This window comes from Komagataeibacter rhaeticus (genome assembly GCF_011611525.1).
GTDB classification, from domain to species: Bacteria; Pseudomonadota; Alphaproteobacteria; order Acetobacterales; family Acetobacteraceae; genus Komagataeibacter; species Komagataeibacter rhaeticus.
In genome coordinates this window covers 3,497,998-3,555,668 of sequence record NZ_CP050139.1, presented here as the reverse complement: position 1 = coordinate 3,555,668, position 57,671 = coordinate 3,497,998, and the positions used below count along the sequence as shown (strand labels likewise).

42 protein-coding genes and 11 pseudogenes are annotated in these 57,671 nt (G+C 58.2%); 33 read left to right on the top strand and 20 right to left on the bottom strand.

Going from position 1 to position 57,671, the window contains the following annotated elements; translation table 11 throughout:
* Positions 1 to 859 precede the first annotated feature (859 nt).
* Genes GWK63_RS16470 through GWK63_RS16450 form a run of 5 tightly spaced genes read left to right on the top strand, consistent with a single transcriptional unit; the run spans position 860 to position 7,748 of the window.
* On the top strand, positions 860 to 2,218 hold the full coding sequence (locus GWK63_RS16470; protein ID WP_039999906.1) for a metallophosphoesterase: 1,359 nt from the start codon (positions 860 to 862) through the stop codon (positions 2,216 to 2,218).
* Positions 2,215 to 3,249: a GTPase-associated system all-helical protein GASH gene (locus tag GWK63_RS16465; RefSeq protein ID WP_007400114.1), complete on the top strand. Its 1,035-nt coding sequence runs from the start codon at positions 2,215 to 2,217 to the stop codon at positions 3,247 to 3,249. Before GWK63_RS16470 ends, GWK63_RS16465 begins: the two co-directional genes overlap by 4 nt.
* Positions 3,250 to 3,293: 44 nt before the next feature.
* Positions 3,294 to 4,262 carry a TRAFAC clade GTPase domain-containing protein gene (locus GWK63_RS16460; RefSeq protein ID WP_202795786.1) on the top strand — a complete coding sequence of 323 codons (969 nt, stop codon included), beginning with the start codon at positions 3,294 to 3,296 and terminating at the stop codon, positions 4,260 to 4,262.
* Entirely contained in the window at positions 4,259 to 5,104 is an 846-nt protein-coding gene (locus GWK63_RS16455) for a TRAFAC clade GTPase domain-containing protein (RefSeq protein ID WP_039999908.1), read from the top strand. The genes GWK63_RS16460 and GWK63_RS16455 overlap by 4 nt, the downstream gene beginning before the upstream one ends.
* Before the next feature lies 1 nt (position 5,105).
* Complete coding sequence (locus GWK63_RS16450) at positions 5,106 to 7,748, top strand: GAP1-N1 domain-containing protein (RefSeq protein ID WP_039999911.1); 2,643 nt, start codon at positions 5,106 to 5,108, stop codon at positions 7,746 to 7,748.
* 125 nt (positions 7,749 to 7,873) lie between these two features.
* Here GWK63_RS16450 and GWK63_RS17585 read toward each other — a convergent pair.
* Positions 7,874 to 7,945, bottom strand: a pseudogene (locus GWK63_RS17585) (phage integrase N-terminal SAM-like domain-containing protein); the annotation flags it as partial.
* A 421-nt stretch (positions 7,946 to 8,366) separates the two neighbouring features.
* Between GWK63_RS17585 and GWK63_RS16440 the strand changes: the two are divergent.
* A complete protein-coding gene (locus GWK63_RS16440; protein WP_202795787.1) occupies positions 8,367 to 9,485 on the top strand; it encodes a hypothetical protein in 1,119 nt (372 codons plus the stop codon).
* A 784-nt stretch (positions 9,486 to 10,269) separates the two neighbouring features.
* The gene (locus GWK63_RS16435; protein WP_007400121.1) at positions 10,270 to 11,382 is read left to right on the top strand and encodes a Fic family protein; all 1,113 of its coding nucleotides are present in this window, start codon (positions 10,270 to 10,272) and stop codon (positions 11,380 to 11,382) included.
* 50 nt (positions 11,383 to 11,432) lie between these two features.
* Here the strand turns inward: GWK63_RS16435 and GWK63_RS16430 are convergent, their stop codons facing one another.
* Together GWK63_RS16430 and GWK63_RS16425 are read right to left on the bottom strand one after the other, a co-directional pair.
* Entirely contained in the window at positions 11,433 to 12,599 is a 1,167-nt protein-coding gene (locus GWK63_RS16430; protein WP_007400122.1) for a site-specific integrase, read from the bottom strand.
* A gap of 176 nt (positions 12,600 to 12,775) precedes the next feature.
* Entirely contained in the window at positions 12,776 to 14,464 is a 1,689-nt protein-coding gene (locus GWK63_RS16425) for a recombinase family protein (RefSeq protein ID WP_112209839.1), read from the bottom strand.
* Positions 14,465 to 14,739: 275 nt separating this feature from the next.
* On the opposite strand from GWK63_RS16425, the gene GWK63_RS16420 reads away from it, so the two are divergent.
* On the top strand, positions 14,740 to 15,354 hold the full coding sequence (locus GWK63_RS16420) for a recombinase family protein (protein ID WP_166498176.1): 615 nt from the start codon (positions 14,740 to 14,742) through the stop codon (positions 15,352 to 15,354).
* Positions 15,355 to 15,640: 286 nt separating this feature from the next.
* On the opposite strand, the gene GWK63_RS16415 is transcribed toward GWK63_RS16420, so the two are convergent.
* Genes GWK63_RS16415 through GWK63_RS16385 form a run of 7 tightly spaced genes read right to left on the bottom strand, consistent with a single transcriptional unit; the run spans position 15,641 to position 27,252 of the window.
* Positions 15,641 to 16,099, bottom strand: a complete 459-nt coding sequence (locus GWK63_RS16415) for a nitrate reductase associated protein (RefSeq protein ID WP_034932173.1) — start codon at positions 16,097 to 16,099, stop codon at positions 15,641 to 15,643.
* Between the two features lie 21 nt (positions 16,100 to 16,120).
* Positions 16,121 to 17,116: an ABC transporter substrate-binding protein gene (locus GWK63_RS16410; protein ID WP_019092084.1), complete on the bottom strand. Its 996-nt coding sequence runs from the start codon at positions 17,114 to 17,116 to the stop codon at positions 16,121 to 16,123.
* On the bottom strand, positions 17,113 to 17,724 hold the full coding sequence (locus tag GWK63_RS16405; protein ID WP_010515344.1) for an ANTAR domain-containing response regulator: 612 nt from the start codon (positions 17,722 to 17,724) through the stop codon (positions 17,113 to 17,115). Before GWK63_RS16405 ends, GWK63_RS16410 begins: the two co-directional genes overlap by 4 nt.
* Positions 17,724 to 21,701, bottom strand: a complete 3,978-nt coding sequence (locus GWK63_RS16400) for a bifunctional nitrate reductase/sulfite reductase flavoprotein subunit alpha (protein ID WP_034932169.1) — start codon at positions 21,699 to 21,701, stop codon at positions 17,724 to 17,726. Before GWK63_RS16400 ends, GWK63_RS16405 begins: the two co-directional genes overlap by 1 nt.
* Before the next feature lie 4 nt (positions 21,702 to 21,705).
* Positions 21,706 to 24,603 (bottom strand): nitrite reductase large subunit NirB, encoded by a 2,898-nt coding sequence (gene nirB, locus GWK63_RS16395; RefSeq protein WP_112209760.1) that lies wholly within the window; start codon positions 24,601 to 24,603, stop codon positions 21,706 to 21,708.
* Positions 24,604 to 24,632: 29 nt separating this feature from the next.
* The gene (locus tag GWK63_RS16390) at positions 24,633 to 26,273 is read right to left on the bottom strand and encodes an alginate export family protein (RefSeq protein WP_112209758.1); all 1,641 of its coding nucleotides are present in this window, start codon (positions 26,271 to 26,273) and stop codon (positions 24,633 to 24,635) included.
* Positions 26,274 to 26,295: 22 nt separating this feature from the next.
* Positions 26,296 to 27,252 (bottom strand): MFS transporter, encoded by a 957-nt coding sequence (locus GWK63_RS16385; RefSeq protein ID WP_240919157.1) that lies wholly within the window; start codon positions 27,250 to 27,252, stop codon positions 26,296 to 26,298.
* A gap of 18 nt (positions 27,253 to 27,270) precedes the next feature.
* Between GWK63_RS16385 and hmpA the strand changes: the two genes are divergently transcribed.
* Positions 27,271 to 28,479, top strand: a complete 1,209-nt coding sequence (gene hmpA / locus GWK63_RS16380; protein ID WP_007396148.1) for an NO-inducible flavohemoprotein — start codon at positions 27,271 to 27,273, stop codon at positions 28,477 to 28,479.
* A 2-nt stretch (positions 28,480 to 28,481) separates the two neighbouring features.
* The gene (locus tag GWK63_RS16375; protein ID WP_007396149.1) at positions 28,482 to 28,850 is read left to right on the top strand and encodes a DUF488 domain-containing protein; all 369 of its coding nucleotides are present in this window, start codon (positions 28,482 to 28,484) and stop codon (positions 28,848 to 28,850) included.
* A 379-nt stretch (positions 28,851 to 29,229) separates the two neighbouring features.
* Here GWK63_RS16375 and GWK63_RS16370 read toward each other — a convergent pair whose 3' ends face one another.
* Positions 29,230 to 29,865, bottom strand: a complete 636-nt coding sequence (locus GWK63_RS16370; RefSeq protein ID WP_007397359.1) for a TetR family transcriptional regulator — start codon at positions 29,863 to 29,865, stop codon at positions 29,230 to 29,232.
* Between the two features lie 134 nt (positions 29,866 to 29,999).
* On the opposite strand from GWK63_RS16370, the gene GWK63_RS16365 reads away from it, so the two are divergent.
* Entirely contained in the window at positions 30,000 to 30,644 is a 645-nt protein-coding gene (locus GWK63_RS16365) for an O-methyltransferase (protein WP_223846589.1), read from the top strand.
* A 512-nt stretch (positions 30,645 to 31,156) separates the two neighbouring features.
* Here the strand turns inward: GWK63_RS16365 and GWK63_RS16360 are convergent.
* Positions 31,157 to 32,071: a WYL domain-containing protein gene (locus GWK63_RS16360; protein ID WP_007397361.1), complete on the bottom strand. Its 915-nt coding sequence runs from the start codon at positions 32,069 to 32,071 to the stop codon at positions 31,157 to 31,159.
* A 237-nt stretch (positions 32,072 to 32,308) separates the two neighbouring features.
* Here GWK63_RS16360 and GWK63_RS16355 point away from each other — a divergent pair, with 237 nt between their 5' ends.
* Genes GWK63_RS16355 through GWK63_RS16335 form a run of 5 tightly spaced genes read left to right on the top strand, consistent with a single transcriptional unit; the run spans position 32,309 to position 36,649 of the window.
* The gene (locus GWK63_RS16355; RefSeq protein WP_007397362.1) at positions 32,309 to 33,229 is read left to right on the top strand and encodes an AAA family ATPase; all 921 of its coding nucleotides are present in this window, start codon (positions 32,309 to 32,311) and stop codon (positions 33,227 to 33,229) included.
* Positions 33,226 to 33,699, top strand: a complete 474-nt coding sequence (locus GWK63_RS16350) for a hypothetical protein (protein ID WP_112209684.1) — start codon at positions 33,226 to 33,228, stop codon at positions 33,697 to 33,699. The genes GWK63_RS16355 and GWK63_RS16350 overlap by 4 nt, the downstream gene beginning before the upstream one ends.
* Positions 33,696 to 34,199, top strand: a complete 504-nt coding sequence (locus GWK63_RS16345; RefSeq protein WP_112209683.1) for an HORMA domain containing protein — start codon at positions 33,696 to 33,698, stop codon at positions 34,197 to 34,199. Before GWK63_RS16350 ends, GWK63_RS16345 begins: the two co-directional genes overlap by 4 nt.
* Positions 34,196 to 35,098, top strand: a complete 903-nt coding sequence (locus tag GWK63_RS16340) for a CBASS oligonucleotide cyclase (RefSeq protein WP_112209682.1) — start codon at positions 34,196 to 34,198, stop codon at positions 35,096 to 35,098. The genes GWK63_RS16345 and GWK63_RS16340 overlap by 4 nt, the downstream gene beginning before the upstream one ends.
* A 36-nt stretch (positions 35,099 to 35,134) precedes the next feature.
* Complete coding sequence (locus GWK63_RS16335) at positions 35,135 to 36,649, top strand: SAVED domain-containing protein (protein WP_112209681.1); 1,515 nt, start codon at positions 35,135 to 35,137, stop codon at positions 36,647 to 36,649.
* 301 nt (positions 36,650 to 36,950) lie between these two features.
* Here GWK63_RS16335 and GWK63_RS16330 read toward each other — a convergent pair.
* Positions 36,951 to 37,226, bottom strand: a pseudogene (locus GWK63_RS16330) (transposase); the annotation flags it as partial.
* Positions 37,227 to 37,434: 208 nt separating this feature from the next.
* Between GWK63_RS16330 and GWK63_RS16325 the strand changes: the two are divergent.
* The 8 genes and pseudogenes from GWK63_RS16325 to GWK63_RS16290 all read left to right on the top strand — a co-directional run bounded on the left by GWK63_RS16325 (position 37,435) and on the right by GWK63_RS16290 (position 44,817).
* Positions 37,435 to 38,124, top strand: a complete 690-nt coding sequence (locus GWK63_RS16325; protein ID WP_146750197.1) for a hypothetical protein — start codon at positions 37,435 to 37,437, stop codon at positions 38,122 to 38,124.
* 361 nt (positions 38,125 to 38,485) lie between these two features.
* Positions 38,486 to 40,015: an LA2681 family HEPN domain-containing protein gene (locus GWK63_RS16320; protein WP_166498175.1), complete on the top strand. Its 1,530-nt coding sequence runs from the start codon at positions 38,486 to 38,488 to the stop codon at positions 40,013 to 40,015.
* Between the two features lie 237 nt (positions 40,016 to 40,252).
* Positions 40,253 to 41,692, top strand: a pseudogene (locus tag GWK63_RS16315) (ParB/RepB/Spo0J family partition protein); the annotation flags it as partial.
* Positions 41,691 to 41,846, top strand: a pseudogene (locus GWK63_RS16310) (DUF736 domain-containing protein); the annotation flags it as partial. The pseudogenes GWK63_RS16315 and GWK63_RS16310, both read left to right, overlap by 2 nt.
* A gap of 205 nt (positions 41,847 to 42,051) precedes the next feature.
* Positions 42,052 to 42,345, top strand: a pseudogene (locus tag GWK63_RS16305) (VirB8/TrbF family protein); the annotation flags it as partial.
* The gene (gene trbG / locus GWK63_RS16300; protein ID WP_039998564.1) at positions 42,342 to 43,343 is read left to right on the top strand and encodes a P-type conjugative transfer protein TrbG; all 1,002 of its coding nucleotides are present in this window, start codon (positions 42,342 to 42,344) and stop codon (positions 43,341 to 43,343) included. The pseudogene GWK63_RS16305 and the gene trbG, both read left to right, overlap by 4 nt.
* On the top strand, positions 43,340 to 44,548 hold the full coding sequence (locus GWK63_RS16295) for a TrbI/VirB10 family protein (protein WP_007397368.1): 1,209 nt from the start codon (positions 43,340 to 43,342) through the stop codon (positions 44,546 to 44,548). The genes trbG and GWK63_RS16295 overlap by 4 nt, the downstream gene beginning before the upstream one ends.
* Positions 44,545 to 44,817, top strand: coding sequence for a DUF2274 domain-containing protein (locus GWK63_RS16290; RefSeq protein ID WP_007397369.1), 273 nt, complete (start codon positions 44,545 to 44,547; stop codon positions 44,815 to 44,817). The genes GWK63_RS16295 and GWK63_RS16290 overlap by 4 nt, the downstream gene beginning before the upstream one ends.
* A gap of 26 nt (positions 44,818 to 44,843) precedes the next feature.
* On the opposite strand, the gene GWK63_RS16285 is transcribed toward GWK63_RS16290, so the two are convergent.
* The 4 genes from GWK63_RS16285 to GWK63_RS16270 form a co-directional block, all read right to left on the bottom strand.
* Positions 44,844 to 45,170, bottom strand: coding sequence for a type II toxin-antitoxin system RelE/ParE family toxin (locus GWK63_RS16285; protein WP_223846588.1), 327 nt, complete (start codon positions 45,168 to 45,170; stop codon positions 44,844 to 44,846).
* On the bottom strand, positions 45,130 to 45,384 hold the full coding sequence (locus GWK63_RS16280; RefSeq protein ID WP_007397371.1) for a type II toxin-antitoxin system ParD family antitoxin: 255 nt from the start codon (positions 45,382 to 45,384) through the stop codon (positions 45,130 to 45,132). The genes GWK63_RS16285 and GWK63_RS16280 overlap by 41 nt, the downstream gene beginning before the upstream one ends.
* Before the next feature lie 264 nt (positions 45,385 to 45,648).
* The gene (locus GWK63_RS16275) at positions 45,649 to 47,070 is read right to left on the bottom strand and encodes a hypothetical protein (protein ID WP_166498174.1); all 1,422 of its coding nucleotides are present in this window, start codon (positions 47,068 to 47,070) and stop codon (positions 45,649 to 45,651) included.
* The gene (locus tag GWK63_RS16270) at positions 47,067 to 48,602 is read right to left on the bottom strand and encodes a VPA1262 family N-terminal domain-containing protein (RefSeq protein ID WP_139064268.1); all 1,536 of its coding nucleotides are present in this window, start codon (positions 48,600 to 48,602) and stop codon (positions 47,067 to 47,069) included. The genes GWK63_RS16275 and GWK63_RS16270 overlap by 4 nt, the downstream gene beginning before the upstream one ends.
* Before the next feature lie 478 nt (positions 48,603 to 49,080).
* Here GWK63_RS16270 and GWK63_RS16265 point away from each other — a divergent pair, with 478 nt between their 5' ends.
* The gene (locus GWK63_RS16265) at positions 49,081 to 50,193 is read left to right on the top strand and encodes a Fic family protein (protein WP_007397379.1); all 1,113 of its coding nucleotides are present in this window, start codon (positions 49,081 to 49,083) and stop codon (positions 50,191 to 50,193) included.
* A gap of 50 nt (positions 50,194 to 50,243) precedes the next feature.
* Here GWK63_RS16265 and GWK63_RS16260 read toward each other — a convergent pair whose 3' ends face one another.
* Entirely contained in the window at positions 50,244 to 51,416 is a 1,173-nt protein-coding gene (locus GWK63_RS16260; RefSeq protein WP_007397380.1) for a site-specific integrase, read from the bottom strand.
* On the opposite strand from GWK63_RS16260, the pseudogene GWK63_RS17115 reads away from it, so the two are divergent.
* The 5 genes and pseudogenes from GWK63_RS17115 to GWK63_RS16240 all read left to right on the top strand — a co-directional run.
* Positions 51,333 to 51,605 (top strand): annotated as a pseudogene (locus GWK63_RS17115) (DNA methyltransferase); the annotation flags it as partial. The gene GWK63_RS16260 and the pseudogene GWK63_RS17115 overlap by 84 nt on opposite strands.
* 12 nt (positions 51,606 to 51,617) lie before the next feature.
* Positions 51,618 to 52,184, top strand: a pseudogene (locus GWK63_RS17110) (ATPase, T2SS/T4P/T4SS family); the annotation flags it as partial.
* 2 nt (positions 52,185 to 52,186) lie between these two features.
* A pseudogene (locus GWK63_RS17345) lies at positions 52,187 to 52,429 on the top strand (TrbC/VirB2 family protein); the annotation flags it as partial.
* Positions 52,422 to 52,982 (top strand): annotated as a pseudogene (locus GWK63_RS16245) (TrbI/VirB10 family protein); the annotation flags it as partial. The pseudogenes GWK63_RS17345 and GWK63_RS16245, both read left to right, overlap by 8 nt.
* Before the next feature lie 20 nt (positions 52,983 to 53,002).
* Positions 53,003 to 53,242, top strand: coding sequence for a DUF2274 domain-containing protein (locus tag GWK63_RS16240; RefSeq protein ID WP_039998566.1), 240 nt, complete (start codon positions 53,003 to 53,005; stop codon positions 53,240 to 53,242).
* A gap of 232 nt (positions 53,243 to 53,474) precedes the next feature.
* Here GWK63_RS16240 and GWK63_RS16235 read toward each other — a convergent pair whose 3' ends face one another.
* On the bottom strand, positions 53,475 to 53,885 hold the full coding sequence (locus GWK63_RS16235) for a very short patch repair endonuclease (RefSeq protein ID WP_237701071.1): 411 nt from the start codon (positions 53,883 to 53,885) through the stop codon (positions 53,475 to 53,477).
* Here GWK63_RS16235 and GWK63_RS16230 point away from each other — a divergent pair.
* The 3 genes and pseudogenes from GWK63_RS16230 to GWK63_RS16220 all read left to right on the top strand — a co-directional run.
* Positions 53,884 to 55,950 (top strand): ATP-binding protein, encoded by a 2,067-nt coding sequence (locus GWK63_RS16230; RefSeq protein ID WP_112209763.1) that lies wholly within the window; start codon positions 53,884 to 53,886, stop codon positions 55,948 to 55,950. The two genes, GWK63_RS16235 and GWK63_RS16230, sit on opposite strands and share 2 nt — an antisense overlap.
* A gap of 104 nt (positions 55,951 to 56,054) precedes the next feature.
* Positions 56,055 to 56,192, top strand: a pseudogene (locus tag GWK63_RS17340) (helix-turn-helix domain-containing protein); the annotation flags it as partial.
* A pseudogene (locus GWK63_RS16220) lies at positions 56,164 to 56,325 on the top strand (transposase); the annotation flags it as partial. The pseudogenes GWK63_RS17340 and GWK63_RS16220, both read left to right, overlap by 29 nt.
* Here GWK63_RS16220 and GWK63_RS16215 read toward each other — a convergent pair.
* Positions 56,310 to 57,194 carry a DUF262 domain-containing protein gene (locus tag GWK63_RS16215; protein WP_007398776.1) on the bottom strand — a complete coding sequence of 295 codons (885 nt, stop codon included), beginning with the start codon at positions 57,192 to 57,194 and terminating at the stop codon, positions 56,310 to 56,312. The pseudogene GWK63_RS16220 and the gene GWK63_RS16215 overlap by 16 nt on opposite strands.
* Between the last annotated feature and the right edge of the window lie 477 nt (positions 57,195 to 57,671).

The following is a 57,671-nucleotide window of genomic DNA, read 5'->3' as shown; positions in this document are numbered from 1 at the left end:
GGTAATGATTACGGTTTGTACCTCTGGGTAGCGTCCTCTGCAAGGGTACGCGATTGGCACAATCAAGGCAAGGATCGCTCTCAGCCTTTGACGCTCCCTCGCCGAGAAGCAGTATGGGACTGTGAGTCGCTTCCCGCAGACGGCTGCCTACAGCGCTGGAGATGCTCATGGACCGCCTAGATCGAGATGGTCGGACCACTACCGTGACATCCGAACCAGATCATTACAGTGGCCCCACGATGCCTATCAAAGCTGCTTCAATATTGCACTATGGCCCAGCTAAAATAATCAAACAGGAGAGAATGGCGGCTTTTGCGCCTCAAAGCGCAAGCCGGAACGACCGAATTTGGGGCGCATTGCGGCCGTGCGGCTTCGCGCTAAGCAAGTGGCTGGTTCTGGTGGAAGCTGCCTTACAAAGGCCGATCCGCGAACGACGCATTCTGGTCGACAGGCGTCATGAGCGTGAAAGCTACGAATGGCAGCATTCAGTCATTTCTTCCCGATACCCGACATTCTGCTCTCCCCCCTGAACTGCCTGTCCGCTCAAGGAACGTGAAGCGGACAGGCGGCAGACGCCTTCATCTCAGACATCTAAGTGATTATGACCATTGCCCGAAAGCCGACATTGTTTGGCGAACCGCATAGACCGCAGTTAGGACAAAGCTGTCGTAATTTTCTTGCCAATTCGACGACAGCTTTTGATATGAGCGCGCGCAACAGCTTTAGATGGATGCCTGTATTGACCGAATGAGGCTGGGCAGTGTGCAGCAAGGCAGCTTACAACCGATCAGGCGATAGGGCCGACGCCGGTGCGTAACTATATAGGTTGTGGGGGCTGAAGTTGAGCAATGGAGGATTGATGCCGGCGGTTTTCGTCCATGTTTCCGATATTCACTTCGGACAGGAGCGTGATCATTCAATCCATATTCACGACGATGTGAAGCTGCAGTTGATCGAGGATGCCGCCGATGTGGTGGCCAAACTTCCTGCGGGCGTTGCCCAAGGCATCCTCGTGACCGGTGATATCGCCCAGAGCGGTAACTGGCAGGAATATGAGGAAGCGAGTAAGTGGCTTGACGAGCTCGCTGGGAGAATCGGGTGCCCTATCCACCGTGTGCAGATGGTGCCGGGCAACCACGATTTGGATCGGAAGAAGTTGTCTGTTGGCGGCTCCGCGCTGCTCGACTACATCCGCGCCGGCGGTCAGGCGGAATATGAGAAGGTCTTCGCCAATCCGAGTGATCGCGCCACGTTGCTCGCTCGCTTCGAGGATTACGGCCGCTTCAGCTTCGGCTACCGATGCGCACTCGACGAGGAGGCGAGGTTTGCGACCAATCTGCGCATCGAGATTGGACCGGACCGATGGATCAGGTTCGTAAGGCTGAACTCGGCCCTGCTCTGTACGGGCAAGGAGAAGGAAGATCAGCCGGAGCTCATGATCGGCTCGCGACAGTTCACTCTTCCCAGGAAAACAGGAGAGGAGAACGTCGTGCTCGTCCACCATCCCCTCCACTGGTGCAAGGATGCTGCCGACGTGCGGGAGTATGTGAATGCGAGGGCGCGCGTCTTCATCTCGGGCCACGAGCATAATCCGAAGGTGCATGTCGAACCCGTCGCGGACGGCTGCGACGTGCTAATGCTCGCCGCCGGCGCCGCCGTGCCCTATCGGTCAAACGACGAATACACCTACACGTACAACATCATAGAATTCGATTGGGACGAGGTGAACGACGCGCTGGCAGTGACGATGCATCCGCGGGCCTGGAACCGGACGAGGAAGTGCTTTGAGGCCGACGGGAAGCGTCTCGGAGGCAAGGATCGGCGCTTCTCCCTCGGTTCGCCCAATTTCAGGAAGGTCGGCCCCGTGACGTCGGATGTTGACGAGAACGCCATAGCTGAGGATGTCGGCGACACCAAACCCGTCGTCGAGGAGGTGCCTACGGAGACCGCTGGCGCGGAACTAGGGGAGATGCCGTCGGTGCCGCCCGCTGCCGAAGGCTATGAGCTCGCCCTGCTGCGCTTCTTCCGCGATCTCGTAGAAAGCGAGCGACTTCGCATCCTAGTTGAACTAGATGCGATCCCCTCGGATTTCGATGAACGGATGACGCAGGGTGTGGAGCGTAGGCTCTTTGATTGGCTGGTCAGCGAAAGGCGGCTTCCAGACGTCACGGCGATGATCGAGAAGATGATCTCAGAACGGAAGGATGAGGACGCGTGACTGACAATATTCCGGTGCACCTGCGGATCACGGGTCTCATCCCGTCGAACGATGACGTGGATTCCCGACGTCTCGCGGTGGCCGACCTCGCTAAGACGTGGGGCGAGGTGAAGAAAGTCGGTTCGATCGTCTCCAAGGCGGCGGCGATTGCAGCGTCGCTCGGCGGCGACGGAAGGCCCGACGGAGAGCTTGGCACCGAAGTGCAGGGGGCCGTCCAAAAGTACGCGTCGGCGTTTCTCTATGAGGATCGTCCGCTCGAGGTGGGCGTATGCGCTGGCCTAGCGGCAGTGGCGATGCTCGCGCCCGATCCGGCGACCAACGGCTGGACGATACAGGACGTCTATTCGAACGCCCTGTGGTCAGCGCTCGCGTTCCAGCCGGTGTTGGAAGATGGGAAGCGCGAGAACCTGCGGCGCGAGGTGCTAGACCGGGCGCGGCGGCACAGCCTCGACAGCGCCGAGCGGGCGCGTGAACGCGACGCCGTGCCCGATCCGGTTGACCTGGTCGTTATGATCGGGGAGGAGGACAAGGTCACCACCAACTTCAAAAAGGCGGCGCTCGACGCGATCGAGGCTCTTCGGCGGAACTCCGCCCTGGACCGGGAAGAACTGGACTTTCTCTGGTGGTCGCAGCTCAGCCGCAGCCGCCTGCTCGATCGCCCCCTGTCGGCGCTCTCCGAAGCCGTGAAGCTGGTCGGTGCCGGCATCGAGGCGTCGAACCACCTGCGGCGGCTGCCGGCCGAGGTCCATCGCGATCTTGTCTTGCGCACTGTCGACGCCGATCCCGAGTTCGATCTGCCTGAACTTCTGGCCGAGATCGGCGGTGATCGCGCGCCGCTTGCAGCTGGTGTTCACGCCTCCAGCAACGTGACGGCCCATCCGACCGTCTTCCCGCTTCTCAACGCCATCGTGACTGGCAATGCCGACGTAGTCGGATCCGAGATCAAGAGGAAGGCCTCGACGTGGGGAGCGCGGGCACTTCTCGAGAGTGCGCTATCGCGGAACATGGCCACGGGGATCATCAAGCAGTGACCTCGGGCTGCAACTTTGAGGGATGCACTGTCGGCGAGACCGGCGTGTGCGCTCTCGAGCACGATCCTACGACCTGTGAGCATCACACGGAGGAGGCCACCGGTACCGGTGGCCGTGACGTCGAAGTGAAGGGGGATGGTGGCGCCAGCGGTATCGGCGCGCCGGTGCTGCAGCGCCCGACGGGCAGCGCCCCCTTTCCATCAAGTCACACGCTCAGCCCTGAAGTCGTATCCGACATGATGGCTTCGCGCTACGTGACGGTGGTAGGGATTCTCGGCGACCCAGACTCCGGCAAGACTGCCTGTCTGGCGAGCATCTACTTGCTCGTCTCTAATGCGATGCTGGAAGGCTGGGCATTCGCCGATAGCCGAAGTCTAATGGGCTTCGAGGACATCGCGCGCGGTGCCCGCGATTGGAATGCCGGTAACCCGCCGGACCAGATGACGGTACACACTGACATGTCCGACGATCGGCGGCCCGGTTTCCTCCACCTACGTCTCGTGCGCAAGTCGGACGGGCGTCGCATCGATCTGGCGCTGCCCGATCTGCCTGGCGAATGGACGACAAAACTCGTTGCTAGCGCACGGTCGGATCGCCTAGAATTCATGAAGGCTGCCGAGGCGATCTGGGTTGTACTCGACGGGCGTGCCCTTGCGGACAAGGAGCGGCGGCAGGCGCTGATCTTGCGTGTCGGACAACTAGTGGAGAGGTTGAAAATAATGTTCGACGGTCGGCGGCCCCGGATCATGGTCGTCGTCACCCATCGCGACGACGGCGAGCTTGTTGAGGCGGCCTCCAGTCGGTTGGCCGCCGAACTCGATCGCCGCGGAATCGAGGCGAGGATCCTGCAGGTGGCGCCGTTCTCCAATCATGTGGATGTGAAGGCCGGATTCGGCATTTCTGATCTCATCGGCGAGACTGTGGGTGTGGCGCGGCCGATGCCGGATTTCTGGCCGACCAGTCCGTCGCGCGACGGCGTTCGGTCGTTTTTGGGCTACAGGAGGGACCGGTGAGCCGTTCAGTGGTACTTCTCGGCGGTCCCGATTCCGGAAAGACCAATTACATCGGGCGGGTGTGGCCCGCGCTTGACGCAAAGCAGGGGCGCCTTCAGATCGCCCAGCAGCCAGATGACATCAGCTTCGTGCTGGAGGTGACGGATCATCTCAACTCTGGGAGCTTCGCTCCCCGATCGGAGCACGCCGACGCGCGTAGGGATTTCGAGGTGATCGTCGCGGAAGAGGAAGGCGGCGCACAGACGGCAATCGTCATTCCCGACATCTCCGGTGAGCTGTGGCTAAATGCTGTCAAGAATTCGGAGATCTCATCCGACTGGATGAACGAACTGCGCCGAGCTGATGGCGCGCTTCTGTTCGTCCGGGTCGGGTCCGATCAGGATGTCCGGCCTCTAGACTGGGTGACCTCGAAGAAGATGATGGCAAAGCTCGGGAACGGCGAGGACCCGGGCCTTGCGACGCAGGTAATGCTCTGCGAACTGCTGCGCTTCCTCGAAGTGTCGCTGGCCGATCGTCCAGATGGCGGTCGGCCCCGGGTGTCGATCGTTGTGAGCGCTTGGGACATGGTAGACGTCGGAAAATTCGCAAAGGGGCCTAAGGCGTATCTCGAACATGAGTATCCTCTTCTCGCCGGAAGACTGGACGATGTTGAGCGGCTCGATCTTCTCGTGTTCGGCCTGAGCGTCGTAGGGGGCGATCTGAAGGTCGATCCCGACTGCCGCGATGCAGTGCAGGAGGGTGGACTGGAAGGTCGCGGCTGGGTGGCCATGCAGAATTCAGAGGGGAAGTGGGAGCGCGACGGCGACCTCACGCTGCCGATCGCTTGGGTGATTGGCACTTAGTGTGACGGTCGTCGAGCGCCAGGTTCATGGATATCGCAAGGGGCACCAGCTCCTAGCTGGATCGGTGCAACTTCCGATGGAGGACCAGGCGGCGATCGACCGTCTTTCAGACGTAGCGGGGCCGTTACGTCCTCGTGAGAGGTTCGAGCCGTATTTGACGGGCTATCCGCTCCCGAGCGGAACCCACTACGTCTTTGCCCGCACGTGGCAGGATCTCACTGTCACCCGGGCGGGCTGCGTCCGGACGATCAGCCTCATCATCCCCATGGCCGACTGGGCGGCGACTGACGGCATTTCTGCCTTCCTCGCGCTGCTGGAGTTGGATCGTCCCCCCACGGACGGGGATGCCACCCGTGTCTATCTGGAAAATGTTTCAGCCCAGGCCCTGCCGCCCGTGTCAGCCTTCAAGGGAAACGAAGTCCTCGAAGCGCTGTTCCTCGAGAACTCGCAACCCGTCGTCCTTTTCGATGCCCCAATGCCGGAACTCATCGCCGTCCGGTTGATGACCGCGCTATGGCCATCGATGCGTCGGCGGTTCGCGATATCCACGTTCGCGCTCTCGCCGCGAAAGGTTGCGGGTAGGGATTTTAATCTCGTCTTCGCGCCGAAGGACGCGAGGGCGAAATTCTCCGATTGGAGTGGCCGACGGGTCGACGGGCGCTTGTCCCAATCGGCGCGACATCGGTGGACCAGCTCGATCGTCCGCCGGGTCTTCGATGATCCTCATCCGCGCCTGCTTACTTCGAAAGAGGTTGGGCTTGTCGGGGGTGATGGTGAGGATATCGACAACGCCGCGACCTTGAGGATCGCCTTGCTGTGGGACGAGCTTCTCAGCAAGTTGAGCGGCACGCCAACGGCGGCGCTGGGGCTTCTCGACATCGCCAATTCGGGCAAGGTCCGCGACGCGTTGGCCGTCCGTATATTGGAACCGTTGCTCGCCGATGCCGTGCTGAGGGCCCCGTCGATCCTTCCCGAGGCCGAGGCCTGGACCTTCCTGGGCGCGATTGCGAGGAAGATGCACGGCCGTTCCATGCCGCTTGGCGTTGACGCGGTGGGAACGGCTGTGGGGCAGCTTGCCGGACGTGCGCCCGAGAGGGCAATCGCAATGCTCTCTCAACCTGATGAGCGCGGGGTCATCACTGGACTGTCCCCCATCATCGCCGATGGCATCGGCCATGCTTTCGGTGACCGTGCCGAGCGGGCATTGCTATCCGCCCGACCGGAGGTGTTCGGGAGGTTGCTGTCGGAGAGTGCGCGGTTGGCTGAAGGGGTGGCGAATGATCCCCGACTGGTGGAACGTGTTGGCGAGATTGTTCCCGATCTCGAACCGCCTCTCGCTGCTGCGGTTGGCGACGAACTGCTGCCGCTGCTGGTCTGGGATTGGCAGCTTCCCGCTGCTCGCCCTCTTGTGAAGAAGCTCGATGGAGGACAACTCGCTGCGGAAATACGGCATCTCGGCAGTGTGAACGACTTCGAGGCGTCAGGACTTGCGGACTGCTGCATCCGGCGTGCTCGCGAGATTGGTATGAAGGACGCGGTCCTCATCGCGCTCAGCGACATGCCCGCGACGGATCGCCGGAATGCCCTTCTAGCGCAGGCATTAGATCCGGCGTTGGGGGATGCGAGGTGGCTTCTGCGCGAGGCACACCTGCCTGAAGATCTCCGCGCCGCTATGTTTGCAGGGCTACTGCGACGGGCAGACGACTCTCAGCTCGGCGTAATACTCGGCGATCCCGGCATAGGCGTTGATGCTGTGCCGATAGCGGAACGAGTTGCGCCAGATCTCCTGCAACGAGTGATCTTCATCGACGCGGTACCGTGCGACGTGTTCGTGCGGATCGTGACGACTGTCTTTGCCCGTACGGAGGGTGACGACAGATCAAAGATAGCGTTCCGTGCGCTTCAACGCTGCTTGGGCGCACACTTTCCGGGCGATGAGACGGCGTTTCTTGTCGAGATGCTTGGTGGCCTAGGCGAAAAACTGGATGGCGCATGGGTCGCGCGTGCTGGCCTTGCATCAGGCATTCGTGCTTCGCTGGCTAGTAGAAACATGGTGGCTTTCCAGAAGGCGACCAAGCTGGCGCGCCTTCGTTTGGTTTGTGCAATAGGAGAGGTGGGAGAGATTCTGCGCGAGAGGCGAGTGTTTGATCTAGACGCAGCCGCTGCGGAGGCATGCGCGGATTTACTACTTGAAGCAGACAAGGTCGAGCCTTACGCTGCGCTCGCAGCTGCGGGCCATCTCCTTCCCATGCTAATGCACCAGCGGAAGGAACCCGTGTCGCTGATGATCGCCGTAGCCTTCCCGATAATATATCGTGAGCTTGCCAAGAAGGATGAAGTCCCCGATCTGCTAAAGTTCGTTCCGTTCTTCGACTGGGATCGCTGCAAGGCAGCGCGGCAAGAATTGGTGTCGGCGTTCATGGCGTCTTCTTGGCCCCCGGGCGACCTTGCTCTCACCGCATGCCGATGCAACGACCTTGGAAAGATTCTCCGCAGGACTGCCAAGGCTTATGGTGGCGATGGATATATTGGGAGGGTGGAGGCAGATCTTGCGCGTTTGCCTGACGGTTGTCGCAAGCCGGCTACGCAAACCATCAGCTCGATCAGATCGGACTGGTCAGCCAAAGTTGATTGGCGCGACTGAAGTGTATCGGGTTCGAAAGAAGTCAATAAATTTTGGCTTTTCTTCGACGAACCGTTTTGAAACAACCCATCCGGGTAAAAAAACCGTAGTGCCGACACGATGGCGTTCATGGTCGGTGTCGGCATGCAGGCCTCGTTCTGCGCGATCTGGAACTGGCGCACATCCTCGGCTGTTGCCGTACGGGGCGAGCGGCCCAGAAACGTGGCGAAACGACCGACATCGCGAAGGTAATTCCGCTACGTCTCCGGGAGAACCGCCGTACCGTCATGTCATCAAGCAAGCGCTGGCGAAGGGGACTGATGCAGCAATGCACAGGGACTCTGTCATCATCCAGCTCCTTTTAGTGGGAAGAATCCAGGGTGCTTGACCCGATCTGGACAGCTCCAAACAAAACAGGGCGCTCACGCCGTAGTGATAGACCTCCACGTCACACCAATCCCACGCAGCGGGTTCGTTCTTTCCCTGCTGACCTGCCTGTCCGCTCAGTGATGAAGGAGCAGACTGACGGCTGTCGCCTCATGCCAGTCATTGCAGGTTGTTGAAAATGTTCCCAATAGCGGACATTCTGGAAATGACCCTGCTTGAAGGTGTCGATGGATGCTGGGGGGATTCGTAGGTATGATCGGCAAGGCCAGCATCATCGCACCGGATAGTTCGCACTGGTCGCTCTGGCTCGATGCCATGCGTTCGCCGAAGCCGGATGTCCGGCAGCGCGCGGAGAGCCTACACCTGCGGCTCATGGACCAAGGCCGTGTGCCGTTGCTCTCTTGGCACCATCTGGAGGAATTGCTCGGCGGCAAGGATGATGCCTGCGCTGCTGATCGGGTTGCGAGCCTGGAGGCCATGCCTTTCATGGCGTGGCTACGCCTTTCACCGGCCCAAAAAGGCCTTGGCTCGATTGTTGATATCTTCGCCGCCGAGGTGATGGCGGTATGCGAGGGGCATAGCGATCTGGCCGCGGTCCGCGATCATGCACGGCAGTTGCTGTTGATGACCGGCAACGGGCGACAGGCAATCGGTGAGCACGGCTGGGTCTGGGAGGCGATCCGGCCGGACATTCATTCCCGTCAGGATCATGTCACTGCAGTTGCATCGCTGGGCTCGATGCAGATGTTCGACAAAACCCAGACAGTCGGCGCGCTATCGAAGATGTACATCGCCAACCCGGCGACAATTCGCGCCAAGCTGTCAGGGATCCATCAGCAGGCATTCCAGCGGGCGTTGCGTGGCACCGATGGAGATGAGGTCAAGGCGCGGGCCATCGCCGATGCCTTCATCGAGCGGACGATTGCTATGGGTCCAGCCTCAGGCTCCACCGTTCGCGATCTGCTGGTGTCCACGTTGACTGGTCAGGGTGTAGATGAGGCAGAGATCCGCGACGAGTGCGTCGTCGGTGATCTGATCCGGCTGGGTTACTTCCGCAGCTTGCTGCGGGTGGCGGCCGAGGTGACCGGTCGATCATTTGCCAGCCTGAAGCATGTGTCGATGAATCTCATCCCCAGCTTCGCAATTGAGGAGGCAATCCAAGCGCATCGCCAGCCGAGGGAAAAGCTGCCGGGCAGCGACCTCCATGATCGTCATCTTGCCGTGCTCGCTGCCTATTGCGACGTGTTGTATGTGGATCGGCGTATGTCTGAAGACCTGCTGCGTGTGCGGCGTAAGGAACCGGGCATTGACGCATTGATGGGCGACGTTCGCAAGGCGTCTGACTTCGAGATGCTGCTGGAAAAACAGTGAGCGCTTGGCGGTCTCATAGGTCGATATCAGTCCATGTGGTAACGCCATCTGCATTTCATCGTGGGCTACACGTGGCTCAGCGACGCAGCCTGGGGTTAGTCGTCCACGTCATCGAAAATGGTGCTGCCGTCGTGCGCCGCAGAGGTTGCTGACCGGTTCGCCGCCTTAGATGCTTGCTCGGACCAGTCCGAGTTGGATGATGAAGGTAGCATATAGAAAGCAGGCGTGCTTCCATCTTCGACGGGAATCAACGCGTTCCTGATCCGAAGCCGACAATCTCGAATGTCCCAAGATCGGCCATATTTCCGACGTCCGTCTGTAGTCTTGGCGAATCGTTGTCGAACGGCAAAAGGGAGCGCCTCTCGGCCTTTAGTTTGAAGTATGGTATCGACCATGGCATTGTTAATTTATAATTTTATAAATTCTTGATAAATATGAATTTGATACGACGATAAACAATCGAATGGGAATTATAAATAAAACCACCAAGCCGACGCCAACCCAAACGAACGTCCGGTATTTTAAGTTCTACGCTACGAACGGACATTCCGTTTACCCCCCATTGCCGTCATTTTTCCGTCGGGAAGAAGGGTGAAGGACGATCTGGTGTGCAAAAGGCGGCACAGCTTTTCGGGAGGGGTGGAAAAGGTAGCGGGAGTTCCTCTGCTAGGCGCTCGGCCAGTGTGTGCAGGAATAATGAATTTATTCGCCGCATATCATGCGGATATAGCCTTACAGTTTGCGGTGATTAAGCGCTATATTCTCCGCAAGGAGTGCAGGGAATATGGCGCGATACATTCATCAGCATGAAGATTGGCCCGGCTTCCAGTGGGACAAGGATACCATTGCCCATGAACTAGCTGCGGTGCGTCATCGGCAGGGACGCCTCTTGGGCCGTATGGAAAGCCTTGGCTTCGATTTCAGGTCGGAAGCCGTGCTCCAGACCCTGACGGAAGATGTCATCAAGTCGAGCGAGATCGAGGGCGAAAACCTTGATCGTGAGCAGGTGCGTTCTTCCATCGCCCGCCGACTGGGCATGGATATTGGTGCGCTGGCACCGGTGGATCGGGATGTCGAAGGCGTCGTGGAGATGATGCTGGATGCGACCACGCATTATGCCGATCCGCTGACCGAAGATAGGCTGTTCGCCTGGCATGCGGCTTTGTTTCCGACCGGGCGAAACGGCATGTCGCGCATTCTGGTCGGAGAGTGGCGTGATGACAGAACGGGCCCGATGCAGGTCGTGTCAGGCCCTGTCGGACGAGAGAAGGTTCATTATGAGGCGCCGATAGCCAGCAGGGTGCCCACAGAGATGCAGGTCTTCCTCAACTGGTGCAGTGCCGGGCAAGCGTTGGATCCTGTGCTGAAGGCAGCCATCGCACATTTGTGGTTTGTCACCATTCATCCGTTTGAGGATGGAAACGGGCGCATGGCACGGGCTATCGGTGACCTCATGCTGGCGCGTTCGGAACAGACAGAGCAGCGTTTCTACAGCCTGTCGGCCCAGATCCGGCAGGAACGGAAGGATTATTACGCAATCCTTGAGGCTACCCAGAAGGGGGATATGGACATCACGTCCTGGCTTCACTGGTTTCTGGGGGCGCTGGATCGCGCCTTTGATCGCGCTGAACTGGTTCTGGGAAAGGTCATCCAGAAGGCCCGTTTCTGGGACAATCTGGCCGGACAATCGATCAATGACCGGCAGCGTCTCATGCTCAACCGTCTGCTCGACGGGTTCGAGGGCAAGCTGACCTCATCCAAATGGGCAAAGCTGGCGAAGACATCCCCGGATACCGCCCTGCGAGATATCAATGACCTTGTATCGCGGGATATTCTGGCCAGGGAGGCTGCAGGAGGAAGAAGCACCAGCTATGTGCTGGTTGTTCCCGAGACGTAAAACGCGGGTCGATGCTGACGGACAGACCCTTGATTGGGTATGATCGGCATTCAGGCCTGTATTCTTGAATCGGTGAGCGCGGATGAAATGCGCTGGGCGACCTGATCCGTCGAGCGTTTGACATTTTCCCGCTTTAGATGGGCGTAGCGGGAGGTGGTCTTGATGTCGCTATGGCCCAGCATCCGGCCGATCATTGTCAGGTCCGCTCCCATCTCCAGGGCATCCGATGCAAAGGAATGACGGAGATCGTGGAGCCTGACGCCATCCAGCCCTGCCGCCTTGCGGATACGACGCCACGGCTTTTGCAGGTCAGTGAGATATTCGCCAGCCTTGCGTCCGGTGATGACATAGGGATTGTCGGGCAGGCGACGGGTGGCCTTCAGGACATCAACCGCCGCCGTGCCCAACTGGACAGTTTTTGCTCCGGTTTTGCTGTCGGGGAGGCGCAGTTCGGCTTCACCCAGCCAGACATGCGCCCACTGGAGCGTCTGGATTTCCCGCAACCGGCAACCCGTGAGGGCAAGCAGACGGATGGCCCGTGCCGCTTCGGGCATATCTTCGGCGGCCTCGTCGAGGCTGCCTCCTAACCGGGCATACTCATCCCAGGTGAGGAAACGCTCGCGTCTTTCCTCCCGGTAGCGTTTGACGCCCCGGCATGGATTCACACCGTCCTGGCGGATACCCCATAGATCGGCAAGGCTGAACATCTTTGACAGAACGCCTAGCGTCCGGTTGGCCTGATAGGGGATATGCCGGAAACTGCCATGGAATTCGACGACTTCAGCTCGCGAAAGGTCAGCCATCCGCCAGCTTCCGAATTTCGGGACAATGAACAGTTCCACCGAGCGCCTGTACTCTCCCCGTGTTCTGGGTTTCAGGTGGACATCGACATATTCGTCGAGAAAGCGTCTGGAGAAGCTCGCGACAGTCATGGCCTTGCGGTCATCGGACCGTTTATCCGCCGGATTTTCCCCGGTATGAACCCGTGCGAGGATCCTGATGGCTTCATCACGGGCGAGATCCGCCGTCCACGGGCTGCCATGCTGGCCAATCGTGTAACGCCGCAGCCTCCCGCCAGAGCGGTAGTGAATGACGTAGACCTTGCGGCCCGATGGCCAGACCCGGACCGCAAAGGCCGGGATGCTGTCATCCCACAGGAAATAATCTTTTGCTTCGGGCGTCGCTGCCGTGACGGTTTTCTTGTTGAGCCGGGCCATTCTCGCCTCCACCGCAGGAAACACATAGGAAACAGATGAGAGCGCAACCGAGCGTAGTCGATGAACGAATGACGTATCCCGACGGGGCTATTTTTCAAGTAAAAACAAAGGGTTTTCGTGGTCCAGCGCTATTCTGTCGGCACGGGCGCTGGCCAGCGTAGGCTAAAAAATCTTTCTCATAACCTGAAGGCCGCAGGTTCAAATCCTGCCCCCGCAACCACTGATACCGACACTCCCGGAGCCCTGGCTCCGGGAGTGTTCGTGTTTTTGGTCCCCTGACCGCGTGAGGCGGCGAAATCCAGCAGGTTTCCGAGTTCGCCATGGAGCGTGGCGTGCATCTCGCCCCGGCCCTTGCCGGGATGGAGCACGATCTTCTCGATCAGCGCGCGGATGGCCTCGGAGGCATCCTGACGGTCCTCGGGATGGTTCAGGGTTTCCGCCAGCCGTTCGACCTTGTTTTTGAAGATCCCGGCGACGTTGGGATGGATATCGGGCACGTCCTGCGGCTGGGCGGCAAGCATAGCGACCAGTTCATCCTCACGGGCCTCCATTTCGCGCATGCGCTCGACCATGCCGCGCGTATAGCCGCCATCCTCGATCACCTGGAGCATCTGTTTCAGCCCCTTGCGCAGCCTGGTCAGTTCCGTCTGCCAGCCGGCCGTGCTGGCGCGGCGTTCGTGGTTGGCGCGATTGGTTTCTTCCACATAAGCGCGCATCGCCTCGGCGGCGGCTTCCGGCGTCATCAGCCGGTCCTTGAGACCCGACAGCACGCGGTCTTCCAGTTCCGGGCGACGGATCGTGGTCCTGTTGGTGCAGGAGCGGTTGTCCATGTGGGTGGAGCAGGCGAATCGGTCGCCGCCCCGGATCGAGCAGGGACCGCCGCATACCCCACAGAACACCAACCCCGACAGGAGCGATTTTGGACGGCGCTGGCCATTGAGCTTGTTGATCGACGCCCGGATGCCGGCACTGATGTTCACGCTCTTCTCAGCGATCAGCGCCTGCCGGGCACGGACGGCCTGCCAGAGATCATCATCCATGATCCGTAGGTCCGGCACCTCGGTGACGATCCACTCCGATTGCGGATTGAGTCGGGACACGCGCTTGCCGGTCTGCGGGTCTTTCAGGTAGCGCAACCGGTTCCACACCAGCCGGCCGATATAAAGCTCGTTGTTCAGAATGCCAGTGCCACGCAGGGCGTTGCCCCGTAGGGTGGTATTGTTCCATTTGCCGCCCGTGGGGCTGAGGATACCTTCGTCGTTCAGGCGGCCGGCGATGGCAAGCGCGCTGCGTCCGGACGCGAACTCACGGAAGATGCGGCGGACGATTTCCGCCTGTGCGTCGTCAATCTCGCGGTCGCCCCGGATCAGTTCGCCTCGCACGTCCATCTGATGCACGACGCGATAGCCGTAGCACAGGCCGCCGCCGGATTTACCCGCCTCGACCCGGCCGCGCAGGCCGCGATGGGTCTTCAGGGCCAAGTCTTTGAGGAACAACGCGTTCATCGTGCCCTTGAGGCCGACGTGAAGCTCACTGATTTCGCCCTCCGCCAGGGTGACAATAGTGACGCCGGCGAATTGTAGGCGCTTGAACAGGGTGGCGACGTCGGCCTGGTCGCGGGACACGCGATCGAGGGCTTCAGCGAGCACGATGTCGAACTGCCCGGCCTGGGCGTCGCGGAGCAGGGTCTGGATGCCGGGACGCAGGATCATGCTGGCCCCGGAGATGGCCGCGTCGCGATAGTAATCGACCACCTGCCAGCCCTCGCGCGCGGCGCGCTCTTCACAGAGGCGGAACTGGTCCTCGATAGAAGCCGCCCGCTGGTTGTCCGAGGAATAGCGAGCATAGAGTGCGACACGGGTCATGGCGGCTTTTCCCCACAGGTGGTTTTTCGTAAGCTTTAACATGTGCGAGCAAGGGGAGTGATAGAATTGGTATAGGACTATATTCCTATTATATGAATTTTACTGCAATTATTTCGCATAAATAAAAATAATTGCATGAGTCATAAGTAAACGATATAAAAAAAATCACATATAAAAAGTTAAGAATTATGCGACATATCTTGCATAATGTCTATTCATATCTTACGAGATGTGTTTTTATATTCATTGGCGATATAACATTGAACGAAGATAGAATGTTGATTGGCTATGCCCGAGTAAGTACCGACGAGCAGACCTTGGACGTTCAGCTGGAGTACCTGCTCAAAGCCGGTTGCGCTCTTGTTTTCCGGGAAAAAGTTTCTGGGGCGGAGCGAGATCGTCCGGAACTTAATAAGCTACTGAAAAAAGTCAGGCGAGGAGATGTGGTGATCGTTCACCGACTTGATCGTCTGGCACGCTCTACAAAGCACCTACTGGAAATCACAGAGTACCTACAGCACAGACAGGCCGGATTTCGCTCTCTTTCCGAACCTTGGGCAGATACAACATCCCCGGCAGGACGCATGATTCTCACTGTATTTGCCGGGATCGCGGAATTCGAGCGCGCTCAGATCCGCGAACGTACTGCGGCGGGACGCGAACATGCCCGCGCACGCGGGGTCCATATGGGGCGCCCTGCAAAGCTTATGCCATCAGAGGCCGTCTTAGCCTGCCGGATGGTGACAGATGATGGAATGCCGGTCGCCGAAGTAGCCGCAAGATTCGGTGTACACAAAGCAACGCTCTATCGCATGCTAACCAGAAGACAAGCCATGAAATCGCCTTATAAGTCATTAAATAAAATAGAAAAAAATTGCACAGATATATAATATATAAATTTTATGAATAATTATTATACGTGCATAATGATAATTCATTTAATTGCACAATAGATCCAGATTTTCATCACACCTTCTGTCCACACAGCAAAATTACAGGACGAAGATAGAGTATGAAACGGCTGCATTCGCTCAGCATAAAGGATCTGCGTTGTTGATTTTCACTGAGAACTGACCCGGGTTTTTCATCAGGAATTGACCCAGCCCATGAATCATAATCCACTGAAATCACTCAACTCATTTTCGGTCAGACACTGAGATCGACACTTCCGAAGCCTTAATTATGCATTTCACCGAGAAATTCCCGCAGAGCCGGTTCGAAATTCTGATTTTCGTGCCCTGGCCTGGTAAGCTTGAGGAGCGCGAAGCGCTGTAGGGCCGACAGATGTCCCCACTGTTCGGGCGTGGGTGCCCTCAACCCACTGGATTGCGCTTTCAGCGTGATCGCATCGGGCACGCCAACAGCCAGTTGCCAGACTTCCATCCGGGCCGGTGGAAGCAGTTTTGGCTCTTCTCCCGCCCGGGTCCTGATCAGGTGCAGGAGGAACGACCGGTATGCCGCCCGTTCCGGCGGCATGGTGGCGGGGCGGTCCACCAGTGCCTGCCTGTCGTGCTGCGTAAAACGGCTCCACTGGCGCAGGCTCAGTTTTACACCGCACAGATCCAGCTTCATGCGCACGATCATGGGAACGCAGCGTAATGACAGGGTAAAATCCATTTCGAAATTGAACAGCATGGTTTCCCTCCCCCGCACGGTTCACAGTGATCGCGCGCAGGCAGGGGCAGGATCGGCGGGCACGGGACCGATCCAGCGCATGAGCATCTGGTGTTCGGCATTGTCCACCCACCCCAGCGCCGTCATATCGCTTATGATCCAGTCAAGGTCGGACGGCAGCAGGCTGCCCCCGGCAAAGGTCACGCATTCGCGTGCGTCCCCACCGGGCAGGATGGCCTCCGTCGCCGCCAGCGGCAATGTCAGCCCGCCATCCGCAACGGGGGCCGCCAGTGCGCGTGCGATGTCCGCGCGGCGACCCGGCTGCTGGCAGAACGCAATCGCGTCCCGCAGGGCATGCGACATGCGGCGACCCGTCGCATCGCACGACAGGAGTTTCCCCGATGCGACAATGATCTTTTCAACATGGTCGGGCAGGACGGTGGCGGATCCGCCCACGCGAAAGGCAAGTCCGCGTTGTTCTGCCTCCGTGCCCCATGGCGGACCGACACAGCCGCCATCAATCGCGTTTTCCGCCAGCGCATGGATCATGTCGGTCGGGGGCATGACAGAGAGGTCGATTTCATCCTCCATGCTGACATCGATCATCTTCAGGAAACGCCGGAGGATGAGGAGATGGGTGGAATACATATGCACGACGGCGATACGCGGCTTTCTCCCGATGCTCATGGCCCACAGGTCAAACGCCTGCCGCCCCGGGGAGCCGGCATTCCATGTGCCTTCCACCGGGTTGGCGCCACGCAGCATGATCGTGTTGCCACTCCGACTGATCCGGCCTAGCGGGCGTAGCCCCGTGTCATGCCCGCGCCGCCCGAGCGCGGTCATCATGGCCAGCGGCGCGAAAATGACGGCCGCATCCAGCCGGTTCCATGCCAGACCATCGGCGATGTTGGCCCAGGATGGGGAGACGACGATCTCGGTTTCCAGTCCATGTCGGGCAAAAATGCCCTGGTGCCGCCCCATGATGACTGGTGCGCTGTCAGCCAGCTTCAGCACGCCGATCCGTAACGGTGTGTTCATGATGCCTCATCCTTTTTCTGCGATGCCAGATACTCCCCGGCGACGGCCGCGATGCGACGCGATGTCTGCATGGCCCGGCGCTGGAACCACCGATAGGCCTGCGCTTCGCTGGTTTTTTCATTTTTCATGAAACATCTCTTGGCCTGTTCGATAATCCTACGCTCGGCAAGCACACGCTGCGCTTCGGTCAGTTCATCGCGTGTGCGGCGAAAGCGGGCATACAGCGCGATGGCGGCACGCAGCAGCGGCTTTACATCACGGGGTAGTGCCTCAAGCACGTTGTAGGAACATATGCCCGTATCAAAGGCCGTTTCCATCAGTTCCACATCGTCCTCATCCACAAACAGGGCGACCGGTCGTTCCTGTGCCGAACAGGACAGGGCGCGAATACTGTCCAGCGCGTCACGGTCGGCCCTGTTCATGTCAACCAGCACGACATCGGGCCGACAGGCCCGCACGGCATCGACCAGCGCCGTGCCGGGGGGAACGGTCAGGACATCCAGCGACGCATCGGCGTGCAACGTCTCCGACAGGGCATGGCCCCTGCGGGGGTTTTCGTCCGCGACCAGCACCCTTAGGCGCGTGCCGGGCACCATGTCCTCACACATCAGTACACATCACGCAGATAGCGGCCTTCGCGTGTCAGGTTGCTTACGAATGCATCCGCATCGCCAGATGACAGGTCACCGTGACGGGCCACGATCCGGCGCAGTGCCGCATCGATATCCCGCGCCATGCGGGTCGCATCACCGCATACATAGATATAAGCTCCATCGCGCAGCCAGTCCCACAATTCGCTGCCTGCGGCTTCCATCCGGTCCTGCACGTACACCCTCTCGGGCTGGTCACGTGAAAAGGCGGTATCAAGGCGCGTCAGCACCCCGTTTGACAGGAAGGCGTCCAGTTCATCATGATAGTAGAAGCCTTCCGCCGCGTGGCGTTCTCCGAAAAACAGCCAGTTCCGGCCCGAAGCCTGCCGTGCCGCGCGTTCCTGCAGGAACCCCCGGAATGGCGCAATGCCGGTACCGGGGCCGATCATGATCATGGCGGCGGCATCATCTGCCGGCAGCCGGAAATGCGTGGTGGGCTGGATGAAAACCGGCACGTCCGCCCCCGCTTCCAGCCCCGCCAGCCAGTTCGAGCATATGCCCGGCCATGGCGTAAGGCTGACCCCCATTGTCAATTCCACCACCCGCCCGGATGCCTGTGGCGAGGAGGCGATCGAGTAAAGCCGCGGCTGCATGCGCCGGAACAGGCTTGGTATGTCCTGCGCCGTGACCGACAGCACTGCATCGTTCAGCAGGTGGGGCAGGAAACCCGGCGCACAACCACCCAGTGCTTCCAGCATGGCCGGGTTGGGGCGGCTCAGGTCAAGGTGGCGCGTAAGGGCTTCGCGCAGCCCCACCGTTCCGCAGCCGCGCAGCACGACGGGCGTCTCTTCCGGCAGGCGCAGCGCGCGCAGGGCCGCCTGCACATGGACCGCCGGGTTGCTGGGCCATATGCCCAGCGCATCGCCGGGGAGCCAGTTCAGTTCCGTTCCACTCACATCCAGGCCAATGCGCCGCGTGTCCCTCCCGCCGCCTGCGGCGCACAGGCGTTCGTTGATGGACAGCCGGGCCATGACGGGAGCCTCCCGCGTGCCGGAAGCCGGGGGCGCTGGTGCCTCCACCAGCGTGGGCGGGGCAACCGGGCCACCGGTTCTGGCCTGCGCAAGGGCCTCGAGCAGGCTTGCCCGCCATGCCTCGAGCGTATCCTCGAAATCCGGCTCGCAGTCCATGCGTTCCAGGAATGGCGTCGCCCCCAGTTCCCGCAGGCGTCCGTCCAGCGCACGGCCGAAACCGCAGAAACTGGCATACGAGGAATCCCCCAGCGCCAGCACGGCAAATGTCAGGCCGGCCATGGGGGCGTGGCGTTCACGCAGCATGTCCCAGAACGGGGCGGCGCAGTCTGGCGGGTCCCCGTCACCGAAGGTGGATACCACGAACAGCGCCGGACCCGCGGCGGTGGTGTTTACATCAAATGCATCAAGGCATTTTCCTTCCGCCGCGTGGCCGGCTTCGCGCAGCCAGCCAACGATCGTGGCCGCCAGTCCTTCCGCCCGCCCGGTCTGAGATGCCCACCATACGCTGATACCCGGCGTGGCGGCCGCAGGCGCCGGCATGGTCCCGCCGCCTTCACCCGGCTGCATGCGGCTGTACAAGCCTGCAAGAATACCGCTGATGCGCGCGCGCGCCTGTGCCGGCAGAGGTGCCGATGCGGGCAGCACGGGTAACTCGCCCACGCCCGGCGGGGCCATTTCCAGCCCGTCAAGGAACCCGGACAGCCATGCCCGTCCCTCCTCGGGCAGGGTTGCGGCAACGGACTGGTCCGGCCGCTCCAGACCGAGATGGCTGGCAAGGGCGCGCAGCATCATGGCGGACTCTCCTTTCCTGACTGGTTCCACATCATCGGCGGCCGGGCCTGCGGCCTGTTCTACCCGTTCCAGCGCCACCGCGCAGAGTTTGAAACCGGGTTGCAGCGAAATCGGGTCAACAGCATCCGGTGTAATGGAATTGACCGTCAGGTCCGGCCCGAAACGGTCATTCCAGTGGAACGGGGCAAAGCAGGTGCCGGGCCGTACTCGCGCGGAGATCTGGACCGGCAGGACAATCTGCCCCCGCCGTGATGTAATCCTTACGCGATCGTCCTGCGTCAGGCCAAGCGCATGGGCATCGGGCGGGGCAATTTCTACAAAGGGGCCGGGATTCAGGCGGTTCAGGCTGTCCACGCGGCCGGTCTTGGTCAGCGTATGCCACTGGTGCTGCAGCCTGCCGCTGTTCAGCACGAAGGGGAATTCCTCATCCGGCCATTCATCCGGCCGCATCCACGGACGGGCAAAAAAGACGCCCTTCCCGTCCGGCGTGGCAAAGACCGGGCCGGTGCCGTCGGGGCAAAGGTAACGGATCGGGTGCCGGGCCTGCGTGTCGCCTGCGGGCGCGGGCCATTGCACCGGCCCTTCGCGCAGCCGTACGTGGCTGACGCCTGCAATGTCATAGCCGGTTTTCGGGTTGCCGAACCGGCTGGCCTCGGCAAACACGTCGGCGGCAGAGGTGAAGGCAAAATCTTTCTCATACCCCATGGCACGCGCCACGCGGGCAATGATGTCCCAGTCCGGCAGCGCATCGCCCGGCGGCGGCACGGCCTTGCGGGCCAGTGTCATGGTACGGTCGGAATTGACCTGCACGCCGTCCCCTTCGGCCCACAGGGCAGCGGGCAGCACGATATCGGCAAAGCGTGTCGTCTCGCTATCCGCGAAGGCATCCTGCACGATCACGCATTCGGCCGCCTCCAGCGCCCGGACAACATGGCGGCGATTGGCGACGGTGGCAACGGGATTGGTACAGATGACCCAGCATGCCCGGATCTCACCGCGTTCCATCGCCTCGAACATGGCAATCACGCCATTGCCCCCGGTTTCGCGCAGGGTGCCGGGGGGGAGCGACCACTGTTCTTCGGTAAAGGCACGGTCGGCTGCTACCAGCGTGCTGCGCTGTCCCGGCAGGCCCGGCCCCATGTAGCCCATCTCGCGCCCGCCCATGGCGTTGGGCTGCCCAGTCAGCGAGAACGGCCCGCTGCCGGGGCGGCAGATGGCACCGGTGGCAAGGTGAAGGTTGCACAGGGCGTTGGTGTTCCAGGTACCGGCAATGCTCTGGTTCAGGCCCATGGTCCACAGGCTCATCCACTCCCCGGCCTCCGCAATCCAGCGCGCGGCGGTCAGGATGTCCTCGACCGGCAGGCCGGTGATTTCAGCCACGGTCTGGGGGGCATATTCATCCAGGAAGGGTTCCATCGCCTCCCATCCTGTCGTGCTCCGGGCAATGAAGTCCCTGTCGATCGCATCGTTTTTTACCAGCAGATGCAGCAGGCCATTGAGCAGCGCCAGATCCGTGCCGGGACGGATGGGCAGGTACAGATCGGCCTTTTCCGCCGTGGCCGTCCGGCGTGGGTCAACCACGATCAGCCGTGCACCCGCCCGCTTGCGGTCCATCAACCGCAGGAACAGGATCGGGTGGCAGTCAGCCATGTTGGCGCCAATGACGAAAAACAGGTCGGTGCAGTCGAAATCCTCATAGCTGCCCGGTGGCGCATCGGCACCAAGCGACAGCTTGTAGCCGGTGCCCGCGGCGGCCATGCACAGGCGGGAATTGGATTCAATATGCTGGCTGCGGACAAAGCCCTTGGCCAGCTTGTTGATCAGGTACTGTGCTTCCAGCGACATCTGCCCCGATACGTAAAAGGCAATGGCGTCGGGTCCATGCTCGTCAAGGATGGCGCGCAGCCGTTCCGCCGTGGCGTCGATAGCTTGCTGCATGCCCACAGATACGGCCTGTTCCCCGCGCCGGGGGCGGATGGCGGCATGGCGCAGGCGCTGGTCGGACAGGAGCGGCCGGTCGCACGAACTGCCCTTGGTGCACAGGCGGCCGCCATTTGCCGGGTGCGCGCCATCGCCCCGCACTTTTGCAATACGGCCGTTCTCCACCTCCAGTATGACCCCACAGCCCACCCCGCAATAGGGGCAGACCGTGCGGATGTCCTCCCGCGCCATGGGATCAGGCCGGAATGGGTTCCGGCGTGGCTGTAGCCGTCCGGGCCCGGATCGCCACTTTCCCGTTTTCCACGCGGGCGTCCCATGTCCGCAGCCGGACGGCGGGATCTTCCAGGCACTGTCCGTCCTCCAGACGGAAATGCTGTTTGTAGAGCGGGGAGGCCACCACCACCTGTCCCTTCAGGTCGCCCATGATGCCGCGCCCGATTACATTGGCGTTTGAAAACGGATCATGGTTGTCGATCGCATAGACCCGGGCAGGCGCGCCCTGCGTTGCAGGCAGGTAGAACAGGGCAATCTGGCTTCCGTCATGCCAGGCTACGACACCTGATTTTGCCACCAGGTCATTAAGTCCGCACAGTTCGGTCCAGTCATGCGGGCCGGGTGATGCTACGGTTTCGGGCAGGTTTTCGGCTGGACGGACCTGATCGCGCTCGGGAATGGTGCGGATGTTCGGGTCGGGGCGGCTGTCATTGACGAAGGTGCGGAACCGCTTGAGTTTTTCACGGTCCGTCAGCGCGTCGCGCCACTCGCAGTGATAGTGGTCCACCACCATCTGCATCTGCCGTTCCAGTTCCGCGCAGATGCCAAGGCTGTCGTTGATGATGACATCCTTGAGGTAATCCAGCCCGCCTTCAAGATTTTCACGCCAGACCGAGGTACGCTGCAGCTTGTCCGCTGTCCGGATATAGAACATCAGGAAACGGTCGATGTATTTCACCAGCGTCTGTGCATCGAGATCAGTCGCGAACAGTTCCGCATGGCGCGGGCGCATGCCGCCATTGCCGCAAACGTAAAGGTTCCAGCCATTCTCGGTGGCGATCACCCCCACATCCTTGCTCTGTGCCTCCGCGCATTCGCGGGTGCAGCCGGATACGGCGAATTTGAGCTTGTGCGGCGAACGCAGGCCCTTGTAACGGTTTTCCAGATCCAGCGCCTTGCCCACGCTGTCCTGCACGCCATAGCGGCACCATGTGCTGCCCACGCATGATTTTACGGTCCGGGTGGATTTGCCGTAGGCCTGCCCGGTCTCGAATCCTGCTTCCAGCAGTTCAGCCCAGATATCGGGCAACTGGTCCAGTTGCGCGCCAAACAGATCGATGCGCTGGCCACCCGTGATCTTGGTATAAAGACCGTATTTCTTCGCAACCTGACCCAGCACAATCAGCTTGTCCGGTGTGATCTCACCGCCCGCAATGCGGGGCACGACCGAATAGGTGCCGTTTTTCTGCATGTTGGCCATGAACGTGTCGTTCGTGTCCTGCAGCGGAATATAGAGCGGGTCCGTGATCGGCTTGTTCCAGGCCGATGCCAGGATGGAACCGACAGCGGGCTTGCAGACATCGCAGCCCAGGCCACCATTGCCGTATTGCGCCATCAGGTCTTCAAAAGTCTGGATCCCATGCACACGGACAAGGGAATACAGTTCCTGCCTCGTATAGGAAAAATGTTCACACAGGCTGTGGTCAACCGCAATACCGCGCGCTTCGAGTTCGGTCTCGAATACGTTCCTGAGCAGGCCCGAACAGCCGCCGCAGCCGGTACTGGCCTTTGTGGACTGCTTCAGGGCGGCAATATCCGTACAGCCTCCTTCAATGGCGGTACAGATCGCCCCCTTCGTCACATTGTGGCATGAGCAGATCATGGCCGTATCGGGCAGTGCATCAGCACCCAGCAGGTCCGCTCCCTCCCCACGCGGCAGGATCAGGGCCGCGGGGTCCGCCGGGGGTTTGATGGCGTTCTGTACATATTGCACGATCGTGTCGTAATAGGCGTTATCCCCCACCAGCACGGCCCCGATCACACGACTGCCATCATCCGAGAGCACAAGACGGCGGTAGGATCCGTCCACTTCCCCGATGAAACGGTAGCTCCGACTACCCGGTGTCGCGCCATGCGCATCGCCAATCGAGCCGACATCCACACCCAGCAGCTTGAGCTTGGTGGACATGTCCGCACCGGTAAAAGCAGCTTCTTCTCCCGCCAGGGTGGATGCGAGCGTGCGCGCCATGGTGTAGCCCGGTGCCACCAGGCCAAAAACCTGCCCGTTCCAGCACGCGCATTCCCCGATTGCGTAGATTGCCGGGTCGGACGTACGGCATTGCCCGTCTATCACAACACCGCCGCGCGGACCGATGGCAAGCCCGCAGTCACGTGCCAGCCTGTCCTGCGCGCGGATGCCTGCGGAAAAGACCACCAGATCGGTTTCAAGGAATGTACCATCGGCAAAGACAAGGCGGTGACGATGTGTCTCGCCCGCGGAGATCTGCTGCGTGGCATGGGATGTAAGCACTTCGATCCCCAGTGCCTCGATCCGCTGCTTCAGGGCCTGACCACCATCATCATCAAGCTGCACGGGCATGAGGCGCGGCGCGAATTCCACAACGGCCGTGGACAGGCCCAGCCCCGACAGCGCATTGGCGGCCTCCAGTCCCAGCAGGCCACCGCCGATGACCACACCGTGCGATGCGCCCTCTGCTGCGGCCCGGATCATGTCAAGGTCATCCAGCGTGCGATAGACCAGCCCCGCTGTGCCCGTATTGCCCGGAACCGGCGGCACGAACGGCATGGAACCAGTGGCAAGGATCAACGTGTCGTAAGGTAGCGGGCCTTCGGCGCTTTCCACCATCCGGGCTGCGCGGTCGATGCGGGTCACCCTGACGCCACGGTGCAGGGTCAGGCCGTGATGGGTATGGAAATCATCCACATGCAGGCGCAGCGCCAGCGCGTCGCGTCCGCTCATATATTCGGTCAGGTGCACACGGTCATAGGCATCGTGAAGTTCGTCACCAAAAATGTGAATCGCGCAGTCCTCATGCAGACCATGCGCCACAAGCTGTTCGGCACAGTAATGGCCAACCATACCGTTGCCGATGATGACGATGTTTCGCGTTCCGGTCATGTTCGTTTCCCCTGTCGTACAATCGGCTGTCAGAATTTGAATTCCATGGTCTGCATGTAGAATGCCCCGTCCTTCGCCCCCGCACGGTGCATCCCCTGTGATGCGACGAAGCCTGCGATATCGTGCGTCCATGTCCAGTGGGGCGCGAAATTCCACGCAAGCTGTGTCTGGGACGTGGTGCCGATAAAGCCGCCCGAAAGGCCGTTACACCAGCTATAGATCTTACCGGTGCCATACACTGCATCCTGCGTGCTTTCGCGCCAGAAAACGGGGACATGCAGCTTGAGATGCAGGTTTGGCAGCGGGGCTGCCGTAATGACCGGCCCGATGCCGACTAGGTTCTGCGATGTCAGGGCCAGTGTCACGTCATTATAATACGGCAGCGGGAAATAGGGAGTGGCAAACGTGCCGACCGCGCCATCCTGACTATGGTAGGACCCGCCTGAAAACAGATCGCCCTGCAATGCGATGGACGGTTTTGCCTTCCGGCTTTTTGCCGTCCATCCCAATGTCCCGTTAACGGCATAGGCGCGCACTGCGCGTGTTGCGCCCCCGCTGGCGGGACGGAATTCGCCGCCCTGGAACACGCCCGTCAGGCTGATATCGAAGGGGCCGACATTCCCCCACACGCGTGCACCGATATTGTCGCGGCGGGTCGATCCGGCCTGCGTGCCCGTTGTGGTGGCCAGCGCCGCCGATGCACCGTTGAACAGGTAGCCAATGAAGAACACATCAGCAAAAACCTGACTTTTCTGCCCCATGACCGAAAACTTCGGCAGCGCCGTGGACGTATAAATCCCATACATCCGGGCGTTGTAGTTCGTGCCGTCGGCGAATACGTTACGCGGCAGCTTGCTGGTCTGCATGAAATCGAACAGGTCCAGCCGGAAGGATTTCCACACCGCGTAGCCACGGAATCCATCCCACGACTGCTGGGCATTGGTCAGGTCGCGCGCAGACTGCATGGTAACGGGAGCATCGAGAAAGATCTGGCGACCGCCGATCACGCCCATCCGTGCCCCCAGCATCCTGCCCTTTACCTCCAGAATGCCCTGCTGGAGATCAAGCCGTTCGCGCTGCACCCCGGTCTGGTAACCATAATAGTTCGATCCCCCCGCTTCGCCCCACAGGAACTCGGCATAGGCGCGGACATGTTCACCCAGGTGCAGGTCGGCGCCATACTGGCTGCGCAGCAGCACGCGGCTGGCATTGGTCTTGCCGGCGGTCCCCATCTGCGGCTGGTTTTCAAAGGCATAGCGTAGCCGTTCCTCCCCATTGATGGACAGCCAGATATCGCCTTTATCTGTCAGGGGAATGTATTTCAGGCGGTTGAACCAGTCATTGCGGCGCTGTTCAGGGGGTGTATTGACAATATCGCTCCAGTCCTCGGCCCAGCGCGCCTGGCCAAAACCACCCACGGTGCCGAACCCGGCGGCGGCCCCCTTGCCTGCGTTGAAGACACCCCAGTCAGGGCTGTGTGGCAGGGCCAGGCGGTGGATGGCCGCCTTTTCAGGCGGACGGGACGCAGTTGGCAGGATACCGGTTGCCGTGACACCCGCGGCGGGCGGAGTATCGGCATGGGCCGCATGCCCGGTAAACAGGCTGGCAAGAACGGTGGTAAAGCCGACCGTAAGCGAAGCGGGCCGGTGCACGTCGGAAATACAGGTCACGGGATACGTTCCTGATCTGATTTTATGAAGAGGCGGCCGCATCGGCTTCAGCCGACATCCGGGGGCGTTCAGCCGCCCAGCGGCGGCGGCACACGCCAACACAGGCAAACGCCACCAGCGCAACCCCGGCAAAGCCCAGGAAGCCGGGACCGTAAGAACCCGTGGCCTGACGCGCGGCCCCCAGCGATGACGCCAGATAGAACCCGCCTACCCCGCCGCTCATGCCCACCAGCCCGGTCAGGATACCAACCCGGCTGGGAAAACGCATGGGCACCAGTTGAAACACCGCGCCATTGCCCAGACCCAGCACGAGCATGCCCAGGAAAAAGGCCGGGAAAGCCAGCCAGATCGTGGGCAGGCTAAAGCCGATCACGGCAAAGATGGCGACCGCAAGCGCGAACAGGATGCTCAGGGCCCGCTCCCCTCCAATCCGGTCGGCCATGGCGCCCCCCAGAGGACGCACGAACGAACCGACAAACACGACCATTGCCGTGCAGCTTCCTGCAATGGCGGGCGGCAGGGCATACTGATCGTTGAAGTAGATGGTCAGGAACGAGGCGAGCCCCACAAAGCCGCCAAACGTCACACCATAGAAGAACATCAGCAGCCAGCAGTCGCCGCTGCGCAGGACGGGCAGCCACGTTACCAGGCCGCCACTGGAGCGGCGCTGCGGCGGTTCACTGGCCAGCAATACAAAGGCGACCAGCACGGCGGTCAGCGGCAGCGTTGCCAGTCCCAGCACATTGACCCAGCCATAAAGCACGGCCAGGCCGGGTGCGAACAGCGAGGCGAGCGCCGTTCCCGAATTGCCGGCCCCGGCAATGCCCAGCGCCGTGCCCTGATAGTGTGGTGGATACCATGCAGAGGCGAGCGGCAGCGCAATAGCAAACGACGCCCCGGCAACACCAAGCACAAGTGCAACCCCGAACAGTGCGCCATAGCTGTGCGGCGCGATAAGCCATGTCAGGGACTCAGACACTAAGAAAGATCGGAAAAAATGGCGTCACCTCTGGATGACAAGACCCGCAGCATCATCAAGGCCTGCGTGCCCGCGCTGGAAGCACATGGTCTGGCGATAACGACGGAAATGTATCGCCGCCTGCTGGCCAATCCGGACATTCGTGACCTGTTCAACATTTCGCACCAGAAGGATGGAGAGCAGCCAAAGGCGCTGGCGCTTGCAGTGCTGGCCTATGCCCGCAATATCGACAACCTTGGTGCCATGGCCGGTGCGGTCGAACGCATTGCGGAAAAGCATGTCGGGCTGAACATCCTGCCCGAGCACTATCCTTATGTTGCCGATGCCCTGCTGGGCGCCATCGCCCATGTTCTGGGGGATGCGGCAACCCCCGAGATCATGGATGCATGGGGCAAGGCCTACTGGTTCCTGGCCGAAATCCTGATCGGGCGGGAAGAACAGATTTACGTGGCCCATGCCGCGGCCCCCGGTGGCTGGGTTGGCTGGCGTCCCTTCCGTGTCAGCCGCCGCACGGTGGAAAGTGAGACCGTTACCTCCTTCGAACTGGCGCCCGTCGATGGCAAGCCCGTCATGCGCCATGTGCCGGGGCAGTATCTCAGCTTCCGCCTCGACGTGCCGGGATATGGCTCGGAACGACGTAATTACAGCATTTCCTCCGCCCCCGGTTCAAATGCCTACCGCATCAGCGTCCGCCGTATCGACAATGGCGTGGTATCCGACTGGCTGCATGACAGCGTGCAAGAGGGCACGGTGCTGCAGGTTTCCGCTCCGGCGGGTGATTTCACGCTGGGCAACCCGGCCCCCGCACCCATCGTATTCCTCAGCGCGGGTTCTGGCCTGACGCCATTCATTTCCATGCTGGGCGCGCTGGATGCGGCTGCGGCCACGGGCGTGCGTTACATCCACACCACCCGTACGCCCGCAACGGAAGCCTTCGGCCCCTATATCCGCGATCTTGCTGCAAGGGGCATGCTGCGCGCCGACCTGTTCTACAGCCGCGCGACACCGCAGGCGGCACAGGACGCCACGGGCGTCACCACCCATGCAGGCCGCATGACACCGACATGGCTTGCACGGGAAATCGACCGGACCGCGACATATTATATCTGCGGCCCCGACGGCTTCATGCGTGATGCCATAGCCACGCTGAAGGCCGGTGGCGTGCCCGAAAGCCAGATCCGTTTCGAATTCTTCGGTTCGGCGGCCGATGCGACACTGGTCGGATAGGCATGACACACACCATTCACGTCAGGCGGGTCTATGACCCGCCCGCACCCGATGATGGCAGCCGCGTGCTGGTGGACCGGCTGTGGCCCCGTGGGGTCAGCAAACAGCGCGCTGACCTGACGCTGTGGCTGAAAGATATCGCGCCCAGCACCGGACTGCGGCAATGGTTCGGGCATGACCCGGCCCGGTGGGACGGGTTTCAGGAACGCTACAGCGCGGAACTGCAGGCCAATCCCAATCCGGTGCAGCAGTTGCTGGACATGGCGCGCGCCGGTCCCATCACCCTGCTGTATGGCGCGCGTGACACGCAGCATAACGAGGCGGTTGTACTGGCCGCCTACCTTCATCGCCTGCTGGACCACGCGTGCTGAACGATACCGCCATTTCCTGTGTCAGCACGGCAGAAGGCATATCCCAGAAGTGGTCCCCATTTTTCGGACAGGGCGATAAGCTATCATCTGGCCTGAACGAGCTCGTCAGGCTCATAACCTGAAGGCCGCAGGTTCAAATCCTGCCCCCGCAACCAGATATAAGTGATTGATATCACACATTAAAACCCGCCCATCGAGGCGGGTTTTTTGTTGCCTGAAATCCACCGCAGGAAACACATAGGAAACAGACGAAAAGGTAATCCGGCGCAGTTTTGTCGAAGATCACATGTGTGTGAGTATGGCTTGGGACGTCGGCCGACTGAGCCGAAAGATGCTCTGACGTTCGCAGAACGGCCGACTTTCCGATGATAGATTCTGATCAGATGCTCCCGGAGAGCCGGAGCAGATAGGCTTCGAACATATCGGCCATGGCATCGGCATAGGCTGCGACTTCCACGTCGCTTCGGGGTGTCTCCGAGAACGCCTTGCCGACGGCACCGAAAGTCGTCCTGATGAGGTCACCTGCCAGGGTGCGCTCATTGTTCGAGGCGTTCGGCAGGACCTCGCGCATAAAGCGCTCGATGATCTCATTCCCCGCCTGTCGCACTTCTGCAGCTTCTGGTGCATCCCGATAGAGGGGAGCGGCATCGTCGAGTGCGACACGGACGGATGCTTCCGCGCATTCCGAACGGATGAAGGCGTGGACCAGCGCGCGTAAACGCGCCAGCGGTGGTTTGCCGGCATCTTCAAGCGTATTGCGCAGCATCGCGGTCGTCTCCCGCCATTCGTCGGTCTGGAGCCGGAACAGGATGGCGGCCTTGTTGGGGAAATACTGATAGAGCGAACCGATGCTCACACCAGCTTTCTCCGCGACACGGCCCGTGGTGAAGCGTGTGGCGCCTTCCTCGGCCAGAACACGAACAGCCGCTTCCAGAATCGTGGCGACAAGTGCGGCCGAACGCGCCTGGCCGGGCTGTTTGCGGACGGAAATCCTTGGGTTGCGGCGATCGGTCATAGGGGGCCGGGGAATGCGAATAGAAAACGCGATGAATTAATCGTATTTTTGCAGGGTGCGCAAGGTAACGCGCCACAGCAACCCCGTTACGGAACAGAGATCACATCATGACCCCTGATAAAGCTCCCATCCTGATGAGTGCACCAGTCGCTCCGCTGCTCGACCGGCTGTTCGCCGAGGCGGATGTGGCCACAAGCCCTGCCGTCTCCAATCTGGCTCCAGAGGAGTTGCAGCGTCTGGTCGGTAGCCGGGCTGACTATGTGCAATTCTATGGCCTCGCAAAAGACCTGTGGCTTCCCGTCTCACGCGAAACAGGCAGGCTCCTATACATGCTGGCCCGTGCCATGCGGGCGCAGCACATTGTGGAATTCGGAACATCCTTCGGGATTTCGACAATCCATCTTGCCGCTGCCCTGCGCGACAATGGCGGTGGCAGACTGATCACCACCGAGTTCGAGCCTTCCAAGATCGTCCGTGCGCGGCAGCACGTTGAAGAAGCCGGGCTGGCCGATCTGGTGGAAATACGCGAGGGGGATGCCCTGACCACACTTGCCACCAATCTGCCCGAGACCATCGACCTTGTGCTGCTCGACGGTGCCAAGCCGCTTTATCCTGATATTCTTACGCTGCTGGAAAGCAGGCTGCGCCCTGGCGCGATGATTGTCGCGGACAATGCCGATTATAGTCCGGATTATCTGTCGCGGGTGCGTTCTCCGGGCGCCGGGTATCTCTCGCTGCCGTTTGATGGAGACGTCGAACTGTCGGTGAAGCTTGGCTGATTGCTGCGTTTTGTGGAGACGCATTGCCCGTATGAAGGTGTAGGGCGATAGAAAGGTAAGAAAGCGCGTATCAGACTTTCTGCTCGAGTGGAGCAGAAAGCAGACAGTCAGTAATCGCCTACTTTTCAGACATATAGTTGCTCAGGTCACTTTCCGCATAGCGGACGTGAATCATCCAACGTTCTGCCGACAAGGATGGATGCGGACTCGCATACGCATTCGACCCAGTTGAGATTCGAATTTCATCAGGCGGGTCGCGCCAGAACCGGATGAGAACTACGTTTACGCCATAGCCCTCTAAAGCTCGCTTTTGCGACTTTCCGGTCGCTCCCTCGCAAAGTGTACAGCGGCAAGTTCTCGCCAATACCCGCCATCCATTATTCAGCAGTCGGGCCACCCACAGTGACCGCAACTGGATGACTATCAGGTTGTCAGCGACTACTCTGTGAAGCCGTCGTTCGTTTGGGCTGACGGGGAGCGATCAGCTACGGGTGCGTGAGACCAGCCGCTGGTTAGCGGCCCGTCTTATTGTCCAGTAGTGCAATGGTCAACGCAGCATCAAATTCCGCGCGATTAATGATGATGACCGGCGTCTCGTGTGGATTATCGAGAACATCTGCCACGTCCAGACGTAACCGTTTTTTGAAATAGTAAAGCAGCGCCCGCCTGACCGGGATTGTAACATTGCCGTCGCGCATGCCGTAATCTTGCGCTATTATCTTTCGTTGGTTCTCTCCGAGCCTCGGGTTCGGAGAAAGTTTTACGTCAAAAAAATCCCTCCATTGCCTATCATCTTCAAGCCGCGCGGCAGGTTCCCCGAGTGATCGGCCCTCAAGGCATCGCGACAAAAGGAAGTCCTTGAACCTGTTGTCGATGTGACAGAAGGCGCGGACGTGCCAGCGAAAGCCATCGCTGCCAAAGGCATGAGGGCTGATACGCCGCCAAAGAGGCTCCGGCCGTTGTTCGTTCATCGACTGATAGAGAACCTCCACCGAGGCTTGGCCCCGGACCGCAGCTAGGATCATACGGAGGACAGTAATGTCAACTCGGCGATTCGGCACGGGCATCGTGTCCACGCTCGGGGGGCTGGTCAACCATGTCCGCTCACCGTGGAGAGCGGGATCGACCGCGAACAGAAGCTGCGCAAGGTAGTGATCCGCGTCGGGTTTCAAGAAACGCGGGCGGAACGATCCGGTTGCGAAGTAGCGCTTCTCGCTGCGGTCGTATCGCACATTTTCGGGTGCGAGTTCCTGATACTGGGTCAGGTCTTTTGACGCCTGCGGCACTGATACACCGAAAAATCCGGTGATGTCTGAACGGTTGATGCCACCCTCCCAGAAGAGGCGGAACTCGATAAACTCAAGCCGTTGCTCGACCCCCCACCGCAGATCTGGACCACCAGCTGACATGCGCACTCCGATCAGCATAGTAACTACATTGACAGCGAAACAATGCCCATATACTTTCTTAACTGATGGAAGAATCGTCGTCAATGCGATTGGAGCATGATGTCTAAGGACGATCGATATGTGGTCAAACACCAGAAGGGTTGCGCCCTAAGGGACCACGATGCGCGTCGTTTAACGAAGAGATACATAGAAAGATTGCTGAGCCGAACCGGTGATTCGGTCGACTAAGGCTGTGCGCCGAACGGAGAATGACGAATGAGTGCGACTGCCCACCCCGCGTTTGGAGCCGATCTGCCGAAGGGGATCAGCCGTATCTGGCCTCTGCCCGACCCCGCGCTCGGCGCGCTCTGGGACTCGATCTTCATTGACGAAGGGCTGAAGCGACAACTGCTGTCGCAAGCCATGCTGAACTTCTCAGTGCGGGGCAAAGTTCCACGGACCGTCATTCCCCTGCACGGCGTCATCTTGCTAACCGGCGAGCCGGGGACGGGTAAGACCTCGCTCGCGCGTGGTCTGGCGCACCGTACGGCGACATCCTTCTCCGGGGCGAGATTCAAGCTCCTCGAAGTCGAGCCGCACTCCCTAACCAGTTCGGCGATGGGCAAGACCCAGCGTGCGGTGTCCGACCTCTTTTCTCAGTCCATCGCCGAGGCCGCCAGCAACGGGCCGACGATCGTGCTCCTAGACGAGGTCGAAACGCTAGCGGCTGACCGGTCCAAGATGAGCCTCGAAGCAAACCCCATCGACATCCACCGGGCGACCGACGCGGTCTTGGTCCAGATCGACGCGCTGGCGGAGCGGTTCCCTCAGCTTCTCTTTGTGGCGACAAGCAACTTCCCCGACGCGGTCGACAGCGCCTTCACGTCGCGCTGCGATCTCGTTGTGCGGGTTCCGCTGCCCGACCGGGCTGCGTGCGTGCATATGCTTCGCGATTGCCTAACCGGGCTCGGTCAGACCTACTCGTCCATCTCCGCGCTGGCCTCCCAGCCAGGGTTCGACCGGTGCGCGGGGGAATGCGTCGGTCTGGATGGACGTGCGATCCGGAAGATGGTGGCGAACGCTCTGGCCAGCCGGCCGGAGGTGGCGATGGATCCGAGCAAGGTGACCCTCGAAGACATCTACCGGGCGGCTCAGCAGGCGAAGTTGAACCGCGGTTCGGGGGTGAAGGTGAAATGACGACCGTTGTCCGGCGCACCTTCGGCAGTACGCCTCACCGTGATGCGGGTGAGACCTGGCGTGCAATCGTCGACCTGCTGACGCAGGGTAAGACGGGAGTCAAGCGCGACGAACTCCTGGCAGTGCACGGTGCCGTGTCTAGCATCATCGCTGACAAGGCTGCGAAGGACGCAGCCATCGTCGTGACCTGCGATGGCCCTCGGACCCGCATCTATTGCGTTTACGATGAAGACGCGACCGATGGCTCCGACACCAATGAAGACGCGCTGGGGTTCGACCCCCTGAATGGCGACTGGCGCATATCGCTTCCTTGCGAGGCGGACGATCTCGCTTGGGTCCAAGGCGCGCTCAAGAAGCACAGCGAGCGCATTACCGCTCGCGACAAGTCGGAAAAAATGAAGGAAACCGCCAGCAGTTCGGAAGGTGCGGTGGCGCTGGTCTTCGATCCGAAAGGATTTCTCAGCCCATGACGGTCGTAAGCGTCAACACCTATACCCACTCGGTGACTTACGTCGCCGACAACATGCTCAAGAGTCTGAAAGACATCATTCGGCTGAGCGGTCTCGACCCGACCAACTTCATCGAAGATTGGGACGTCAACATGCGCGGCATCAAGCACTGGTTAGAGACTCAGGACCTAGAACGCGTCGATTTGGAGATCTACGACCCGAAGACTGATGCGCTCCTGTTCCGCTGGGACATGAACGTCGTCTACGGCTGGAGCTCCGGCGACGGAAACTTCTGGGTCGACACCGAGCAACTTAAATACGCGATCAAGAAGGCGGGTCTCGTGCCTAGCCAAGCGAAATACCGTCTGCTCGTCCGCACCAAGCCGGGGCGCCCTGATGTCGATGGTTGGAGCAAGGTAACGGCCCGGTCGACGGCCGGCTTCACGCGGCAATCGCTGGGGACGACCATCGATCATAATGGCTTGGGCGCGAACACCTCGTACTGGAGGCAGACCGGATGATCACTATCGACGAAGCTTTTAGAAAGTTTAAGAGCCGGCTCGAACTGAACGAGAAGGAGCAGCAGAACGCTTCCGACCGTCAGAATGAGGTGCGGGACTATCTTGTCACGAAGTTCGCGATCGCCAGGAGCTTTCTGACGGGCTCCTATAAGCGACACACTAAGACGAAGCCGCTCAAGGACATCGACATTTTTTTCGTCCTCAAGGATTCGGAGACGGGCAAATATCGTGACAAAGCGCCGTCGGTCGTGATCGGCGACTTTTACGATGCCCTGGTCGAGAAGTACGGCTCCAGCGCGGTCCGGAAACAGGGCCGGTCGGTCAACGTCGACTTCGGCGTGGTCGTCGATTCCGATGACAACACCGACTATCGCGTTCTCAGTGTGGACGTAGTGCCCGCTTTCGCATCGGCCTCAGACTACGAAATACCTGACACCGACAAGGGTGAGTGGATCAAGACCAATCCCGAAACCCACGCGGCCAAAGCGACAACCGCACACCAGGCATATTCCAATGAGTGGAAGGGTTTGGTCCGTATGGTGAAGTATTGGAATAACCTGCCCCTCCACGGGGAGAAGCCAGTGAAGCCGTCCTTCCTCATCGAGGTGATGGCGCTGGAGTGTCTGTACGGCGGCTGGCAAGGCAACTTCGCCTACGAGTTCCAAGCCTTATTCGCTACACTCGCGGATCGCATCTTCGATACGTGGCCCGACCCAGCGGGTTTAGGGCCACCGGTGAGCGACGGGATGGACAATGCGCGCAAGGAGCGTGCGCGCACTCTTCTGATGACGGCGAGCCGTGAAGCGAGCGTTGCGATCAATCTCGCCCGGCAGGGCAAGAATGGCGAGGCTCTAAAGGCATGGCGGGCGCTGTTCGGCCCAAAATTCCCGCTCTCATGAAATGCGAGACTTCCTCCACGTCCATCGGGGTGCGCAATGGCTGACGCCGTTACCGCGCGCTGGAATGGCGACAAATATCAGGCGCGGGTTTTCTGGCAGAACGCGCTGAGCATGCTCGCGCATGACTCGGTCGTGGTGGAAGTTACCTTCGAAGCCGACGCGCCGAAGTCGTTCGACGACGTTGTCGTTCGGTATGATCCGCCACTTCCGGGAAGTGGGCCGGAACGCGTACCGGCGGCCTATCAGCAGGTGAAATGGCACGTCGATACCGGGGGGCGGTTCGGCTATGAGGATTTGGTCGATCCCGATTTTATCGGAGCGACGAGCGTGTCGCTCCTTCAGCGTTTGCGCGATGCCAAGAAGACCGCACCGGCCGGCGCGCGGTTCGATTTCGTCACGACGTATCGCATCAAGGACAGTGATCCACTGAGCTATGTCCAGTCGGGGACCGACAAATCTATTCTCCTCGGCCGCCTGTTCGATGGCACGACGGACCGCAGCCGAATGGGCAAGGTCCGCAAGCTATGGCGCGAACATCTGGGTTTCGCGTCTGATGACGAACTCAAGGAGATCGTGACGGGCCTCCGGATCATGGACGGCGAGCGCTCGCTGGAGCAGCTGCGTGAGGACATAAACGTGCGGGCCCAGATCGTGGGTGCACTCACTTGTTCGACAGAATCCGACTTTCGATATGACGGGCTCGCTCAAGCGCTGAAATCGCGGAAGCTGAATAGCTTCACGCGGGAGGCCATGCGGCAGATCCTCCGTGAAGAAGGTGTTCTGACCGACAACGTCGTCGCCCATCCTCCAGGGCTAACGATCGCGATCCGGACCTTCCAAGGCGTGGCGGCCGATCTTGGCGGCACGTCACCGCAGAACACGCTCTCGCTGACCGATAGCTTCAATCAGCGCTACCTCCTCGATGACCGGTCCTGGCAAGGGGACATTCGTCCCCGGGTCGAGACGTTCTTACGAGGTGCCGCCAAACGCTCGGGCGTGCTGAGGATCATTTTGGATGCACACGCCTCCATCGCATTTCTCGCTGGTGCCGTCCTAGACCTGAAGTCGGGCGTCGACATCTCGTTGATCCAGAAAGGCCGGGTGGGTTCGAGGACTTGGCGCGCGGACGACGGTACCGAACAGAACGTGGCTCGATTGAACAGCGCGACGACGAGTATCGGTTCCGGAACCGATATCGCCTTGGCAATCGGCATCTCACAAAGCGTCGATGTTCAGACCCGCCGCTATGTCAACAAGGAACTCTTGGCTGTCGGGACATTGATCTCGTTTGCTCCTCCGACTGGCCCAGGACAGCAGGCTATTGCCGGCGGCGGGCATGCCGCTGCTCTGGCAGAGCATATCGCCAATGAGGTGAGGGCTCTGAAGGCGGACGACCCTGATCGCACGGTCCATATTTTCGCTGCGTGCCCGAATAGCCTGCTATTCTATCTCGGTCAGCAGCACCGTGGCATCTCACCCTGCATCGTCTACGAGTTTGATTTTGATAGGGCTGGAAACAAGAGTTACCAGCCGTCTTTCGTCATAGACTGAACTGCCGAATCGAAAATCGGTACGAGGCTTTAGCACTGCTCACGGACGGCGGGAAAGCCCAAAGGCAGTGTCCGCAAAAGTTGGCGAGCTTGCGGACGCCAGCCAATGAAGGTCAGTCTCGGGGCAGGAGGCCAACGTCCGCATTTACAGATAGCCGACCTCCCGTTCAGCCCCCCAAATCCGCCTGCTTGTTCCATCTTCTTGAGCAGACTGGCGGCAATCGCCCTGATTGTGTTGAAAAACCCTCGTTGTGATTGGCGGTGAGCATCGCCCTGAGATCGGACTGATCGGGCTCTTCACCTCACCCGGCGGCCATCACCGCCTGGGGCGGGACGAGCTTGGCCATCTTGCGGAAGTTCTGGGCGGTTGCGGCGAGGAGGAACTCATTATGAGCGCCGTTTGGACCGCGCAATCGCAGGCGATCCAATTTCAGGATCCGCTTGAGATGGGCGAACAGCATCTCGACTTTCTTTCGCTGTCGACGTGCCGTGACATAAGCGTCCGTCAACGCGAGTTCGCGGGCCAGATCCCGGGCGCCTTCATGGATCGAGCGCATGATTTTGCGTGCTGGCGTATTCGCCCTCATAGCAGACATTAAACATGCGCCCTAGTTTCCTTGCGCCTCCTCATAGTCGGTCGGCCCAAGGCGACTCGGCACAGACCGCGATTGCAGCAGACACGGAGTGTGTCATGCACGTGACACTCAAACTGATAAAACTTCCCTGATCTGAAACAATTGCCTACCATATGCTGGCAATGAAACAAGTCGAGGAAGGTTGCTGCCAATGTCATTCAAATTAGTTTGGGAACGTTGGAGAGAACTGACTCGCTTCCGTCTTGCTTGTGAAATGGCTTTGTCTTCTTATCGGAAAAGCTTCCTTGAATTGCCAGTGCGTGGCATTCAAGATGCTAAGATCTATGATGAGCGAGGGGTGACCCGTTTTGAATGCTCTTATAATGATTTTCTTGATGTATTGAAGGACGAAACCCAATTGTATCGGCTGCTGATAGTAGGGCATACGTCGCTGATTGAGGAGTTTGGACGCGTAATTGTCACCCAACTTCTAGACGAAAACTTGGTAGGCCGCGTTGCCTTTCCCGGCATGCAGCTACATGGCACAAACGCGGAAGCCACAGATCACTATATCCGAAAGGTAAATATTGAAGCTTGGGGTTCCGCTCTTCTCAATGCTGCGAAAGTAACCTGGGATATAGTTCCCGGCGGTCAGGGTGCGGTTGTCCATGCTGTCGTGGTGCGGAATATTGTTGGCCATGGCGCAAATTCTTATAATAATACTGCCATTAATCGCATTAATGGTGTCGTTCCTGGTTACGTCACTTTTAGCGCTGGTCATTCCCTAATACTTGATCGTGAGGCTTTCCAGCAGTTCCTATCTACTCTTCGAAATTTTGGTCGGATCATCTGTGGTGTGCCTGCCCGCGTACGCAGGAATGCAGGTGAGCGTGCCTCGTAAGGGCGGCAGGTCAAAGGTAGTTTCCGGATCGCTGAAAAGAATTGTTTTAAGCGGTGTTTGTCATGTCCACTTACGTTTTACAGCTTTTGGAAATTTCATGCGGCATCAGGCGTCATATTTTTGCGGGCTCCGTAAGTTATGACCGAATGACTGCTTCCCCCCCGTTTCAACGTAAGCATTGAACGCAACAAATTGCTGATCTTCGTCCCCTGGTAGCCCCTTGATAGGCGTCACAGCAGCCGAGAAACTCAAAATTATCATGAGGAGTCCTCCTCAGTCAGAATCCAGAGAGCCAGTCAAATTGTCCAATCAGCCTAATCTCGAATCTCTTAATAAAAGCTGCGAACGCAGCATTACAAAAATGAGTGACGACGAGGCACTCGAACATATCGGTCGGCTGATCGACGATTCCTGTGATGCTGCATTTGAACGTGGTGCGAAGCGCGCATTGTACTTGCTTGATGAACTTACAAAGAGACCACTCACCGAAGAAGCGGCCGTGCTGGCAGAATATTTCCGGGCTAATGCTTGGGCTACGCGATCGCAGATTGCTAATATTCGGCAATCCTGGTCTTGGGAGAGTGTCGAACTTCAGGAAGAGATGTTGGCGCTCACGCGCGCAGCCAGCCATCCCGGGTTCATGAGGCTCGATAATGGACGGCGCTGCCAGATCCTGACCAATCGTGCCAATCTGCTCAACAAGGTCGGCCGCTCGATCGATGCTATCGCCGGTTGGGACGAGGCGCTCCGCATCGGCCCGCACTTCGCAATGGCTCTCGGTAATCGCGGTGCCGGACTTAGGTATTATGCCGGTATGGTCGACGACAATCGAGAGCGAGCTATTCTGGCGCTCCATGCCTATGACAGCCTTTGCAAGGCGGTGGCGCCGGATGCGATGTATGAGTCTCCCAACTTTCTGCCCGTCGTTGCGCAATTCAAGGACATGGCCGAGGCTCTTGGAAGAGCGGTCAATGTCGATGCTGTGCGAGCAATGCAGAATCTCGATCAGGGTGAACCGGGCCGATCGAAAGTGGAACGCGCTTATCGTCAGTGGTGCCTCGATAAACGGCTGTTTCTTTGCCCATTGAACGATCTCGGACCGTATCTAGCCGCAGCGACCGATGACCTGATGTTGCCCAGCATTAGGGAGAGGTTCGACGAGCGGCCCGGTGACTATTCACCGCCTCCGATTATCGGCTTTTTTAGCCAAATGAAACAGGAATACGTCTCGGCGCGCTACATGCTGTTCGAAGGAATAAGTAGCACACGGGTCCATTTCTCCGACCGTGGGGTCACGCTCACTAATACGCTCGATTACCCGCTCTATTCACTTGCGAGCGAGAGGGTGCGCACAGCATTCCGTATCGCATATTCCTTACTCGACAAGATTGCATTCTTGATCGACCGGTATTGGAAATTGGGAAAGATACCCGCGCATATCAGCTTCAAGAATGTCTGGATGGTCGAAAAGAAACAGAGACTGCTTCCGCAGTTCGCAGAATCAAACAATTGGTCTCTACGAGGACTCTATTGGCTCTCAAAGGAACTGTTTGACGATCAACTCAAGCAGACAACGTCCGCAGATGCCCGCGAACTCCATGCGATCCGCAACGCTCTTGAACACACCTATCTGCGTGTAAGCATGGGTTGGGCCAAGCCGTTCACGATCGGGCCGTCCAACGCCAGTAGTTTCGGGATTGCCATTGGAAGCGACGAACTGGAATCGAAGGCGATCCGCGTAATGCAGATTGCCCGATCGGCCTTGTTTCATGTGTCATTCGCGATTAGGCATGAAGAGCGCAGGAAGTTGCGTGACGATTCAGACGAGATGGTTGGATCAATGCCACTTTACTGGTTCGAAGATCGGTGGAAGCGCCGTGATCCGAATTAAGAAAGACTGCCCAGCAGGACAATAGTATTATGGTCTGACTGAGTGTCAGGTAATTTAAATTGTAATCCGGAAGCTGACCTTCCGTTATCCCCCCATTGCCGTCGTTTCCTGCCGGGAAAAGGTTGCGGATTTTGGGTGGGTCTGGGGCCTTCAGAGTCAGAGGGCTGCGCTGATTTTCGTGACGGGTTGAGAGGATGGGAGAGAGTCTCCTGTCCGCCCGTCATGGAGTTTTTCGCCATGGCGACCGCTATTCCCAAAATCACCCTGAGTTCGTCCCGCGACATCCCGTTCAACCGGCTGGTGCTGTCCCAGTCCAACGTCCGGCGTGTGAAGTCCGGCCTGTCGATCGAGGAGCTGGCCCGCGACATCGAGCGCCGCGGCCTGCTGCAGAGTCTGAACGTCCGCCCTGTTCTCGACGACACTGGGGCCGAGACCGGTACCTATGAAGTGCCTGCCGGTGGGCGTCGTTTTCGCGCCCTCGAACTGCTGGTGAAGCAGAAGAAACTGACGAAGACGGCCCCCGTGCCGTGCGTGGTCCGCGAGGCCGGATCGGCCATTCTCGCCGAGGATGATTCCCTTGCCGAAAATGTCCAGCGCGTGGCCCTGCATCCGCTGGACCAGTTTCGCGCCTTCCGTGACATGCTGGAGAAAGGCATGTCCGAGGAGGAAATCGCCGCAGCGTTCTTCGTCGCACCGGCCGTGGTCAAACAGCGCCTGCGGCTGATGACCGTGTCCGACAAGCTGCTGGAGATCTACGAGCAGGACGGCATGAATCTGGAACAGCTGATGGCCTTTTCCATCAGCGATGACCATGCCCGCCAGGAGCAGGTCTGGGACATCGTGTCCCAGAGCCATAACCGTGAACCCTACGTCATCCGCCGCATGCTGACAGAAAAGACTGTGCGGGCTTCGGATCGTCGCGTCCGCTTCGTCGGACTGGACACCTATCTCGCGGCCGGTGGGCCTATCATGCGCGATCTGTTCGAGGCCGATGACGGCGGCTGGCTGCAGGATCCGGCCATTCTGGACCGGCTGGTCATGGAAAAGCTGCAGGAGGCGGCTGAACAGGCCTGCGCCGAGGGCTGGAAGTGGGTCGAAACCGCCCTGTCGTTCCCATGGGGGCACACACGGCATTTCGCGGAAATCGAAGGCGCGGAAGTGCCACTATCCGACGAAGAAACTGCTCGCCTCGAAGCCCTGCGCGCCGAGCAGGAAGCCATAGAGGCTGAATACGCCCGGGCCGACGAATATCCGGACGAGATTGATGCACGGCTGGGCGAGATCGAGCAGGCCATTCTTGCCCTGGAGGAACGGCCTCTGGCGTTCGATCCCGCTGACATGGCGCGGGCCGGCACCTTCGTCAGCCTCGCTAGTGATGGCACATTGCAGGTGGAGCGGGGCTTCGTGCTGCCCGAGGACATGCCGGCCGAGCCCGAAGAGACCGGTAATGCCGATGGTTCGGATGAATACGAACACCCCGCGTATGATGGGCGAGATGAACGTATTGCTGATTATGGCAGTGATGAAGGCGCAGTGGGCGATAGCATTGCTCCTGACGTCGAGCCCGAGGAGGAAGACGGGATCAAGCCGTTGCCTGATCGGCTTCTCACGGAACTGACAGCCTGGCGCACGCTCGCTCTGCGAGATGCTTTCGCCAGCAACCCGCACATCGCCCTGGACCCGCCGCTCCAGCGAAGGCCGCACCTATCTGAGCCTGAAGCTGGACGATCCCTCCTTCGCCGCCCCGATCTTCGCCAACCTGTTCACCGACGAGGAAGGCGAGGGCTACTCCCTCATCTGGACCCGGCCGCGCAGCCGGAACGGGGACTGAACCTCACACGACCAACCCCGCCCGGTCTCTCCGGGCGGGGCTTTCCGGGTTTTCTGGCGGGTTCTTTCAGGGCGCGGGTAATCGTGCTGGTCGCCCGACGTGAGACGCAGGAGGAATACGAGGCTTTCCCTCAGCCTTCCCATTCTACCATGCGCGAGGGCAAACCGCGTCAAGGACACGTGGTCCCCCCAATTTTGCCCGACGCACCCGTGCCGGGCAGGCGCTCAACGATTATGCCCGTCAGAACGATCCCTTTGCCCGTATCGGGCATGAGCAGGTCGAACTGGACGTGTCGTCCGTCATCCGGGCGTCGCCCGCGAGTTTCCGGATTGCCTGGGTCGAGCGGCATTACCGCGACGGGGCGTTCGTTGGCACTGAACGCTGGACCGCCATCGTCTCCGTTGTTCTGCGCACACCCCGCGATGCCGATCATCTTCGGAAAAATCCCCTTGGTGTTTTTGTCTCTGCCATCAACTGGTCGAAGGAGCTGGGCCAATGATCCGTCGCGCTCTTCGTGTCCTGCCGCTGCTGATCCTGCCTCTGGCCGGATGCGCGCAGCATTACCGTCCGCCTGTCATCCGCTACGATGACGCTGTTCAGGCCACGCGCCTGCCGGACCCACCGAAACCGGTGCGGGTGGTTGAAGTCCCCCGACCGCTTCTCCTGCCGGGACAGCTCAAGCCGCTGCCCTCACGACGCGCGGCCCATCCGACTCCCGAAGTTGCCGACCCGACCGCGCGTGTGACGCAGGCCAATCTGTCGGCGCGCATCCAGCCCACGAGGGCTGGATTCATTAATGCGGTGCAGGTCTATCCTTATTCTCCGGGTGCCCTCTATCAGGTGTACACCTCGCCCGGCGAAATCACCGACATCATGCTCCAGCAGGGTGAAAAGCTGGTCGGCACTGGGCCGGTTGCTGCCGGTGACACGGTGCGCTGGATCATCGGTGATACCGAGAGCGGGGCAGGGGCAACGAAGCGGATTCATATCCTGGTCAAGCCGACGCGGCGGGACCTCACCACCAATCTGATCGTCAACACCGACCGGCGGACCTATCTGGCGGAACTACGCTCCACGCCCGCGACCTACATGGCATCGGTGTCGTGGGATTACCCCGAAGATGATCTGATCGCCCTGCATCGGCAGGACAATGCGGCCGATGACGAGGCGCCGGTGGATGCAGGGCTGGATCTGAACGCGCTGAATTTCCGCTATGCCATCCAGCCGGTGAAAGGCGGCACACCGCCCTGGCTGCCCAGCCGGGCGTTCGATGATGGCCACAAGGTCTATATCGCCTTTCCGGCTGGCATAGGGCAGGGGGAACTGCCCCCGCTCTTCGTGCTTGGGGCCGACGGCGGGCCGGAACTGGTCAATTATCGGGTGCGGCAGAACTGGATGATCGTGGACCGGTTGTTCGCGGCCGCCGAACTGCGGCTAGGCGACAAACACTCCGAGCAGCGGGTGCGCATCGTACGCACCGATAGACGGCGGACATGACGGACGGGCAGGAAGAACGCCGGGACGAAAGCGGCGAAGGCGGCACAGAAAACGCATCCCCTGCGGTCCCGCCATCGCCGCCCGATCTGCGTCTGCGGGCGGAACGGCCGCGTGTCGTGCGTCTGTCGCGCTATGTTGTCTGGGGGCTGGCGGGCACAGGCATGATCGGGATTGGACTGGCGCTGGGCTACGCGCTACAGAATTCCACCCGGCAGGGGCCCACGTCCGCCGTACAGGATTCTGATGCGCGCCCTTCTGCCGATGGGCTAGATGCCCTGCCGAAGGATTATACCGGCGTGCCCAGGCTGGGGCAGCCTTTGCCCGGTGATCTAGGGAAACCGATCCTGAAGGCGCAGCAGGAAGGCAGGGCCGGACCGGTTTCCGGTATGGGTGACCGGCGCGCCGAACAGGAAGTCGAGGCAGCCATCGCCAGCAAGCTGTTCGTGCAGACTCAGGACGCCGGGCGGCAGGACAGCGTGTCTGCTCCTGCGTCGCCCACTGCTGGGAATAGCACTCCGGCTGCGTCTGCGGGCACAAATGATCGGCAGGCCGCCAACCGTGCCTTTCTGGCAGGACAGCCTGATCGCGTCACGATCAGCCCGGATCGCCTGACGCAGCCTGTTTCCCCATACGTTATTCAGGCGGGGACGGTCATCGCAGGCGCGCTCAACTCGAAAGTCAGTTCGGACCTGCCGGGGCAACTGATCGGGCATGTGACGCAGAACGTCTATGACAGCCCGACCGGACGCTACCTGCTTGTCCCGCAGGGCAGCACCCTTTTCGGCACTTATAACAGCAGCGTTTCTTTCGGGCAGCAGCGCACGCAGGTGATCTGGACCCGTCTCACCCGCCCCGATGGCGAGAGCATTGTGCTCGACAGGATCCCGGGCGCCGATGCGATCGGTCAGACTGGGCTCAAGGATATGGTGGACCAGCACTGGGGCCAGATTTTCAGGGCTGCACTGGTGACAACTATGCTGAGCGTCGGGTCTGAAGCCGGGACATCATGGGGTGAGAACAACCTGCTTCAGGCGATCCGCAGCGGCGCCAGCAACGGGTTTTCCATGGTGGGAAACCGCCTGATCGACCGAAGCATGGATGTTCAGCCCACCTTGACTGACCGGCCGGGCCTGCCGTTCACGTTGATCGTCAATCGCGATCTGGTCCTGAAACCCTGGCATCTGCATGAAGGAGCAGCGCCATGACAAAACTCCGTATCAGCACAATTCCTGACAGTCGGCCGGTCAAGCTGACGATCGAACTCCCCGCAGAGATACATCGCGACCTGCTGCTGTATGCTAAACTGGTCTCGGGGAAAGCAGGTGAGGCGGCAGATGCCATCCCCGATGCGACCCGGCTGGTGCCGCTCATGGTCGGGCGTTTCATGGAGACTGATCGGGCCTTCCAGAAACAGCGGCGGGGCAGAAAGCCAGCGTCAACGGCAGGAACGACAGGCGTCTCCAGCGAAGGGTAAAGCAGGTTTGGCGAGCACAAGCAGCGTCAGTCTGTTTCCATAAGCCGCTCCCAGCGCCGTAGTCGGGGCAGCACGCGGACGATCAGAACCCCATCGTCGTCAATGAGATAGAGGATATGGTGAGCCCGATGACGGTGCAGCCGTATCGGTGGGTCGAATTCGTGACGTTCAGGCGCAAGCTGCGGATGTGAGGCGATAAGGTCGAACGCGTCCGACAGCCCTGCATGGTAGATTTCGGCCTGCCGCGGCCCGAAATCCCTCACGCCCTGCATATAGATGTTGACGATGTCGTCTTCGGCGAGCCGTGTCTTTCTACAGGTCGGCATCCGTCGTCCCGGCAGCCGCGCGAGCATCCTGCAGCAACTGCTTCATGCTCCTGGTCCCGACGCCACTACGCAGACCGGCCGTGATGTGGGCCTGAACCTCATCATGCGCCGCACGGGCCTCCTGATCACGCCGGATCAGGTCGCGGACATAGTCGCTTGCATTGCTGTAGCGTCCCGTTTTGGCCTGAGCCTCTACCCATTCCTTCATGGGATCGGGCAGGGATACGTTCATTGTTGCCATCGGCGCCTCCTAACCTAAATATGACAATCTTTGCCATTTCTTGTCAATAAAATTGGGATTGGCGCACGGTATTCCAGTTCCAGATAGCCGGCTGCGTCTGGATGGGATCATTTATAGGGCCGGACTGGCGGCATCCGCCTCATATTAGGACGTTCATATGATAAAGTGCGCTTTTGATAAACGGACCAATTTACTAAGCTCATTTTTCACAAAAAGTCATGCGATGAGAAAAAGCGGAATGCGGCAGCGTTCTTCGGATTATATTTAATCGTAACTATATTTTGCTCGAGTAAAATCACTGTCGACCGCTTCTGGCGTGTAGACAATAGATTTTGGCAACCAATATAAATCATTTACTGACTGGTCAATGGCGTGCCTTTTAATTTGATACTGAGAAAGTAAACGGAAGAATCCAGAAGTGACGGCAGTTTCGGACTTATGCCATTGTAATTCGAATGTGCGGAATTTTTTTTCGAAAGAGCGTTCGATATCACTTAATGTTTTCTTTTCTTCACCTTCAACAAGCCATCCTACTACGGCATAGTCCAATGCACTTCGACTAATAGCAGTAAGATTATTATTTTTTTCGATACCAAAATTCCAATTTTGCCAACATTCAAAAGCACACCGCCACAGTATGCAACGTCGTGCCCTTGTTGTACTTCGTTTGAACACAGACAAACAGCGCTCCACGCATTCCTGATTTTCTACGCTGTCATTATCTAAAGAAATACTATAAACATAATCTTGGCATGCACGCTGGTCAACGTGAGCCAGTGCCTGTCCTATCGCAATTTGCATATGAGCTGCACGAACAGGGTATTTATTAAATATTTCAAGCCAATGGGGCCAGTTTATTTTATCTTTTGATAGTATTATTAATAAATTTCTCAAATACCTATTTTCTTCTGGCGATAATATGCGAGTTTCTCTTCTAGTAACTCGTTCAATTACCGTGAAGTGTACGTATTTATTTCTACACGCAATTGCAACGCGGAGAGCGTCTGCAAGCGAGAGTGATTCCAACATGAAGTGAGTACGAATCCAGCTATCAGTTCTGTCTGCCAAGCGAATTATGCGGAGCCAATCAAAAAATCTAAGAGCTAATAACGCCTGCCTCGCGCCACCATCTAAAAAAGGAAGTTGCGGAAATGCCTGTGCCATTTCAAATAGCTGCTTCCAGTTTTCTGTCCGGTCTGCCTCCCACAGTCCACGCTCATGTTCTTGCTCCCAAATAGGCGCCTGAGAAGGGACGAAAGTTTTTGGTACACGATCATGAATTACAACTGCGCAGCCCTGCAATGCTTTGGCAGGCTCGGCGAGCCGAGGATATACAGCTCGCCAAAAATCACCGTTAAAATCCCAGATAGCAACTGACGCGAGTATACATTCAATCCAAATTTTGAAGTTGGTGTTATGTATGTCCCATTGTGTAAGCGCGTTGATAGTCCAACCAAAGCGTCTTGCCAGTTCAAGAATTTGGTCTGGCGTCAAAAGAGTAAAATTATTTAATTTATCTGGAACATCCCCTAGATCTGTTATGGCTGCCTGCGTCAAATCTCTTGTTTCTAGGTTTTTACTTTGCGTTTCGAAGTCTATAATTATATTCTCTAAATTGGTCGGTGGTATAGTTTCTCCGTCTTGGATTTCCAGAAGATAATTGAGAACCTCCTCGCGTAATATCACTTTGACCTCCAGATGAGATGTTGTGGTTCGTCTAATTCATTCCAAAGGTCTTCGAATGCGCCAGCTACCATTGCCGGATTAGAAACGCGCTGCAGAATATGATGAGCAAGTCCCAGACTATTTACTGATGTGCCCAGTGACCATGCTAATGGGCCACTTTCAGCATTTGGAAAAATCAAAAAACGATCATGAAAACTCCAGCCTTTGGGGCCTCTTCGGGTTCGATACTCCAAACATAAACCCTGTCGATTCCCTCCACACCGATCGAGTACATTTTTCTGCTCATCAGAAAAAGACACTCCTTTTTTGGGGGTATCGGTTGCCGTTTCTTTTATTGGTTCCTTGCCATCAGTTAAAGCGCGCAGCGGAACCCCTCCATAGTCACACCAAAAAAGTGTTTCGAGAAGGTCATGCCCCGTCAGATATGGATCCCACAAATCAACACCAGTATCACCATGTTTATCCAGAAGGAAACGTATATCTTCTAGAGCACGATTTCTTTCAGTAGAAGAGTTCAATAATGGACGGTACTGTACAAAATCACGAGTATCTGAAAGACGCTTTTTTTCATCAAGATCTTGCCGCCGATTTAGCCAATAATTTGCATCGTTTTGGTTTGGTCCACCGAACGAACTAATGTTTACACGTCTTATCTTGATTCGTTCAGGAGTTGTTTCAACTTTGGATCGCGGTATAGTGAATAGACGTGGTTCGGGTTCTTGAATGTACATACGAATATTAGCTCGGGAGGGAAAAGGCGTTAAAGCCGTGGCGCTCATTATAATGCCAGTTTCCTCGTCTAAAATTTCCGTTTCTAAAGGACGATAATGATTGTTAACACTCAACCGGACAGTCTCTTGAAATTTCTCTCCGACAGTGACATTTGTTAGGATATGGTCCCATTGAGTACGGGCTGCGATCACTAGCGGGCGTGGCGCTGAACCAGGTCTCCACGTCACGGTTACCTCTGAATATCCTGCGTTGCGGGGCGCTTTAATGCTGAGGACCACCACTGAAACCGGTATTTGAATCAGAATATCTCCTAAGAAATCTGACAAACTGGAAATTTCTATCGGAACCACACCAGACACAACATCCGAGAGTGTTTGTAGTCTTCGTCGATCAGAAAAAAAAGGAAATAGCTTTCCTTTTGTATGGTCAATCAGACGAAATACGTGAGATCCAGCCCAAAAATTATTCTGTAAAATCTTGTTCAGTGCAACTGGAACTGAGCCGTCTGATCGTACAAACATCGAAGGTTCTAGGCTTAATGCTCCTGTTTCCAGCACTTTACCGCTTGGACTCCACAACTTTTTTTCAGCCAGATTTTTCAGGGCATTATCCAAAGCGCTAAGTGGAAGAATTGTACGAACGACCCCAAAGGTCCAGTCCTTGAATCCTTCAATCTTAAAGCGTTTAGTGAGAAAGTTCTGTTTTCCCACAGTGTCTTCAGTCGCAATATTTTCTTTCAATACTGCAATAGATATAATATTCAGTGTCTTGCTGTTTTTTGGCGTGCCAATTACCTCCATCAACTCGATATATTGGAAGTCTCCAATAAAACCTGGCTTGGTGAGAACGTTTATTTCACCACGAACCCGCTCGAAATTTACAATAGGATCAATGCAATTTTGATGTTTGTTATTAGGAATGGTTCAATTCTCCAGAATTATGTTTATGTGTGCTTTTTAGACGTTCAGACATGAATATAGATATATTATGATCAGAAGGTATCTGGAGCAATTCTCTTATCACATCGCTCAACAGCCGACATTCCGTTTTTCCCCATTGCCGTCATTTTTCCGTCGGGAAGAAGGGTGAAAGACGATCTGGTGTGCAAAAGGCGGCACAGCTTTTCGGGAGGGGTGGAAAAGGTAGCGGGAACTTCTTTGCCAAGCGCTCGACCAGTGTGTGCAGGAATAATGGATTTATTCGCCGCATATTATGCGGATATAGCCTTGCGGTTTGCGGTGATTAAGCGCCATATTCCCCGCAAGGAGTGCAGGGAATATGGCGCGATACATTCATCAGCATGAAGACTGGCCCCGCCTCCAGTGGGACAAGGACACCATTTCCCATGAACTGGCCGCGGTGCGTCATCGGCAAGGACGCCTCCTGGGCCGTATGGAAAGCCTCGGCTTCGATTTCAGGTCGGAAGCCGTGCTCCAGACCCTGACGGAAGATGTCATCAAGTCGAGCGAGATCGAGGGCGAAAACCTCGATCGTGAGCAGGTGCGTTCTTCCATCGCCAGGCGATTGGGGATGGATATCGGCGCGCTGGCACCGGTGGATCGGGATGTCGAAGGCGTCGTAGAGATGATGCTGGATGCGACCCGACATTATGCCGATCCGCTGACCGAGGAGAGGCTGTTCGCCTGGCATGCGGCTTTGTTTCCCACTGGCCGAAACGGCATGTCACGCATTCTGGTCGGAGGATGGCGTGATGACAGAACCGGCCCGATGCAGGTCGTATCAGGCCCTGTCGGACGGGAGAAGGTTCATTATGAGGCGCCGACAGCCAGCAAGGTGCCCGCAGAGATGCAGGTCTTCCTCAACTGGTGCAATGCCGGGCAGGCGCTGGATCCTGTGCTGAAGGCAGCCATCGCACATTTGTGGTTTGTTACTATTCATCCGTTTGAGGATGGCAACGGGCGCATGGCGCGGGCCATCGGTGACCTCATGCTGGCGCGTTCGGAACAGACAGAGCAGCGTTTTTACAGCCTGTCGGCCCAGATCCGTCAGGAGCGGAAGGATTACTACGCAATTCTTGAGGCCACCCAGAAAGGGGATATGGACATCACGGCCTGGCTGCTCTGGTTTCTGGGGGCTCTGGATCGGGCCTTTGATCGCGCTGAACTGGTCCTGGGAATAGTCATCCAGAAAGCCCGTTTCTGGGACAATCTGGCCGGGCAATCGATCAATGACCGGCAACGCCTCATGCTGAACCGTCTGCTGGACGGGTTCGAGGGCAAGCTGACCTCTTCCAAATGGGCGAAGCTTGCAAAGACGTCACCGGATACAGCCCTGCGTGATATCAATGATCTCGTATCGCGCAATATTCTGGCCAGGGAGGCTGCAGGAGGCAGAAGCACCAGCTATGTGCTGGTTGTTCCCGAGACGTAAAACGCGGGTCGATACTGGTGGGCAGGCCGTTGATTGGGTATCTTCGGTATTCAGGCCTGTATCCTTGTATCGGTGAGCGCGGATGAAATGCGCTGAGCAACCTGATCCGTCGAGCGTTTGACATTTTCCCGCTTCAGGTGGGCGTAGCGGGAGGTCGTCTTGATGTCGCTATGGCCCAGCATCCGGCCGATCATTGTCAGGTCCGCTCCCATCTCCAGGGCATCTGATGCAAAGGAATGACGGAGATCATGGAGCCTGACGCCATCCAGGCCTGCCGCCTTGCGGATACGACGCCACGGCTTTTGCAGGTCAGTGAGATATTCGCCAGCCTTGCGTCCGGTGATGACATAGGGATTGTCGGGCAGGCGAGGGGTGGCCTTCAGTACATCAACCGCCGCCGTGCCCAACTGGACAGTCTTCGCTCCGGTTTTGCTGTCGGGGAGGCGCAGTTCGGCTTCATTCAGCCAGACATGCGTCCACTGGAGCGTCTGGATTTCCCGCAACCGGCACCCCGTGAGGGCAAGCAGACGGATGGCTCGTGCCGCTTCGGGCATATCTTCGGTGGCCTCGTCGAGGCTGTTGCCCAGGCGGGCATACTCTTCTCTGGTGAGGAAACGCTCCCGTCTTTCCTCCCGATAGCGTTTGACGCCCCGGCATGGATTCACACCGTCCTGGCGGATACCCCATAGATCGGCAAGGCTGAACATCTTTGACAGAACGCCCAGCGTCCGGTTGGCCTGATAGGGGATATGCCGGAAACTGCCATGGAATTCGACGACTTCAGCCCGTGAAAGGTCAGCCATCCGCCAGCTTCCGAATTTCGGGACAATGAACAGTTCCACCGAGCGCCTGTATTCCCCCCGTGTTCTGGGTTTCAGGTGGACATCGACATATTCGTCGAGAAAGCGCCTGGAGAAGCTCGTGACAGTCATGGCCTTGCGATCATCGGACCGTTTGTCCGCCGGATTTTCTCCAGTATGGACCCGCGCGAGGATCCTGATGGCTTCATCACGGGCGAGATCTGCCGTCCACGGGCTGCCATGCTGGCCAATCGTGTAACGCCGCAGCCTCCCGCCAGAGCGGTAGTGAATGACGTAGACCTTGCGGCCCGATGGCCAGACCCGGACCCGCCTTACCTGGTGAACTATCAGGGCAGGGACGGGCGGAAGGTTCGCAACGACGACAATGCGCGCTGGCTTCGGCCCGCTTTTAACCAGATGCACCGTGTCCTGAAATGGGGTGGTCTTGCCGTCAGTTTTTACGGCTGGAACAAGATCGACCTGTTCGCCGAAGCTTGGAAGGCAGCCGGGTTTCGCATGGTCGGGCATATTGTGTTTCGCAAGTCCTATGCGTCATCTTCGGGTTTTCTGCGCTATGAGCACGAAAGCGCCTATCTTCTGGCAAAGGGGAACGCGAAGCAGTCCGGTCAGGCGGAATATCTTCGTCGCGCTGTTGCGGAACGGAAAAACATCCTGGTCGCCGGCGGCACCTCGACCGGCAAGACCACGCTGGTCAATGCCCTACTGGCCGAGGTCGCGAAAACCGGTGATCGGGTCGTGCTGATCGAGGATACGCGAGAACTGCAATGCACGGCGCCTAATCTCATAGCCCTGCGGACCCGTGAAGGTGTGATTACCCTTTCGGATCTCGTCCGGTCCGGTCTCCGCCTACGCCCCGACCGTATTCCGATTGGTGAGGTGCGTGGCGCTGAGGCACTCGATCTGGTCAAGGCATGGGGTACTGGCCATCCGGGCGGCATCGGTACGCTGCATGCCGGATCGGTACTGGCTGCCCTGTATCGTCTGGAACAACTGATCCAGGAAGCGGTGGTCACGGTGCCGCGCGCCATGATCGCGGAAACCATTGACGTGATCGCGGTCCTGTCCGGACGCGGGGTGGCCCGTCGCCTGTCCGAACTCGCCACCGTGGACGGGATTGATCCCGGCATTGGTGCCTATCGCATTCATTCAATTGATACCGATGGAGATTAGAAATGAACCTCACGCTGTTCCGTGTGCGTCGGCACGCGCCTGCCATCTCCACCATGCTGCTGCTTTCCATCGCATGGTGCTCCTCGGCCCTGGCGTCGGGCTCCGACATGCCGTGGGAGGAGTCGCTCAACCAGATTCTGGAATCCGTGCAGGGACCGGTCGCCAAGATCATCTCGGTGATCATCATCACGGTCACGGGTCTGACCCTGGCGTTTGGGGAAACATCAGGTGGGTTCTCCCGCCTCGCCCTATATCCTCCAGACTGGGACCATCATTGCTGGCGCGCTCAACACGAAGGTCAGTTCCGACCTACCCGGCCAGATCGTCGGGCATGTGACCCAAAACGTCTATGACAGTCCGACCGGACGGTTCTTGCTTGTCCCGCAGGGCAGCACCCTGTTCGGGGCCTATAACAGTGGGATTTCCTTCGGGCAGCAGCGCACCTAGATCATTTGGACGTGGCTGATCTATCCGAATGGCGACAGCCTCGTCCTGGAAAAGTTGCCCGGTGGCGACGCCATCGGCCAGTCTGGCCTGTCCGATGAGGTCAATAATCATTGGGGTCAGCTTTTCAAAGCCGCCTTGGTCACGACCCTGCTCAGCGTCGGCTCGGAAGCGGGCACGTCATGGAACGAAAACAACCTGATGCAGGCCATCCGTTCCGGCGCCAGCAACGGCTTCTCCATGGTCGGTAACCGGCTGATCGATCGAAGCCTGAACGTCCAGCCCACCCTGACCGATCGGCCTGGATTGCCGTTCACGCTTATTTTGAATCGCGATCTTATCCTCAAGCCATAGAAAGAGAAGGAAACCCACCCATGACGAAGTTGAAGCTTGGTCCGATCGAGGACGACAAGCCCGTGAAGGTCACGCTGGAGTTGACCGCCGCCCTGCACCGCGATCTTGTCGCGTATGCCGCAATCCTTGGTCGAGGTACCGGGCAGACTATGTCCGAGCCAGTGCGCCTCATTTTACCCATGCCGGAGCGGTTCATCGCTACTGATCGGGGGTTCGGGAAGGCACGACGAGCGAGTTTATCACGGGTTACAGGAGAATGAAGGCGAGCATAGGCAGAAGCCGAATGGCAAATAACGCCTTCATGTCGGTCAATTAAAGCGTCGGAAGGTGAGCCAAAAAGCAATGTCATCCATCGAATTTCAGACATAAAAGTGGCTGATATTACAATTTAACCAAAAATGATACGTTAAATATTTTTCTTACTTTACAAATAATAAGGGGTTAGGTGAGCGTTCGCGGTTGCGCCGTATCTTCGGCCTGTCCAAATTTTTCTCAGAAAGAAGTGGTGGGATCTAGCCCTTTTCCCGAGATGCTGCCTATAAGCCCATACCGCTCGATCGTTTCTGCCAGACGCGGCGAACGAGCCTCGCACTCCCAGATCGTCACTACCCGCCATCCAAGGTTCTCAAGCTCTTCGACATTGCGACGATCGCGTTTGCGATTCGTGTCGAACTTGGCTTTCCAGTAGTCAGGTCGAGACCTTGGAATACGGGCCACTGAGCAGTTCTCATGTGCGTGCCAGAAGCAGCCGTGGACGAAGATCACGGTCCGATCCCGAGGTAGTACGATATCCGGTTTACCCGGCAAATGCTTCGCGTGGAGCCGAAATCGCCGGCCTGCGGCATGGAGGGCACACCGGACTAGAATTTCTGGCTTGGTGTCCTTGCTCCGGAACCGGGCCATGAGCCTGCGACGTGCCTCTGGGTTAAGAATAGACATTTTCCTACATTCCGATAACTTGCTCTCAATGACAACGCCTCAACACTTCCGTGTCAGCTCACATCTCAAGGACATCATTGGGCAAGACCTTGTCACCAATGAGTTTGTTGCAGTGTTCGAGTTGGTCAAGAATTCCTTCGATGCTCGTGCGCGCCGTGTCGATATCGTCTTCGATAATAATCATAACGAGATTTGGATCGTCGACGACGGAAAGGGAATGAATGAGACCGGTATAAAGGATCGCTGGCTGTTCGTTGCCTATTCGGCGAAAGCCGATGGCAGTGAGACTGAACGCACCTCGAGTGACTACCGAGACCGGATAAAACCCAGTGGGCAATTTGCCGGGAGCAAGGGCATTGGGCGCTTTTCCTGCGATACCCTGGGAGGAGTGCTAAGGATGTCGACGCGCACTTCGCTGCGAGAAGCAGTTCAAGTGCTGACTGTCGAATGGCGAAAGTTTGAATTAGACAATAAACAACTATTCCAGCGGATTGGGGTCGAACTGGAGCAAGCTGATAGGTTTCCTGAAGATGCTCCGATCACAATGCCGCAAGATTCTGGGACTGTTCTTCGAATTGGTGACCTGCGCAGTGACTGGGATTTTGAAAAGATCAACAAGCTACGACGGTATCTTGGCAAGCTAATCGATCCCTTTGGAACAACAGAGGATACACCTGTTCACGTTACAGTTGTCGATAATCGCTGGAATAGAGAATCGATCGGTGCCCTTTCCGGTCCCATAGGCAACGATATCCGCAACTTATTAGCGGAAAAGACTACAAGGATAGTCGTGAATGTCGAGGGGGAGGCCATCCAAACGCAATTATTCGACCGGGGCAGACTAATATATCGTATAAAAGAAAATAATTCTTATCAAGGTCTCCAGAATGCGTCCGTAGCAATGGAGATCTTCTACCTAAATCGTGCAGCTAAGCACAATTTTAAGTTGCAGATGGGGGTGCGGTCCGTCGAATTTGGAAGTATTTTCCTGTTTTTAAACGGTTTTCGTATTTTCCCGATCGGAGAAGAAAATGACGATACCCTTGGGCTGAACCGAAGGAAACAACAAGGTTCGTCGCGTTACCTTGGAACCAGAGATGTACTTGGCCGGGTCGATGTTACGGCCCCGATGGGCATGTTTCGGGAAGCATCTAGTCGGGACGCTGGTCTGATCGATGACGCTAGGGTTCGTGATCTCTATGATGCAATTAGGCGAAAGGCCGTTGTGCGGCTAGAGCGCTTTGTTGTAGGCGTCATGTGGCCAGACAAAGCGGACCAATGGCGGGAGGATGCCAGCGGTTTCGAGCAAGTTTCTACACGTAGCCGCGCTGCGCAGTTGGTTGCACAGCTTGCCGCGAATGCTGCTGTCGAAATTGAATATTACGATCCTGATATCGTTGATATCTTCGATGCGGAAGCCGAGGCCCTCGATACTGCACTCGAATCGTTGGTTTCGATCGCAGAGAGTCAAGGTGATCGGTCTTTGCTCTCTCGGGTTGAGGCAGCACGCGCTAGGCAAGAGGCCCTAGAACAATCTGAACGCGAGGCCGTGGAAGCGGCTCGGCAGGCCATGGCAGCGACCGCACGGGCTAATGAGCGGATCGCGTTACTCGAGCGTCAAGCAACCTATCTTGCTTCAACGCAAGATATGACCGTCGAGCAGATGGCCCTGCTCCTCCATCAGGTCTTGATCTACGCGGGTCACATTGGCGCCGCGCTCGACCGTGGTCTACGAAACCTTCGAGAGGCATCAGAAGCGGCACAAGAAATCGAAGGCTGCGAAGAGGATGAGGATCTCGCTGCCGCAGCCGCTGCAACTCGGCACCACACCAAATTAGCCATGAACGATCTCGAATATATCCATCTAGAAAACGATCGATTGATGGCCGTCGCGCGCTTCGCGTCGAATGCTAGATTCGACCTCGAAACCGATTTACTCGAGGGCGATATTCTTGAGTTCTTGGATGAATACGTGAATCAGGTAAGGGTTGTGAGTGCTGGTTGTAATCTCCCCAAATGTGCTGGTTGAAAATTCCCCAGTTTGAGGACTGTGCGTGATCGTCATGGGGGCATGCCCCCATGACGATCACGCGGCACATTTATCCCTGCTGATGCCAAAGGAAGGGCGAGCAGGTGATAGGACTCAGGGAGGTCGTTTTGATCCAGGAACTCAAAAGACAGGGGCTCAGCATCAGCGCCATCGCGCGCCAGACAGGGCTCGATCGCAAGACAGTGAAGAAGTATCTGGCCAATGCGCTGGATCGTGGAGCGCAGCTTTGCATGGCTCGGACGCTGCCGTCGCCTCACGAAGGATGTCGAGGCAACAATCTCTTCATCCCACGCGTGGTTGATGATTGCCCATATCCGCAGAGTTCTGCGAAAAATCAATCAAACCGCTTTCTGATTCAGGCTCTGAGCGACAAGGCTGGTGACTTCGCTAAACCGTTCAGCGAAGCGGGCGACCTTGGATTGCCCTTTGTTTTTAACGTAATTTTTCATTTGCTGATTAAGAAACTCCTTCATAGGCTTCTCGTAATCGTCGCCTCTCTCTGTCATAGCGAATATACGAAGAATCATCTCTACATCGCGTTGGTGCTTATCGAGTGGCTTTTTGCCCAAAATAATGCGCCAGGCGGAATTCTCGTTTAACTCGTGCAACTCGTCCACTAGGTTCCCGTGAAAAACGCAGTTGCGTATCTCCTGTGGCCGAAGAGGAGTGCCGCCTGTATTCAGTCGCTCAAAGATGTGATACATACTCGTGGACTGGTCGGCAGGTGCCAATTGCCTGATATTTACCGCCCTGAGAACTGCATTCTTGAATCGCCTCTGGTCCTGGGTGGAAAGGTCTACCAACCTTTTCCCTGCATACGGGCTACCTTTCGAGAGGCCAGTCAAGCGGAATACAGTGCGTCGGCCCTGCAGGTTTTCAGAACCAAAATAGCCTTCAAAGAAAAAAATCACGCTCATGATTCTCTGCTGGCCGTCAATGACCAAGTTCTTATTTTCGTCGTCAATGTAGAAAAAGATTTGAGGGACTGGAAGGCCCAGTAGAAACGATTCGATAAGTAGGCTAGACTGCTTTATGCTCCAGACGAAGTTACGCTGAAATGAAGGGATTGTTATGTCCTTATCTTTCCACATTTCATGGATAACGGACAGGGTAAGGTCAGACGGATAGGTTGCTATCTTGAACTCGACATGCGTATTAAGTTCCTCACCATCGACTTCATCTTCAATCTCAATCTCGATTTCGTCTTCTACGTTTCTGGCCATGTTTACCCTCACTAATTTTTGCTATTTTAGCGGCGTTGCGAACATAGGACTAGGGCTGAGCGCAACTCATTTGATCTTATGTATAAAAGCGATATTGCTGACGCAATGGTAGGCCAGAGTTCTTCCAATTCATATGCTGAGAGATTTGCTCGCTTCTGCCACCCCCATTTGTAAAATCAGCAAGCCGCTGGTCATCCGCTAAGGATCGCTCGGCCTGTCGGAGGTATCCGGGACGGTGCCTTGAACGGCTACTATTAGGTGCAGAGCCATCCCTACCACCGTTCTTGCGGACGTTTGCGTTCTAATCATTTTGTCCAATAGCCGACCTTCCGTCCCCCCCCAAAAAAAAGACGACATTATGAAGGCTCTTTTGGCAGCGTCTTTATACAGTTCTACCAATTCCGAATGTGCTTCCCTGTCATCGGTGGCAGCATGTGGCCCATCGTCTTGGATGGCCCGAATAGCGTGACCAGCCTG

Bases quoted from the DNA above. Each gene is read 5' to 3' on its own strand.
- GWK63_RS16470 (WP_039999906.1), top strand. From the start codon at position 860: ATGCCGGCGGTTTTCGTCCATGTTTCCGATATTCACTTCGGACAGGAG.
- GWK63_RS16440 (WP_202795787.1), top strand. From the start codon at position 8,367: ATGATCGGCAAGGCCAGCATCATCGCACCGGATAGTTCGCACTGGTCG.
- GWK63_RS16435 (WP_007400121.1), top strand. From the start codon at position 10,270: ATGGCGCGATACATTCATCAGCATGAAGATTGGCCCGGCTTCCAGTGG.
- GWK63_RS16430 (WP_007400122.1), bottom strand. From the start codon at position 12,599: ATGGCCCGGCTCAACAAGAAAACCGTCACGGCAGCGACGCCCGAAGCA.
- GWK63_RS16425 (WP_112209839.1), bottom strand. From the start codon at position 14,464: ATGACCCGTGTCGCACTCTATGCTCGCTATTCCTCGGACAACCAGCGG.
- GWK63_RS16420 (WP_166498176.1), top strand. From the start codon at position 14,740: ATGTTGATTGGCTATGCCCGAGTAAGTACCGACGAGCAGACCTTGGAC.
- GWK63_RS16415 (WP_034932173.1), bottom strand. From the start codon at position 16,099: ATGCTGTTCAATTTCGAAATGGATTTTACCCTGTCATTACGCTGCGTT.
- GWK63_RS16410 (WP_019092084.1), bottom strand. From the start codon at position 17,116: ATGAACACACCGTTACGGATCGGCGTGCTGAAGCTGGCTGACAGCGCA.
- GWK63_RS16405 (WP_010515344.1), bottom strand. From the start codon at position 17,724: ATGTGTGAGGACATGGTGCCCGGCACGCGCCTAAGGGTGCTGGTCGCG.
- GWK63_RS16400 (WP_034932169.1), bottom strand. From the start codon at position 21,701: ATGGCGCGGGAGGACATCCGCACGGTCTGCCCCTATTGCGGGGTGGGC.
- nirB (WP_112209760.1), bottom strand. From the start codon at position 24,603: ATGACCGGAACGCGAAACATCGTCATCATCGGCAACGGTATGGTTGGC.
- hmpA (WP_007396148.1), top strand. From the start codon at position 27,271: ATGGCGTCACCTCTGGATGACAAGACCCGCAGCATCATCAAGGCCTGC.
- GWK63_RS16375 (WP_007396149.1), top strand. From the start codon at position 28,482: ATGACACACACCATTCACGTCAGGCGGGTCTATGACCCGCCCGCACCC.
- GWK63_RS16370 (WP_007397359.1), bottom strand. From the start codon at position 29,865: ATGACCGATCGCCGCAACCCAAGGATTTCCGTCCGCAAACAGCCCGGC.
- GWK63_RS16365 (WP_223846589.1), top strand. From the start codon at position 30,000: ATGAGTGCACCAGTCGCTCCGCTGCTCGACCGGCTGTTCGCCGAGGCG.
- GWK63_RS16360 (WP_007397361.1), bottom strand. From the start codon at position 32,071: ATGCTGATCGGAGTGCGCATGTCAGCTGGTGGTCCAGATCTGCGGTGG.
- GWK63_RS16355 (WP_007397362.1), top strand. From the start codon at position 32,309: ATGAGTGCGACTGCCCACCCCGCGTTTGGAGCCGATCTGCCGAAGGGG.
- GWK63_RS16350 (WP_112209684.1), top strand. From the start codon at position 33,226: ATGACGACCGTTGTCCGGCGCACCTTCGGCAGTACGCCTCACCGTGAT.
- GWK63_RS16345 (WP_112209683.1), top strand. From the start codon at position 33,696: ATGACGGTCGTAAGCGTCAACACCTATACCCACTCGGTGACTTACGTC.
- GWK63_RS16340 (WP_112209682.1), top strand. From the start codon at position 34,196: ATGATCACTATCGACGAAGCTTTTAGAAAGTTTAAGAGCCGGCTCGAA.
- GWK63_RS16335 (WP_112209681.1), top strand. From the start codon at position 35,135: ATGGCTGACGCCGTTACCGCGCGCTGGAATGGCGACAAATATCAGGCG.
- GWK63_RS16325 (WP_146750197.1), top strand. From the start codon at position 37,435: ATGTCATTCAAATTAGTTTGGGAACGTTGGAGAGAACTGACTCGCTTC.
- GWK63_RS16320 (WP_166498175.1), top strand. From the start codon at position 38,486: ATGAGTGACGACGAGGCACTCGAACATATCGGTCGGCTGATCGACGAT.
- trbG (WP_039998564.1), top strand. From the start codon at position 42,342: ATGATCCGTCGCGCTCTTCGTGTCCTGCCGCTGCTGATCCTGCCTCTG.
- GWK63_RS16295 (WP_007397368.1), top strand. From the start codon at position 43,340: ATGACGGACGGGCAGGAAGAACGCCGGGACGAAAGCGGCGAAGGCGGC.
- GWK63_RS16290 (WP_007397369.1), top strand. From the start codon at position 44,545: ATGACAAAACTCCGTATCAGCACAATTCCTGACAGTCGGCCGGTCAAG.
- GWK63_RS16285 (WP_223846588.1), bottom strand. From the start codon at position 45,170: ATGCTCGCGCGGCTGCCGGGACGACGGATGCCGACCTGTAGAAAGACA.
- GWK63_RS16280 (WP_007397371.1), bottom strand. From the start codon at position 45,384: ATGGCAACAATGAACGTATCCCTGCCCGATCCCATGAAGGAATGGGTA.
- GWK63_RS16270 (WP_139064268.1), bottom strand. From the start codon at position 48,602: ATGGAGGTAATTGGCACGCCAAAAAACAGCAAGACACTGAATATTATA.
- GWK63_RS16265 (WP_007397379.1), top strand. From the start codon at position 49,081: ATGGCGCGATACATTCATCAGCATGAAGACTGGCCCCGCCTCCAGTGG.
- GWK63_RS16240 (WP_039998566.1), top strand. From the start codon at position 53,003: ATGACGAAGTTGAAGCTTGGTCCGATCGAGGACGACAAGCCCGTGAAG.
- GWK63_RS16230 (WP_112209763.1), top strand. From the start codon at position 53,884: ATGAGCCTGCGACGTGCCTCTGGGTTAAGAATAGACATTTTCCTACAT.
- GWK63_RS16235 (WP_237701071.1), bottom strand. From the start codon at position 53,885: ATGGCCCGGTTCCGGAGCAAGGACACCAAGCCAGAAATTCTAGTCCGG.
- GWK63_RS16215 (WP_007398776.1), bottom strand. From the start codon at position 57,194: ATGGCCAGAAACGTAGAAGACGAAATCGAGATTGAGATTGAAGATGAA.